Source organism: Pseudomonadota bacterium, assembly GCA_039193195.1.
Classification (GTDB): domain Bacteria; phylum Pseudomonadota; class Gammaproteobacteria; order Steroidobacterales; family JBCBZW01; genus JBCBZW01.
Genome location: JBCCWS010000002.1, coordinates 229152 through 286419, shown reverse-complemented (window position 1 = coordinate 286419; position 57268 = coordinate 229152). Strand labels below are relative to the sequence as shown.

49 protein-coding genes (1 of these 49 running past the window's edge) are annotated in these 57268 nt (G+C 63.9%); 26 read left to right on the top strand and 23 right to left on the bottom strand.

What is annotated here, in order from left to right:
* A protein-coding gene (locus tag AAGA68_03500) for a circularly permuted type 2 ATP-grasp protein (GenBank protein ID MEM9384099.1) crosses the window boundary here: on the bottom strand, positions 1-791 show its 5' portion. 703 nt of this gene lie to the left of the window's left edge; only the first 791 of its 1494 coding nucleotides appear in the window; its start codon is at positions 789-791; its stop codon lies off the left edge, out of view.
* 169 nt (positions 792-960) lie between these two features.
* On the opposite strand from AAGA68_03500, the gene AAGA68_03495 reads away from it, so the two are divergent.
* The 3 genes from AAGA68_03495 to AAGA68_03485 all read left to right on the top strand — a co-directional run bounded on the left by AAGA68_03495 (position 961) and on the right by AAGA68_03485 (position 6810).
* Complete coding sequence (locus tag AAGA68_03495; GenBank protein ID MEM9384098.1) at positions 961-4353, top strand: transglutaminase family protein; 3393 nt, start codon at positions 961-963, stop codon at positions 4351-4353.
* 76 nt (positions 4354-4429) lie between these two features.
* Positions 4430-5878: a circularly permuted type 2 ATP-grasp protein gene (locus tag AAGA68_03490; protein ID MEM9384097.1), complete on the top strand. Its 1449-nt coding sequence runs from the start codon at positions 4430-4432 to the stop codon at positions 5876-5878.
* Between the two features lie 2 nt (positions 5879-5880).
* Positions 5881-6810 (top strand): alpha-E domain-containing protein, encoded by a 930-nt coding sequence (locus tag AAGA68_03485; GenBank protein MEM9384096.1) that lies wholly within the window; start codon positions 5881-5883, stop codon positions 6808-6810.
* Here AAGA68_03485 and AAGA68_03480 read toward each other — a convergent pair whose 3' ends face one another.
* The 3 genes from AAGA68_03480 to AAGA68_03470 all read right to left on the bottom strand — a co-directional run bounded on the left by AAGA68_03480 (position 6811) and on the right by AAGA68_03470 (position 9427).
* Positions 6811-7812: an acryloyl-CoA reductase gene (locus AAGA68_03480; GenBank protein ID MEM9384095.1), complete on the bottom strand. Its 1002-nt coding sequence runs from the start codon at positions 7810-7812 to the stop codon at positions 6811-6813.
* A 64-nt stretch (positions 7813-7876) separates the two neighbouring features.
* Positions 7877-8821 carry an MBL fold metallo-hydrolase gene (locus AAGA68_03475; GenBank protein ID MEM9384094.1) on the bottom strand — a complete coding sequence of 315 codons (945 nt, stop codon included), beginning with the start codon at positions 8819-8821 and terminating at the stop codon, positions 7877-7879.
* A 9-nt stretch (positions 8822-8830) separates the two neighbouring features.
* Positions 8831-9427 (bottom strand): cytochrome c, encoded by a 597-nt coding sequence (locus AAGA68_03470; protein MEM9384093.1) that lies wholly within the window; start codon positions 9425-9427, stop codon positions 8831-8833.
* A 188-nt stretch (positions 9428-9615) separates the two neighbouring features.
* Here AAGA68_03470 and AAGA68_03465 point away from each other — a divergent pair, with 188 nt between their 5' ends.
* Positions 9616-10392: an SIMPL domain-containing protein gene (locus AAGA68_03465; GenBank protein MEM9384092.1), complete on the top strand. Its 777-nt coding sequence runs from the start codon at positions 9616-9618 to the stop codon at positions 10390-10392.
* 19 nt (positions 10393-10411) lie between these two features.
* Here AAGA68_03465 and AAGA68_03460 read toward each other — a convergent pair whose 3' ends face one another.
* Together AAGA68_03460 and mnmG are read right to left on the bottom strand one after the other, a co-directional pair.
* Positions 10412-10891, bottom strand: coding sequence for a glutathione peroxidase (locus AAGA68_03460; GenBank protein MEM9384091.1), 480 nt, complete (start codon positions 10889-10891; stop codon positions 10412-10414).
* A 20-nt stretch (positions 10892-10911) separates the two neighbouring features.
* Positions 10912-12786 (bottom strand): tRNA uridine-5-carboxymethylaminomethyl(34) synthesis enzyme MnmG, encoded by a 1875-nt coding sequence (mnmG, locus tag AAGA68_03455; GenBank protein MEM9384090.1) that lies wholly within the window; start codon positions 12784-12786, stop codon positions 10912-10914.
* A gap of 164 nt (positions 12787-12950) precedes the next feature.
* Here mnmG and AAGA68_03450 point away from each other — a divergent pair, with 164 nt between their 5' ends.
* Genes AAGA68_03450 through AAGA68_03440 form a run of 3 tightly spaced genes read left to right on the top strand, consistent with a single transcriptional unit; the run spans position 12951 to position 16401 of the window.
* Positions 12951-14486, top strand: a complete 1536-nt coding sequence (locus AAGA68_03450; GenBank protein ID MEM9384089.1) for an alpha/beta fold hydrolase — start codon at positions 12951-12953, stop codon at positions 14484-14486.
* A gap of 8 nt (positions 14487-14494) precedes the next feature.
* Positions 14495-15226 carry an ATP-binding cassette domain-containing protein gene (locus AAGA68_03445; protein ID MEM9384088.1) on the top strand — a complete coding sequence of 244 codons (732 nt, stop codon included), beginning with the start codon at positions 14495-14497 and terminating at the stop codon, positions 15224-15226.
* Positions 15226-16401, top strand: coding sequence for an ABC transporter permease (locus tag AAGA68_03440; protein MEM9384087.1), 1176 nt, complete (start codon positions 15226-15228; stop codon positions 16399-16401). Before AAGA68_03445 ends, AAGA68_03440 begins: the two co-directional genes overlap by 1 nt.
* A gap of 4 nt (positions 16402-16405) precedes the next feature.
* On the opposite strand, the gene mnmE is transcribed toward AAGA68_03440, so the two are convergent.
* Genes mnmE through rpmH form a run of 5 tightly spaced genes read right to left on the bottom strand, consistent with a single transcriptional unit; the run spans position 16406 to position 20330 of the window.
* Positions 16406-17812, bottom strand: a complete 1407-nt coding sequence (gene mnmE, locus AAGA68_03435) for a tRNA uridine-5-carboxymethylaminomethyl(34) synthesis GTPase MnmE (protein ID MEM9384086.1) — start codon at positions 17810-17812, stop codon at positions 16406-16408.
* 15 nt (positions 17813-17827) lie between these two features.
* Positions 17828-19510, bottom strand: coding sequence for a membrane protein insertase YidC (gene yidC, locus AAGA68_03430; protein MEM9384085.1), 1683 nt, complete (start codon positions 19508-19510; stop codon positions 17828-17830).
* Positions 19511-19556: 46 nt separating this feature from the next.
* Entirely contained in the window at positions 19557-19844 is a 288-nt protein-coding gene (gene yidD / locus AAGA68_03425) for a membrane protein insertion efficiency factor YidD (protein MEM9384084.1), read from the bottom strand.
* Complete coding sequence (rnpA, locus tag AAGA68_03420) at positions 19832-20191, bottom strand: ribonuclease P protein component (protein MEM9384083.1); 360 nt, start codon at positions 20189-20191, stop codon at positions 19832-19834. The genes yidD and rnpA overlap by 13 nt, the downstream gene beginning before the upstream one ends.
* A gap of 4 nt (positions 20192-20195) precedes the next feature.
* Positions 20196-20330, bottom strand: a complete 135-nt coding sequence (rpmH, locus tag AAGA68_03415; protein MEM9384082.1) for a 50S ribosomal protein L34 — start codon at positions 20328-20330, stop codon at positions 20196-20198.
* Positions 20331-20520: 190 nt separating this feature from the next.
* On the opposite strand from rpmH, the gene dnaA reads away from it, so the two are divergent.
* From dnaA to gyrB, 4 genes are all read left to right on the top strand, one after another.
* On the top strand, positions 20521-21888 hold the full coding sequence (gene dnaA / locus AAGA68_03410; GenBank protein MEM9384081.1) for a chromosomal replication initiator protein DnaA: 1368 nt from the start codon (positions 20521-20523) through the stop codon (positions 21886-21888).
* Positions 21889-22105: 217 nt separating this feature from the next.
* Complete coding sequence (gene dnaN, locus AAGA68_03405; GenBank protein ID MEM9384080.1) at positions 22106-23206, top strand: DNA polymerase III subunit beta; 1101 nt, start codon at positions 22106-22108, stop codon at positions 23204-23206.
* A gap of 22 nt (positions 23207-23228) precedes the next feature.
* The gene (gene recF, locus AAGA68_03400; GenBank protein MEM9384079.1) at positions 23229-24293 is read left to right on the top strand and encodes a DNA replication/repair protein RecF; all 1065 of its coding nucleotides are present in this window, start codon (positions 23229-23231) and stop codon (positions 24291-24293) included.
* A 27-nt stretch (positions 24294-24320) separates the two neighbouring features.
* The gene (gene gyrB, locus AAGA68_03395) at positions 24321-26714 is read left to right on the top strand and encodes a DNA topoisomerase (ATP-hydrolyzing) subunit B (protein ID MEM9384078.1); all 2394 of its coding nucleotides are present in this window, start codon (positions 24321-24323) and stop codon (positions 26712-26714) included.
* 25 nt (positions 26715-26739) lie between these two features.
* Here the strand turns inward: gyrB and AAGA68_03390 are convergent, their stop codons facing one another.
* The 3 genes from AAGA68_03390 to glyQ are packed head-to-tail and all read right to left on the bottom strand — an operon-like array spanning position 26740 to position 30604.
* Positions 26740-27582, bottom strand: a complete 843-nt coding sequence (locus tag AAGA68_03390; GenBank protein ID MEM9384077.1) for a lysophospholipid acyltransferase family protein — start codon at positions 27580-27582, stop codon at positions 26740-26742.
* A gap of 8 nt (positions 27583-27590) precedes the next feature.
* Positions 27591-29702: a glycine--tRNA ligase subunit beta gene (glyS, locus tag AAGA68_03385; GenBank protein ID MEM9384076.1), complete on the bottom strand. Its 2112-nt coding sequence runs from the start codon at positions 29700-29702 to the stop codon at positions 27591-27593.
* Positions 29699-30604, bottom strand: coding sequence for a glycine--tRNA ligase subunit alpha (gene glyQ, locus AAGA68_03380; protein ID MEM9384075.1), 906 nt, complete (start codon positions 30602-30604; stop codon positions 29699-29701). Before glyQ ends, glyS begins: the two co-directional genes overlap by 4 nt.
* A gap of 363 nt (positions 30605-30967) precedes the next feature.
* Here glyQ and glnA point away from each other — a divergent pair, with 363 nt between their 5' ends.
* The 5 genes from glnA (at position 30968) to AAGA68_03355 (ending at position 36768) form a co-directional block, all read left to right on the top strand.
* Positions 30968-32380, top strand: coding sequence for a glutamate--ammonia ligase (gene glnA / locus AAGA68_03375; protein MEM9384074.1), 1413 nt, complete (start codon positions 30968-30970; stop codon positions 32378-32380).
* 193 nt (positions 32381-32573) lie between these two features.
* A complete protein-coding gene (locus AAGA68_03370; GenBank protein MEM9384073.1) occupies positions 32574-33143 on the top strand; it encodes a DUF4124 domain-containing protein in 570 nt (189 codons plus the stop codon).
* A 39-nt stretch (positions 33144-33182) separates the two neighbouring features.
* Positions 33183-34280, top strand: coding sequence for a nitrogen regulation protein NR(II) (gene glnL, locus AAGA68_03365; GenBank protein ID MEM9384072.1), 1098 nt, complete (start codon positions 33183-33185; stop codon positions 34278-34280).
* Positions 34273-35676 carry a nitrogen regulation protein NR(I) gene (gene ntrC / locus AAGA68_03360; GenBank protein ID MEM9384071.1) on the top strand — a complete coding sequence of 468 codons (1404 nt, stop codon included), beginning with the start codon at positions 34273-34275 and terminating at the stop codon, positions 35674-35676. The genes glnL and ntrC overlap by 8 nt, the downstream gene beginning before the upstream one ends.
* A 30-nt stretch (positions 35677-35706) precedes the next feature.
* Complete coding sequence (locus AAGA68_03355; protein MEM9384070.1) at positions 35707-36768, top strand: hypothetical protein; 1062 nt, start codon at positions 35707-35709, stop codon at positions 36766-36768.
* Here AAGA68_03355 and AAGA68_03350 read toward each other — a convergent pair.
* Positions 36765-37877, bottom strand: a complete 1113-nt coding sequence (locus AAGA68_03350) for an aspartyl/asparaginyl beta-hydroxylase domain-containing protein (GenBank protein ID MEM9384069.1) — start codon at positions 37875-37877, stop codon at positions 36765-36767. The two genes, AAGA68_03355 and AAGA68_03350, sit on opposite strands and share 4 nt — an antisense overlap.
* 57 nt (positions 37878-37934) lie before the next feature.
* Between AAGA68_03350 and AAGA68_03345 the strand changes: the two genes are divergently transcribed.
* Together AAGA68_03345 and AAGA68_03340 are read left to right on the top strand one after the other, a co-directional pair.
* The gene (locus tag AAGA68_03345; protein ID MEM9384068.1) at positions 37935-39806 is read left to right on the top strand and encodes a tetratricopeptide repeat protein; all 1872 of its coding nucleotides are present in this window, start codon (positions 37935-37937) and stop codon (positions 39804-39806) included.
* Positions 39806-40738: a methyltransferase domain-containing protein gene (locus AAGA68_03340; protein ID MEM9384067.1), complete on the top strand. Its 933-nt coding sequence runs from the start codon at positions 39806-39808 to the stop codon at positions 40736-40738. Before AAGA68_03345 ends, AAGA68_03340 begins: the two co-directional genes overlap by 1 nt.
* Before the next feature lie 19 nt (positions 40739-40757).
* Here the strand turns inward: AAGA68_03340 and AAGA68_03335 are convergent, their stop codons facing one another.
* The 3 genes from AAGA68_03335 to AAGA68_03325 form a co-directional block, all read right to left on the bottom strand.
* Complete coding sequence (locus AAGA68_03335; GenBank protein ID MEM9384066.1) at positions 40758-41189, bottom strand: hypothetical protein; 432 nt, start codon at positions 41187-41189, stop codon at positions 40758-40760.
* A gap of 601 nt (positions 41190-41790) precedes the next feature.
* A complete protein-coding gene (locus AAGA68_03330; GenBank protein ID MEM9384065.1) occupies positions 41791-42195 on the bottom strand; it encodes a hypothetical protein in 405 nt (134 codons plus the stop codon).
* Between the two features lie 120 nt (positions 42196-42315).
* Entirely contained in the window at positions 42316-42723 is a 408-nt protein-coding gene (locus AAGA68_03325; GenBank protein ID MEM9384064.1) for a hypothetical protein, read from the bottom strand.
* Between the two features lie 56 nt (positions 42724-42779).
* Between AAGA68_03325 and AAGA68_03320 the strand changes: the two genes are divergently transcribed.
* Both AAGA68_03320 and AAGA68_03315 read left to right on the top strand, forming a co-directional pair.
* The gene (locus AAGA68_03320; protein MEM9384063.1) at positions 42780-43940 is read left to right on the top strand and encodes a 2OG-Fe(II) oxygenase; all 1161 of its coding nucleotides are present in this window, start codon (positions 42780-42782) and stop codon (positions 43938-43940) included.
* Positions 43941-44038: 98 nt separating this feature from the next.
* The gene (locus tag AAGA68_03315; GenBank protein MEM9384062.1) at positions 44039-44821 is read left to right on the top strand and encodes a SapC family protein; all 783 of its coding nucleotides are present in this window, start codon (positions 44039-44041) and stop codon (positions 44819-44821) included.
* On the opposite strand, the gene AAGA68_03310 is transcribed toward AAGA68_03315, so the two are convergent.
* On the bottom strand, positions 44818-45540 hold the full coding sequence (locus AAGA68_03310; GenBank protein ID MEM9384061.1) for a 2OG-Fe(II) oxygenase family protein: 723 nt from the start codon (positions 45538-45540) through the stop codon (positions 44818-44820). The two genes, AAGA68_03315 and AAGA68_03310, sit on opposite strands and share 4 nt — an antisense overlap.
* A 669-nt stretch (positions 45541-46209) precedes the next feature.
* Here AAGA68_03310 and AAGA68_03305 point away from each other — a divergent pair.
* Both AAGA68_03305 and AAGA68_03300 read left to right on the top strand, forming a co-directional pair.
* A complete protein-coding gene (locus AAGA68_03305; protein MEM9384060.1) occupies positions 46210-49095 on the top strand; it encodes a TonB-dependent receptor in 2886 nt (961 codons plus the stop codon).
* Positions 49096-49200: 105 nt separating this feature from the next.
* Complete coding sequence (locus AAGA68_03300; protein ID MEM9384059.1) at positions 49201-49692, top strand: tRNA (cytidine(34)-2'-O)-methyltransferase; 492 nt, start codon at positions 49201-49203, stop codon at positions 49690-49692.
* Here AAGA68_03300 and AAGA68_03295 read toward each other — a convergent pair.
* The 3 genes from AAGA68_03295 to AAGA68_03285 are packed head-to-tail and all read right to left on the bottom strand — an operon-like array spanning position 49689 to position 51691.
* The gene (locus tag AAGA68_03295) at positions 49689-50714 is read right to left on the bottom strand and encodes an NAD(P)H-dependent glycerol-3-phosphate dehydrogenase (GenBank protein ID MEM9384058.1); all 1026 of its coding nucleotides are present in this window, start codon (positions 50712-50714) and stop codon (positions 49689-49691) included. The two genes, AAGA68_03300 and AAGA68_03295, sit on opposite strands and share 4 nt — an antisense overlap.
* A 10-nt stretch (positions 50715-50724) precedes the next feature.
* Complete coding sequence (secB, locus tag AAGA68_03290) at positions 50725-51234, bottom strand: protein-export chaperone SecB (protein ID MEM9384057.1); 510 nt, start codon at positions 51232-51234, stop codon at positions 50725-50727.
* A 37-nt stretch (positions 51235-51271) separates the two neighbouring features.
* On the bottom strand, positions 51272-51691 hold the full coding sequence (locus AAGA68_03285) for a rhodanese-like domain-containing protein (GenBank protein ID MEM9384056.1): 420 nt from the start codon (positions 51689-51691) through the stop codon (positions 51272-51274).
* An 87-nt stretch (positions 51692-51778) separates the two neighbouring features.
* On the opposite strand from AAGA68_03285, the gene AAGA68_03280 reads away from it, so the two are divergent.
* From AAGA68_03280 to AAGA68_03265, 4 genes are all read left to right on the top strand, one after another.
* The gene (locus AAGA68_03280; protein ID MEM9384055.1) at positions 51779-52906 is read left to right on the top strand and encodes a peptidoglycan DD-metalloendopeptidase family protein; all 1128 of its coding nucleotides are present in this window, start codon (positions 51779-51781) and stop codon (positions 52904-52906) included.
* Between the two features lie 118 nt (positions 52907-53024).
* Positions 53025-54290, top strand: coding sequence for a S41 family peptidase (locus tag AAGA68_03275; protein ID MEM9384054.1), 1266 nt, complete (start codon positions 53025-53027; stop codon positions 54288-54290).
* Positions 54291-54304: 14 nt separating this feature from the next.
* Positions 54305-55183: a divergent polysaccharide deacetylase family protein gene (locus AAGA68_03270; protein ID MEM9384053.1), complete on the top strand. Its 879-nt coding sequence runs from the start codon at positions 54305-54307 to the stop codon at positions 55181-55183.
* A 129-nt stretch (positions 55184-55312) separates the two neighbouring features.
* Positions 55313-56287, top strand: coding sequence for a pyridoxal-phosphate dependent enzyme (locus AAGA68_03265; GenBank protein MEM9384052.1), 975 nt, complete (start codon positions 55313-55315; stop codon positions 56285-56287).
* A gap of 135 nt (positions 56288-56422) precedes the next feature.
* Here the strand turns inward: AAGA68_03265 and AAGA68_03260 are convergent, their stop codons facing one another.
* Positions 56423-57109 carry a hypothetical protein gene (locus tag AAGA68_03260; GenBank protein MEM9384051.1) on the bottom strand — a complete coding sequence of 229 codons (687 nt, stop codon included), beginning with the start codon at positions 57107-57109 and terminating at the stop codon, positions 56423-56425.
* Positions 57110-57268: the final 159 nt, after the last annotated feature.

Sequence of the window (57268 nt, the reverse complement as noted above, 5' to 3'; positions counted from 1 at the left end):
CCTGCCGTCGTGCGAACCCACACCTGCCCGCCTTCGACGTGCAGGTCCGCCCCTTCCACGAGTTCCACACCCATCTGGTCGGCCAGGTAAAAATGCTCGTAGTAAGCACTATTGCCAGCGCCTGGGGTGAGCACAACGGTAACGGACTCGCGATCCGACGCGTGCGCCGGTCGACAGTCAGCTAGGAGATCATGTAGGCGTCGGGGATAGTCGTCGATCCGACGTGCCCCGGAGCGATGGATCAGATCAGGGAACAGCTGAGTCATCGTCTCACGGTCTTCGAGCATGTACGACACACCGGAGGGAATTCGGCAGTTGTCCTCCACCACGACGAAGCGTGATTCATCCAGGCGAGCGACATCGATCGCTACCACGTGGGCGTGAGCGCCGCCTGGCGCCCACACCCCGCGCAGCTGCGGGCGCCACGCCCGACAGCCGGTGATCACCTCGCTAGGGAGCACACCCGCGGCCACAATCTCCTGTTCGCCGTAGGCGTCGGCGAGAAACGCATTGATCGCCCTGGCACGTTGCTTCAGGCCGTCTTCAAGCGGCCGCCATTCCTGTGCGGAGAACACGCGTGGCAACACATCGAAGGGTACCGGCTGCTCGTGATCTTCCGCCGCCCCGGGACCGTGCACCGCGAAGCTTATTCCAAGGCGACGGAAAACAGATTCCGCCTCGCGCTGACGGGCGCAAAGAGCGGCGCCGTCCACCGCATCCAACCAACGCTTCACAGCTGCGTAGGGCGGCCGCACGTGATCGGGCGCTTGGTTGAACATCTCGTCGAACACGGCGGGAATCTCACTCGGTACTCGGGAAGGGCGGCGCACCCGCCTAGTGCACAGGGCAAAGCCTGCCGCGCAGGGTCGACGGGGCGCGATAAACGCGGCACTTTAAGCGCAATTCTCTCGCCGCCCAAGATCGCATCGTTGGCGCGCTTTCATCGTACACGAGACTCCCATGACCATCCGCGTCGCCCTCAGCCATCGCACTCGTTATCACTACGACCGCCGCATCACAGTGCATCCCCAGGTGGTGCGCCTGCGGCCGGCGCCCCATGCACGCACCACCATCCAGAGCTACTCGATGAAGGTCTCGCCGGGGGATCACTTCCTAAACTGGCAGCAAGACCCCTTCGGCAACTACCTCGCCCGTCTGGTCTTTCCCGAGCCAGTGGACCACCTAGAGGTGGCGGTCGAGGTGATCGCCGACCTGCAGGCGCTCAACCCCTTCGACTTCTTCGTCGAGAAGTACGCCTACCATGTCCCCTTCGATTACCCGCCAGCCCTCAGTAAGGAGCTCGCGCCCTACCTGGAACGCGTGAAGGAGCCTGGCAAACGGTTCGCTGCCCTGGTGCAAGACGCGCGGGCTGCCTACGAGGCCTCGCGGGGCGGGGTGCAAGAGGATCGACGCAGCACCGTGGATTTCCTCGTCGACCTCAACCGCGAGCTGCGCGAGCGCATCGCCTACACGATCCGTGAAGAACCGGGCGTGCAGAGGCCGGAGCAGACCCTCTCACTCGCCACGGGCTCCTGCCGGGACTCGGGCTGGCTGCTGGTCGCACTGCTGCGCGAGCTCGGCCTCGCTGCGCGCTTCGTGTCCGGCTATCTAATCCAGCTCACCTGGGACGAGCCAGACCTCGACGGTGCGCCCGGACCGGCCGAGGACTTCACGGACCTCCACGCCTGGGCTGAGTGCTACGTGCCCGGCGCTGGCTGGGTGGGCCTCGATCCGACCTCCGGCCTCGCCGCCGGCGAAGGGCATATTCCCCTCGCAGCGACGCCGACGCCCCAGTCCGCGGCACCGATCGCCGGCAACCTTGAGCCCTGCGAGGTCGACTTCGAGGTCGAGATGACGATCACCCGCCTCGCCGAGCGACCGCGCGTCACCGCACCGATCGACGACCGCGCGTGGGCCCGACTGAACGATGTCGGCCTACGGGTGGACGACATCCTGCGCCGGGACGACGTGCGGCTGACCATGGGCGGCGAGCCCACTTTCGTCGCCGATAGCGATCGCGAAGCGGATGAATGGAACACGGCGGCCGTGGGCCCTACCAAACGACAGTACGCGGACGCGCTGATCCGCAGGCTGGGCAAGCGCTTCGCGCCCGACGGGCTGCTGCAGCACGGCCAGGGCAAGTGGTACCCCGGCGAACCCCTGCCGCGCTGGGGTTACGCGCTCTACTGGCGCACGGACGGCGAACCCCTGTGGACCACGCCAGAGCTGATCGCGGGCGAGCAGGGCCAAGCGGGCCCCGCGGACGCCGGTAGCTTCATACGCTCCCTTTGCGAAGCACTGGACGTCGATGCTGACTGCGGCCAGCCGATCTACGAGGATCCCGGCGAGTTCTTGCTGGCAGAGCAGCGCTTGCCTGAGAACGTGGCGCCGGAGAACAACCGCCTCGAAGACCCCATGGAGCGCGCCCGCCTGGCGCGCGTGTTCGAGCGGGGCCTGGGCCAGCCCGCGGGTTTCGTCCTGCCGCTGCAGGAAGCCCAGGCCCAGGCCGCCCCGCGCGATCGACGCCGGCGCCGATCGAGCCAGCGCTGGCGCAGCGAACGGTGGCAAACGCGACGAGGACACTTGTTTCTGCTGCCGGGCGACAGCCGGGCGGGCTTCCGCCTGCCCCTGCGTTCGCTGTCCTGGATCGCCGAGGATCAGTACCCGCACGTTCATCCCCTCGATCCCTTCGCGCCGCGAGGCGCGTTGCCACCGCCGCGCTTCCAGCGCCGGCCGGCCGCAGCAACGAGGCCGGACGAACAGGAGGCCACCTTCGCGAACGTCAATGCGCAGGGTGGGGGAGCCTTCGTTCCCGACACGCCTGGGGCAGCTGTGCGCACAGCGCTAACGGTCGAGCCTCGCGACGGCGTATTGCACGTCTTCCTGCCACCGGTCAGTAGCGCCGACGCCTATGTCGACTTGATCGCCGCGGTCGAAGATATCGCCGCCGAGTTGGAGCTGCCCGTGCGCCTCGAAGGCTATCCCCCGCCACCCGACCCGCGCCTGCAGGTGCTGAAGGTGACGCCGGATCCCGGGGTGGTGGAGCTCAACGTGCAGCCCGCAGCGTCCTGGCCGGCCCTTTGCGAGGTGACCGAGAACGCCTACGCCTGCGCACGCGAGTGTGGCCTCGACCCCGTGCGCTACAGCCTCGACGGCCGGGCCATCGGCTCAGGTGGCGGCGCGCACCTAGTGATGGGCGCGGCAACTCCCGCGGACAGCCCCTTCCTGCGCCGCCCAGACCTGCTCGCCTCCATGGTGCGCTTCTTCCAGCACCACCCGAGCCTCGCGTACTTCTTCACCGGCCTGTTCGTGGGACCCTCGAGTCAGGCGCCGCGGGTGGACGAGGCAGGTCAGGACAGCCTCTACGAACTTGAGCTAGCCCTCGACGCCGTGCCCGAACCGCACCTGGCATCCGGTCAGGATTGTCCGCCCTGGCGCGTCGATCGCCTGTTCCGCAACCTCCTGACGGACGTGACAGGCAATACGCACCGGGCCGAGATCTGCATCGACAAGCTGTTCTCCCCGGACGGCCCCACCGGCCGCCTCGGGCTGCTGGAGCTGCGCGCCTTCGAGATGGCGCCCCACCCGCGCCTGGCCCTCGCGCAACAGCTGCTCGTGCGGTCCGTGATCGCTGCCCTTTGGCGATCGCCGTTCCGCGAGCCTCTGAAGCGCTTCGGGACGGAGCTGCACGACCGCTACCTGCTGCCGTATTACCTCTGGCAAGACCTGGGCGAGGTGATCGACTTTGTCAACCATCGCCTGCAGCTGCCCCTGGAGCGCGACTGGTTCGCTGCCCTGCTCGAGTCGCGCTTCCCCTGCTTTGGGAGCGCCAGCTACGGCGGGATCACCCTCGAGCTGCGCGCAGCCTTGGAGCCCTGGCACGTGCTCGGAGAAGAGGGCGTGCCCGGCGGCACGACGCGCTTCGTCGACAGCTCCGTGGAACGCCTGCAGGTCAGAGTGCTCGGGGCAACGGACGATCGCCTAGCCGTGACCTGTAATGGCTATCGTCTGCCGCTCACCCCCACGGACGCGCCTCACGAGTCGATCGCGGGAGTGCGCTTCCGCGCCTGGTGGCCCGCTACCTGCCTACATCCCCACGTCCCACCGCATGCGCCACTCGTGTTCGACGTGGTGGACTTGGCCGAGGGTCGATCGATCGGCGGCTGCACCTATCACGCGAGCCATCCCGGTGGTCGCAACTACGACTCGCAGCCCGTGAACGCACGCGAAGCCGAAGGACGACGCCTAGCTCGCTTCGAGCCCTTCGGCCATGCGCCCGCCACCGTGCAGGTGCGCGAACCCAAACGAGCCGATGAGTTCCCTTCCACCCTAGACCTGCGCTTGCAGTCCTAGGGAGTGCTGGTCCGCGGCGCTGACCCTATGCAACCATAGCGCTCGATACGCGCATCGCCCGGCGTAAGGAGTTCTCTTGGCGATCGACTGGAAGCAGTACCAAGCCGACGGCTTCTTTGACGAGCTAGTCGGCCCCCGCGGTGGACCGCGGCGCGTCGCCGGCCCCCTGTGCCGCATGCTCGGCGCCCTAGACGACGACGAACTGCAAGCCCGCAAGGACGCGGCCATGGTGGCCATCCGCAACATGGGCATCACCTTCACCGTGTACTCGGCGGAGAGCCCGGGCGGCATCGATCGCGAATGGCCCTTCGACATCATCCCGCGCACGATCAACAAGAGTGAGTGGGAGCGGGTGGAGACCGGCCTCAAGCAGCGGGTCGAGGCGCTCAACCACTTCATCAATGATCTCTACAACGACCAGCACATCCTCAACGACGGCACCGTCGACCGCGAAGTCATCGCCAACTCCAAGGACTTCCGTGAGCAATGCATGGGGATGCGCCCGCCCGAGGGCGTGTGGGCCCACGTGTGCGGCACAGACCTCGTGCGCCATGATGACGGCAAGCTCTACGTGCTCGAAGACAACCTGCGCGTGCCCTCCGGCGTGGCCTACATGATCGAGAACCGCGAGATCATGAAGCGCATCTTCCCGGAGCTCTTCGAGGACTACATCATCCGGCCCGTGGACGACTACCCCACGCGCCTGTTCGACACCCTGGCCTCCCTTGTGCCGGACGTGGAAGACCCCACCGTCGCCGTGCTCACACCCGGCATCTACAACTCCGCCTACTTCGAGCATTCGTTCCTGGCCCAGGAGATGGGCGCCTACCTGGTGGAGGGGAAGGACCTGTTAGTCGACGACAACGACGAGGTGTACGTGCGCACGATCGGCGGCCTCGACCGCGTGCACGTAGTCTACCGCCGTATCGACGATCTCTTCATGGACCCGGAGGTCTTTCGCGAGGACTCGGCGCTCGGTGCCACGGGCCTGATGCGCGCCTGGCGTGCTGGCAAGGTGGCCATCGCCAACGCCCCCGGCTGCGGCGTCGCCGACGACAAGCTGGTCTACACCTACAGCGATGCCATCATCCGCTACTACCTCGAGCAGGACCCGATCCTGCCCGTCGTGCCCACCTTTCGCTGCCACCTGAAGACAGAGCGCGATCACGTGCTGGAGCACCTGGACGCGTTGGTGGTGAAACCCGTGAGCGAGTCGGGCGGCTACGGCATGCTGATCGGCCCCCAGTCGACCAAGGCCGAGCGCGAGCAGTTCGCGCGCAAGATTCGCAGCAACCCGCGCAACTTCGTCGCCCAGCCGATGCTCAAGCTGTCCACGGCACCTACCGTAATCGACCTCAACGCGGCCCCGAGACACCTCGACCTGCGCCCCTTCATCCTAAGTGGCGCCGAGCAGTGGGTCACCGCCGGCGGCCTCACGCGCGTAGCGCTCGTGGAGGGATCGACGGTGGTGAACTCCTCACAAGGTGGCGGCAGCAAGGACACCTGGATCGTGGACGACGCCTGACGATGCTCTTGTCGAAGGTTGCCGAGCGGGTGTACTGGATGGCGCGCTACGTGGAGCGCGCCGAGAACACTGCCCGCCTGATCCAGGCCAACACCCGCATGATGCTCGATCTGCCCATGCGCCATCAGGACAGCTGGCGCACGCTGGTGGTGATCACCGGCAGCAACGCCCTGTACGGTGAGCAATACGCGCAGGCGGAGGAGCGCACGGTAAGCCGCTTTCTGATCAGCGACCGTCAAAACCCCGGCTCGATTCGCAGCAGCCTGAACGCCGCGCGCGAGAATGCCCGCACCTTGCGAGACATCCTGCCGCGCCAGGCCTGGGAGTGTTTGAACGAGCTGTGCCTCTACGCCTCGAACGGACTCGCCGGTAACCTCTCGCGCACGCGTCAGGCGGAGCGCCTGCGCGGTGTCATCGAACGCGCCGGCACCTTCGCGGGCGCCCTATCCAACACGATGCTTCACGATGAGGCGTACGAATTCCTTCGCATCGGGCGCAATCTCGAGCGAGCCGACATGACCACGCGCTTGATCGATGTGCGCTCGGTCAACCTGATGATGCTCGACTCGGACGATAAGTTTCTGATGGAACAAGCCCAGTGGCGCTCCGTGCTGGCAGCACTTTCAGCTAGCACGGGCATTAGGAGAAGGAAGCAGCGGCGGCTGACCCAGACCGCCGTCCTGCAGTTCGTGGTGAAGGATGACGCCTTTCCGCGCTCCTTCGCCTACTGTGCGAGCGTGATGCGCTCTGCGCTGCAACGCTTGCCACGCAGCCGCGCGTTGGTGCGCATTTGTAACGAGATTCTCGAACGCGTCGAGCAGGCCGATCTGGCGCGGATGGCGCCGGAAGACCTGCACAGCTTCCTCGATCAGCGTCAGATCGAAATGGCCGATCTTCACGCGCGTATCGAATCGACCTATCTGCAGCTTTAGCTATTCACCTATGGCGACTACTGTGCGTCCCGTGACCCTGCCTTCCATGTAGGCACCAAAAGCACTAGGTAGCTCATCGAACGCCACGGTGCGCTCGGCGATTTTGTTGAGGTGGCGCGCACGAAGATCCCCGAAGAGCCTGGACCACACGGCCAGTCGCAGCTCGCGCGGTGTTTCCACGGAATTCACTCCGAGCAGGGAGACCCCACGCAGAATGAAGGGCATGACCGTGGTGTTCAGCTCATGGCTCGCCGCGAGTCCGATGCTGGCGATGCTTCCGCCGTACGCCGTGCCCGCAATCATCCAGGCCAACAGATCACCGCCCACACTGTCGATGCCCCCGCCAAGGCGCGCGGCCCGCAGTGGCTTGCCGGGCAGCTCTAGGCCTGCAGGCGACAACACCTGCTGCGCGCCGAGCTCAGTCAACCAAGCGACTGCATCCGTCTTGGACGACAACGCGAGAACCTCGTAGCCGGCGCCGGACAACATATCCACGGCGAGCGATCCCACGCCCCCAGAGGCGCCAGACACCGCAACGGGCCCTAACGCAGGTATTTGGCCGACCAACTCGAGGCGATGCACCGCGAGGCCCGCGGTAAATCCTGCCGTACCAAGTTGCATGGCCTCGAACGATGTGACGCCGTCGGGCAGCGGAATGACCTCGTCGCCATCGATGCGCAGGTGCGTGGCGTAGCCACCGTCCCGCGTCTCACCAAGGCCGCTTCCGGTAACCACCACCTTTTGTCCGGGAGCGTAGCGCTCGTCGGCACTGCTCAGCACCTCGCCGGCAGCGTCGATACCGCCGTTTAGCGGATAGGTCCGCAAGATGGGCGAGGCACCCGTCGCCGCCAGGGCATCCTTGTAGTTGATGCTTGAGTACTCGACGCGGATGAGCACGTCGCCAGGCGTAAGGTCGGTGATCGGCAGCTCCACGAAGTCGGCATCACCGCGCGCAGCGATGCGAAAGGCGCGGCAGCGACCGGTCTTGGCGTGATCCCCCATGGGCTGGACTCCTGTATCGATGGTGGTGTGTGGCGGCCGCGCTAAGGACTAGTCTCCAAAGGCGCTATTGTGCGCAGCGCTCCAACCAGACCTCCAGACCCTGCACGTTGAGGCCGATGTCCGGCCCAAGCAGCTCGCGACGACGATCGCTATCGCTGTCGACGCCGTGTTCGTCGAGACGACGGTAAAGGTAGGCCGTCATCTCGCCTTGCAGACGCCTGGTGCGATCGGTGGCGTCGGCGTGAGCCTTGGCGAGGGCGACGAAGCCATCGAGGCAAACGTGCAGATCCCGCGCCAGGCGCTCGACCTCCGCCACGCGCGAGTAGTGCGTGAGGAACATGGCGTGGGGGCGGTAGGCGAGCAGTCGATCGATCGACGCGTGCGCCGCCGGGGGGTCGAAGTGGACGGGTGTGGTGGTGGGGAAGATGAAAGGCCCGTTCGTCGTATCCAGTTCTCGATAAGACACGCCGAAGGTGTCACCCGTGAAGATAGCCTGCGCTGCATGGTCCACGAGACAGTAGTGGTGGCGGGCGTGACCTTCCGTGTGGATGGCTTCCAGATCTCGCTGGCCAAGACGGAATCGCTCCCCATCGCCCGCGACGTGCACGCGAGCCTCGGGGATCGGTGCGATGTCGCCGTACATCCGTCGGAAAGGCTCCTCGCCGTAGACGGCGACACTTCCCGCGATGAGCTTCACCGGGTCGATCAGGTGGCGGGCGCCACGCGGATGCAGCACTACCTTGGCGTTTGGCAGGGACGGCAACAGGGCGCCCGCTCCGCCCGCATGATCGAGGTGAACGTGGGTGACGAACACGTACTCGACCTTGTCGGGATCTATCGCGAGCTCGCTGAGCGCCTCCAGGATATGAGCCACCGAGTGGCCGGTCCCCGTATCCACGATCGCCGCGCGCTCACCGTCGGCGACCACGTGCACCGCGTCGAAGCCCACCCTGATCAGGGCGGAGTCGACTGCGGTGATGCCGTGCGCGTAGCGCGTAAGCGAGGCCATGGCCCTAGCTCAGCGCTTGACGGTCGCCAGTCCGTCTTGCTGCTTCGAGAAGTATGCCGCCAGCGCTTTGATCGTGTCGTCGTCCAGGTTCCCCGCGAACCCCGCCATGATGGCGTTGCTGCGCTCCCCGGAGCGATAGCGCTTGAGGGAAAACTCGAGGTAGTCCGCATGCTGCCCAGCCAGGGAGGGGAAGTTCGGCGCGATCGCCTTGCCGTTCGGGCCGTGGCACGCGGAGCAAGCGGCAGCGGCAGCCGGGGCCTCGCCCTTCGCCTCGCTACTCACTTCAGTGGTGGTGCTCAGGTAGCTGGCGATGGCACGCATGTCGTCTGTGGAGAGCGACGAGGCCTGGGCGTGCATGGTCTCGTGCTTGCGCGCGCCGTTCTTGTACGCCGTCAGGGCGTCGACGATGTACTGCTCGCTCTGGCCCCCGAGCATCGGCACCTTGTAGGTGGGGTAGTTATTCTTGTACCCCGGGATGCCGTGGCAACCCAGGCAAGTCTCAAACAGCAGCTCGCCTTTGGACGAATCAGCAGCCGCGCCTTGAAACACCCCCATAGATAGCGCAGCCGCGGTCGCCAAAGCGACCGGCCTCATCACTGCCAGCATGGATCCTCCCGCATAAAAAGTCTCAGAAATCTAATCGATTAGCCGCTTTGCGTGGCATCTAGATTGAAGCCAGCGGTGCACTCGGCGTCCCTGCGGCGTCTAACGAGACGTATGGTATATCATCCCAAAATTTGGCGTCCATGCGGCTAGCCGAAACGCCGACTGGTACCGCCTCCAGGAGCCGATCGATGCGACAACCACCTCACCGTCGGCGAGCCTTGCCGGCACTCATCGCGACGCTGATCGGGGCCCTCCTAGCGCCCCTTGTATCGGCCGCCCAGCACGACCGTATGGAGGGCACGCCCATGGTCCAACGACAGGTATCTGTGACCGGCAGCGCCACGCTGGAGGCCGATCCGGATCACGCTCTAGTCCGCCTCGGCGTGGCCGAGTCGCGCCCGAGTGCCGAGCAGGCGCGCGACGCGGTAGCTAAAGTAGTTGGCGCGTTTCGAGAGCTGTGTCGGGGCTTAGGCGTAGAGGCTCAGGATGTCTCCACAACTGGCGTGCGCATCTACCCAGAGTACGCGCGACAAACCCGCGGGGCCTCTGACGAAGGGCCACGGATTGTCGGGTACCGCGTCTCGCGGGAACTGGTGGTAGTCCTACGCGACTTGGAGCAGCTCGGGCCACTGATCGAGCGCAGCATCGCCTTAGGCGCCAACCAGGCGTCGCCGCCGCGCTTCGCCGTCACCGACGAGGCTCGTTTTCAGCGCGAGGCGTTGAAGCTTGCTGCGTTGGATGCGCGCGCCCGTGCCGAGGTACTGGCGAGCACCCTCGATGCCAAGTTAGGGGCGGTGCGCGACATCGCGACCGACGATGCCGCCGTGCGGCCCCCGGTCGAACGCTACTCCCGCTCGCGCCTCGCTGCGGCGGCAGGGCCGAGCTCCGGTGAGGAGACCTATGAGCCGGGCCAGATCAGCATTGACGTGCGCGTGCGCGCCACCTTCGATCTGATCACCGAATAGGAAGCCTTGCCGCGTAGGGTCACTCGAGCGCGTCTGCCAACTCCTGCAGAAGGGTGGCGTCTTCTGGCGCTACCCTCGAGCCGTAGCGCGAGATGACCTGGCCGTCGCGGCCAATCAGGAACTTCTCAAAGTTCCAGCGGATATCACCCGTTTGGCCCTGGGCGTCGTCCGTGAGCCAGGCGTAGAGCGGGTGGCGATCGGTGCCATTGACCTCGATCTTCTCGCTCAATGGAAAGGTGACGTTGTAGTTGACCCGACAGAAGTCTGCGATCTCCTCCGGCGAGCCAGGCTCCTGAGCCCCGAACTGATTGCAGGGGAAACCGATGATCAGAAACTCCTGATCGTTGAGCTCCTCGAACAATGCTTGCAAGCCATCGTACTGAGAGGTGAAGCCGCACTGGCTGGCCACATTGACGGCCAGCACTACCTTGCCCTCGGCCTTGGCGAGCAGATTCATACTGCCATCCAGGGCTGAGATCTCGAAATCGTGAAAACGCATGGAAGCTCCTAGTCCTCGAGTTAGCTTGCGTGACGCTTGAGGTGCACCAGCAATAGGGAAATTGCCGCGGGCGTGACCCCCGCCAGGCGCGCGGCTTGGCCGACCGTGTGGGGTCGAGCTTGGGTGAGCTTCTGGCACACCTCAACGCTTAGGCCGCGCACAGCTGAGTAGTCCAGGGTAACGGGTAGGGTCGTATTCTCGGCAGCACGCTGGCGCTCGATATCAAGCTGTTGACGAGCGATGTAGCCCTCGTAGCGCGCGTTCACTTCGAGCGCGAAGGCGACGTCTTCCTCATCCACACCCGGGCCCACTTCGGCCAAACGCATCAAGCCGGCGTAGGTCACGCCAGGACGCTTGAGCGCTTCCATGGCGTGCAACTCTCGAGATGGCACGTCACCAAACACATCTGCTAGCGTAGTCGGGTCCTGCGCATCCGGGCGAATGAGCAATCCCTCGAGACGTCGTCCCTCGAGCTCAATCCGCTCACGCCGGCTTTCAAAGTGCGCCCACCGCTCGTCGTTCACAACACCGAGCTCACGCCCGATCGGTGTCAAGCGAAGATCAGCATTGTCCTCGCGCAGGAGCAAGCGGTGCTCTGCGCGGCTGGTGAACATACGGTACGGTTCGCTCGTACCGCGGGTGGTTAGGTCATCGATGAGCACGCCAATATAGCCTTGGTCGCGCCGCGGGAACCAGGAGGCTTCGCCGCGGGCCTCGCGCGCTGCGTTAAGGCCGGCCACCAGACCCTGGGCGGCAGCCTCTTCGTAGCCTGTCGTGCCATTGATCTGACCGGCGAAGTACAGACCTGAAACAGCTTGTGTGGCGAGCGAGGGCGCCAGGTCTCGTGGATCGAAGTAGTCGTACTCAATCGCGTAGCCCGGGCGCGTGATGTGGGCATTTCTAAAGCCAGGGATGGACTGCACTAGCGCTAGCTGTACATCGAAGGGCAAGGACGTGGAGATCCCGTTCGGGTAGACCTCGCTGGTGGTCAGACCCTCGGGCTCGACGAAGATCTGATGCGAGTCCCGATCAGCGAAACGCACCACTTTGTCTTCGACCGAGGGGCAATAGCGCGGGCCGACCCCATCGATGGCTCCGCTGAAGATAGGGGAGCGATCAAGGGCGCCGCGGATGATGTCGTGAGTGTGCTCCGTCGTGCGTGTGATGTGACAGGCAACTTGCGTGGGGTGATCGGCGCGGCTACCAAGGTAAGAGAACACGGGGCGCGGCTCGTCACCGGGCTGGGGCGTAAGCTGGCCGTAGTCGATCGTGTCGCCGTCCAGACGCGGCGGCGTGCCGGTCTTGAGGCGGCCGGTGCGAAACGCCAGCTCGCGCAGGCGCGCGGCAAGGCGGTTGGCCGGCGCATCCCCCGCCCGACCGCCGCCCTGTTGGGCCTCGCCAACGTGGATTTTGCCTGCGAGAAAGGTGCCTGCGGTCAGGACGACGCAGCGAGCTCGGATCCGGATGCCGAGCGCTGTTACCACACCGACCACACGCTCGCCTTCCATCAGCACGTCGTCGACGCCCTGCTGGAGGATCGACAGGTCGGCCTGAGCCTGCAGAGCTTGGCGTATCGCCTCCCGATACAGCACGCGATCCGCCTGGGCGCGAGTCGCCCGCACTGCAGGGCCCTTGCGCGCATTTAGCGTGCGGAAGTGAATTCCCGCCCGATCGGCCGCCTGCGCCATTGCCCCCCCGAGGGCATCGACCTCGCGCGCCAGGTGCCCCTTGCCGATCCCGCCGATGGACGGGTTGCAGCTCATCTGACCCAAGGTGTCAACGTTGTGGGTCACCAGAAGTGTTGACGCACCACTTCGGGCGGCCGCAAGGGCCGCCTCCGTACCCGCGTGCCCACCGCCGATCACTAAAACGCCGTATTCAGTTGGGTATCGCATGGCGCGCAGTGTAGCGGTTCGCAGGCGTTTTTTTGACCACCTAGCGCCCTCACGACCCAGGTAGCGGTCACCACCGCTCGCCCCGTGTAAGGTTTCGCCGCAACCTTTGACTATCGACCCAAACGGCCGCCTACTCCGCTACCGCTATCTCGAATGGGAGTGCCATGAGACCTCGTGCAATCCACGGGCGACGTCGAGTTCGTATCGAGCGTCGTTCCCTCGCTGCTCTGCTACTGGCCACCGTCGCCAGCGTGGCATCGGCCGAGGACACCGCGTCGACCTCCGCCACCGATGTCGCCTTTGAGGATTGCCTCATCAGCGACACGGCCAAGCTGCGCCGACAGGCCGCTCGCTGCACACGCATTGAGCAGCCGGAAGATCCGCAACTGCCCGGAGGCAAGCAGGTCAGTCTAAAAGTAGCCGTTATTCCGGCCCTAACGCCAACCCCTGCCGATGATGCTTTGACGGTCATCGCCGGCGGGCCTGGAGCCGCCTCCACCGAGTTCTACGTCAGCTTCGCCAGTGCCTTCGAGCAAGTCCGCCGACGCCGCGACATCGTCCTCGTCGACCAACGCGGCACGGGAGATTCGAACCGCCTCGATTGCGACTTCAGTGAGATCGATGAGACCGATGTGGACGACGAACAGATGCTCGTGCTCACCCGCGAGTGCTTAAGGACACTGCCCCACGACCCGCGCTTCTACACCACCAGTATCGCCGTCGACGATCTCGATGCGGTGCGAGATGCCCTTGGCTACACGGCCCTCAACGTCTACGGCGCCTCCTACGGCACCCGCGTGGCGCTGCACTACCTGCGCCAATACCCGCAGCACACGCGGACCGTGATCCTCGATGGCGTGGTGCCGATGCAGATTCCTATCGCGCCGGAGATCGCCCTCGACGCCCAAACGGCGTTGAACCGGCTCATCAGTCGGTGCGAAGACGAGCCGTCCTGCGCCGAGCGCTTCACCAACCTGCAAGAGAAGTTCACCCAGGTTCAGGCCAAGCTGGCGCTGCAGTCGATCGCGGTGGACCTAGATGATCCATTCACCGGTGAGCCGATCACGATCGACATAGGGGTTGCGCACCTACGCGCTGCCATTCGCCTCCTGAGCTACTCACCTACCGGCACATCGCTGATTCCACTGATCATCGAACAGGCCGCTGAAGGCAACTACCAGCCTCTCGCGGCACAGGCGCAGATGGTGATGTCCTCCCTCGATGAGTCGCTGAGCTACGGCATGCACAACGCGGTGGCCTGCACGGAAGACGCGCCCTACTTCGACGAGTTCATCGCCCGCGAGCTATCCCTGGAGCAGATCGAAGGGACCTACCTCGGCAGTGACCAGCACGAGGGCCTCGCCACGATGTGCAGCGTGTGGCCTCGCGGGGTTATCGACGATGGGTTCAAAGAGGCGGTGATGAGCGATCACCCCGTCCTCATCCTATCCGGTGAAGCAGATCCGATCACGCCGCCACGCAACGCAGAGCGAACGATTGGACCGGACGGGGCCTTCCTATCGAACGCCCTGCATATCGTTGCCAAAGGTCAGGGTCACGGCATCGCCGCCAGTGGCTGCCTACCGCGCTTGATCGGTCGGTTCGTCACGGACCAGAGCCACGAGGAATTGGACACGAGCTGCGTCGAGCGCCTGGCGCCGACCGCGTTTTTCCTCGACTTCTCCGCCACGGCTCCCTAGAGGTTCCCATGTTAGAGGCTACCCAGCTGCACAAGACCTTCCCCGGAGTCGTGGCCGTGGATGACGTCAGTTTCACCGCACGCGACGGCGCCGTCACGGGCCTCTTGGGCCCTAACGGCGCGGGCAAATCGACTACCCTGCGGATGCTCTACGCTCAGCTCAATCCCGATCGCGGCCAAGCGCTAGTGGACCAAATCGACGTGCACCGTGAACCCCTGCGCGCCCGCGCACGGTTAGGGGTGCTTCCACACCAGTCCGGCCTGTACAAGCAGCTTACGGCACGCGAGAACATTCGATACTTCGGCCAGCTTCACGGCATGAACGGCAAGGGCCTTGCGCATCGGGTCGATGAGCTGATCGAGATGCTCGACTTGGGGCAAGTCGCCGACCGTCGCACGGACGGCTTTAGCCAGGGTGAAAGGACTAAGGTGGGGCTCGCCCGTGCCATGGTGCACAACCCCGCCAACTTGCTCCTGGATGAACCTACCAATGGCCTCGACGTGATGGCCACGCGTGCCATGCGTGAGCTAATCCGCCGGTTTCGCGACGAAGGCCGCTGCGTCGTGTTCTCCAGCCACATCATGCAGGAAGTCAGTGCCCTGTGTGATGAGGTGGTCATCGTCAGCGGCGGTAAGGTGGCGGCATCGGGTACGCCAGGCGCGCTTCTGGAGACCTTGGGGGGCAACACCTTCGAGGAAGCGTTCGTGAACGCCCTCGGCAGCGGCGAGGGGCTGATGTAATGTTGATGCGTACCGCTTGGATCGTCTTTCTCAAAGAGTGCCTGGACAACCTTAGGGACCGTCGCACGCTCGCCTCCGCGCTTCTCATGGGGCCGCTGCTCGGTCCGCTCATGTTCGGGGGCATGATCAGCATTTCCCTCGATCGGGCCGTCGAACAAACGCAGAGCACGCTAGAGATCGCTACCCAGGGTGGCCACCAGGCGCCCAACCTCGTCGCTTGGTTGGCCCAGCACAACATCACCACTGTTCCTGTAGAGGGAGATCCACGAGAGCTTGTACGGTCTGGCGAGAGAGAACTGGTGTTGGTGGTCAGTGAAGACTACGCCCGGCGCCTGCGCGAGGGGATGCCCGCCACCCTGACCTTAGTTGCCGACTCGGCGGACTCCGCGGCCTCACGCCACGTCGCACGGGTTCAGTCAGCGGTGGGCACCTATCGAAAAAGTTTGGTGCAGCGGCGACTGATGGTGCGCGGCGTTAGTCCCCTGGTGCTGGTGCCGGTGAACTTACAGAGCGATGATGTCGCTACGCCAACCGGTCGATCTGTCGCCATGCTCGGGATGGTCACCTACTTCCTTATCTTTGCTACCCTGTTCGGCGGCATGTACCTGGCGATCGACACCACCGCGGGCGAGCGAGAGCGTAAGTCCCTCGAACCGCTGCTGAGCTTGCCTGTGCCGCGCAGCGGGCTGGTGATCGGGAAGTTGGCCGCCACGTCTGTCTTCGCCGTGGTGTCGCTCACCGTCTCGTTGATCGCCTTTTCCCTCGCGGTGCCCCTCATTCCCCTCGATCAGGTCGGCATGGTGGCCGACTTCGGGCCCCGGGTGGTGGCGGGGCTGCTGCTGGTCATGTTGCCCTTTGCTCTGTTCGGCGCCAGCTTGCTCACGCTGGTGGCGAGCTTCACCCGTACCTACCGCGAGGCGCAGACCTACGTATCCTTGATGATGCTGGTGCCCACTTTCCCGATCGTCTTCGCCTTTATCTACGGGGTACGACCCACCGCCCTGCTGACGGCAGTGCCAAGTCTCGGGCAACACCTGCTGATGACGGAGCTGATCAAGGGCGAGGCGCTGAACTTCGCGCTCTTGGGCATCTCATGGGCATCGACGCTCGCTCTGGCGGGCGTGCTCGCCTGGGTCGCCTATCGCTTCTATCAACGTGAGAGTATCGTCGGCTAGGGCACTACTTGCCGATGCAAAAGCGCGAGAAGATCTCCCCGAGGAGGTCTTCTCGCGTGATCTCACCAGTGATCTCCATCAGCGCCCCGTGGGCGACACGCAGCTCCTCCGCCACGAGCTCGGCATCGCCCGCCCGCCACTGACCCTCGATGCGCGCCAAGGCTTCAGCGGTACGATCGAGCGCCTCGACATGGCGCGTACGGGCGGACAAGGCATCACCTGCGGTTGTCGCATCGAGATCCGCACCCGCCACTGCACGCAAATAGGCGCGGAGGTGATCGAGACCTTCGCCAGTCTGCGCAGAAAGCTGCAAGGTGGCCTCGATAGGACCGCCTTCGAAGCGCTCCAAGCGGGGCGGCGCGCCGGTCAAGTCGATTTTGTTGTGCACGATCGCGACGGGAAGATTCGTCGGCCAAGGCGGAGGCGTGGGAAGCGGGGCGGTAGGGGCCGCCGCGGAGAGCTGTGAGATGTCCACGATGTAAAGTACGCGATCGGCCCTAGCCATGGCGGCGTGCGCCCGTGCGATGCCGACCTTCTCTACGGCCTCATCCGTCTCGCGCAATCCCGCCGTGTCCATCACGTGTACCGGCAGACCATCGAGGTCGAGAGTCTCGCGTAGGAGGTCGCGGGTGGTTCCGGGCGTGTCGGTCACGATCGCTACCTCATCGTCTGCGAGCGCATTCATGAGGCTAGACTTGCCCGCATTGGGCGGCCCGGCCAGCACCACGGTCAGGCCCTCCCGAAGGGCGCGTCCTGCCACGCAGCGCGCACGCAGCGCGCGCAGGCCATCGTGAAGGCGGACCAGGCCTTCGGCGAGGGGTGCTTGGTTGTCGCGGGAGACATCATCTTCGTCGTCGAAGTCGATGGTCGCCTCGCACCACGCGCGCAAGCGCAGGAGCTCCTCGCCAAGGGCGGTAACGTCGCGTGAGAGCTGTCCTTGCAGGGATCGGGTCGCCGCGCGGGCAGCACCCACCGTGCTAGCGGCGATCAGGTCCGCTACCGCTTCAGCCTGGGATAGGTCGAGTTTGCTGTTGAGGAAGGCACGCTGGCTGAACTCGCCGGCACGGGCGTGGCGGGCGCCAGCGGCAAGCAGGGCACGCAACAGCTGGTCGAGCGCGCGGGGAGATCCGTGCCCATGACACTCAACCACATCCTCCCCCGTGAATGACGCCGGCGCCTGGAAGTACACGACGAGCCCCGAGTCTAGGGGATGACCAGCCGCATCGACGAAGGTAACCCACTGCATTTCACGCGGGGGAAAGGAGGGAGCACCTCCACGCTGGCGCGAGACTCGACTAGCAATCACCCGCGCCTGCGGACCAGACAAACGCAGGACGCCGACGCCGCCACGTCCTGGCGGTGTGGCCAACGCAACGATCGTATCGCCCGATATCAGCGCGTCCCTGCTCACGGACTGAGACGGTAGTTAGCCGCTGCTGGCACCCTCCACCACCTTGTTGATTCGCCACTGCTGAGCCGCGGTAAGTACGTTGTTCACCAACCAATACAGGACGAGACCGGAAGGGAAGAAGGCGAAGAAAAACGTAAACACGATGGGCAGGAGCTGGAAGATGCGGGCCTGCACCGGATCGGTCGGCGGCGGGTTCATCTTCTGCTGCACGAACATGCTAATACCCATCAGCACCGGTAGCACGAAGAACGGATCTCGCGCCGAAAGGTCCTGCAGCCACAGCATGAACGGGGCCTGACGCAGCTCCACACTCTCCAGCAATACCCAGTACAGGGCGATGAATACGGGCATCTGCACGAGCAGGGGCAAGCACCCAGCCGCCGGATTTACCTTCTCTTTCTTGTACAGCTCCATCATCTTCTGATTCAGCTGCATTCGGTCGTCCTTGTAGCGCTCCTGTAGCTGCTTCATGCGCGGTGCAACCTTGCGCATTTTGGCCATGGAGAAACCGGCCTGCTCAGACAGCTTATAGAAGAGCGCTTTTATCAAGATGGTGAGGAAGATGATCGACCAGCCCCAGTTGCCGATCAGGCTGTGGATCTTATCCAGCACCCAGTAGAGGGGCTGGGCGAAGATCTTGAAGAAGCCGTAGTCGACTGCCAGGGGCAGGCGAGGGGACACATCGCGCAGTTGCTCTTGCAGCTTCGGACCCACGTAGAGTCGTTGCTTGAAAGTGACCGTTTCGCCGGGTGCCACATCGTAGAGCTGGGCCGCGATAGCATTTTGCGTCACGATGCCGGCATCGTTGATGTTCGCAACGAAACGAGTCGGCGTCTGCGCTGGCGGCACCACCGCGCCAATAAAGTGGTGCTGAATCGAGGCGAACCATCCGTCCGACGCGGTAGTGTCCAAGCTCTCCTTGCGTAACGCCTTTGGCTTGAGCTTCTCGTACTTCCCGCCGTCGTAGACCACAGCGCCGCGGTAGGAAAAGGACTCCACATCGGTCATCGACCGCTTATTGGGCGGCTGGCGGCGGCGTATCTGCAGGTAGGGCGAACCGCGCCAGGCCTCGCTGCCTTCGTTGGTGACCGTCTGCTCGATGTCGATCTCATAGCTGCCGCGGCGGAAGACGTAGGTCTTGGTGGAACGCAGATCACCTGCGCTCCAGGTGAAGGGCACGCGCAGCTCGTCCTGGTCGTCAGCAAGTACGAAGGTCTCTGCCGTGCTTGCAAAGGGCTCGCGATGGGTGGGCTGCGCTTCGTCGCCCACACCGCGAACGCCAGAGTTGATCACATAAAGCTGCGAGGCGGTGGCATCGTCTAGGAGGGTAACCGGCGCTGGGTTATTGGCACTGACGCGGTAAGCGGACAGGACCGCCCGGCGCAGGCTAGCGCCGAGGGAGCCCAGGTCTATTTCGAAGACGTCGGTCTCTACGCGAACGCGGGCGCCCGTGTCGGCGGCCGGGGACACCGTCGGCACCATGCTTGTGCCGCTGTCCGGTGCGGTTGGCAGGTCGCCATCGTGGTCGAGGACAACGGCGGGCGGTAGCTCACCGCTGCTCTCGCTAGGCCCCTGCACTACCGAGGGTTGGGCGGCACTCGGGGCCGGACGGGGCGCGTAATCCTGCATCCAGGCTTGCCAGATCAGCATCATGACGAAGGCCAGGGCCAGCCACAGGAATAGACGTTGTTGCTCCATGAATCTCGCTTACAAATATGGGTTGCGACGGGCCGACGCTAACGGATTAGAGTCGGGTCGCGGGGGGCTCGTGGCATGCGCAGGAATCACCGCAGCGAGCCACATCATTGTCAGTAGGTTGGGCTTCCGGGAGCGGATCATACCCGCCCGCGTGCCAGGGGTGGCACTTTGCCAGCCGTTTGACGGTGAGTTCCCCGGCCTTTGCCAGAGGGTAGCGCTCGAGGGCTTCCAATGCGTAGGCGGAGCAGGTTGGGTAGAAGCGGCAGCTGCGAGGCAGAAAGGGGCTGATCAGCAGCTGGTAGCAACGGATGAAAAAGCGAATCAGGCTTCGCATTTTCGCACTAGGCGACGCCAATGCCGTGAGAGGCTCTCGCGCATCGCCGTCCCTTCGAGGTTGGCACTGGGGCCCTTAGCGATGACTACGAAGTCGGCGGGCGGCAGATTCCGATACACCTGTCGAAAGGACTCCCGCACCTGGCGCTTAATGCGGTTGCGCACCGTGGCTCGGCGAGCCGTCTTGCGAGATACGGCCAGCCCGAGGCGGGCTCCGGGTGCGTCGTTTGGGCACGCGAGCACGGTGAAGTGGGCGTCGCGGGAGCGCACACCTTGCTTGAAGACTCTATCGAAGGCTCGCTTGGCGGTGAGCCGGTGCTCACGCGGAAACGCGTAGGCGGCGGCCACTTACTTAGGGGCAGAGCCGTTTGCGGCCCTTGGCGCGACGGCGCTTCAGCACGTCCCGACCGGACTTCGTGGCCATCCTGGCGCGGAAACCGTGGGTACGAGCCCGACGCAGATTGCTCGGCTGGTAAGTGCGTTTCATGAGGTTTTTCCGTCGTCGACGCGCAGGCCCGGACCGAGCCGCAGAGAGCCGCGAATCGTAATGAGCGCGCTGCGGCGTGTCAAGCGATCGCACCGGGGGGAAGTGCTGGCGGCACCTCCGTCACTCCGGTTAGTATCGTCGGTCCCCCCGCCCGGGACGGCAGACGTTCACGCACGGAGTCGAGGAACACGTGGCCCACATCTGGGATCGCGCCGTCGAGGCGTTGGAAGGCTTGGTCTCTCAGCAGGATCTGAACCTGATCCGCCCCCTCCATGCGCGCGAGGCAGCCGACGGCCTGCTGCTCCTACTCGCGCCCAACAGTTACGTCATGCAGGAGATCCGCGACTCCTCGTTAATGAGCGAGATAGAGCGAGTCGTGGGCAAGGTGTCCGAAGGCGGCGTGTCGCAGGTGCGCCTACAAGTGGGCAGTGTAGAGCGTCCGGACCAGGCGTCTGCGGCAGAAGACACCGAGAGTCGGCGCAGACTCGCTCCTATCGAACCGCCCAAAGACATCAATGGGGCGGGCGGGGTGCAGATCGCGGGCAGCCGCCTCAATCCAGACTACACCTTCGACAAATTCGTCGAGGGCAAGAGCAACCAGCTCGCGCGCGCCGCCGCCATGCAAATCTCGCAGAACCCTGGGCGCGCCTACAATCCTCTTTTCATCTACGGCGGCGTCGGCCTCGGCAAGACGCACCTGATGCACAGCGTGGGCAACGCCATGGCGGCTCGTTCGGGCGCGCGCGTGGCATACGTTCACTCGGCAGACTTCGTGTCGGACATGGTGCATGCCCTTCAGCACAACCGCATCAATGAGTTTAAGCAGGCCTATCGGTCGCTTGACGCCTTGTTGATTGACGATATCCAGTTTTTCGCAGGCAAGGAGCGCTCTCAGGAGGAGTTCTTCCACACCTTCAACGCCCTGCTCGAGGGCCAACGACAGGTGATCCTGACCAGCGACCGCTACCCGAAGGACGTCGATGGTCTAGAAGAGCGCCTATCGTCTCGCTTCGGTTCCGGACTTACGGTAGCGATCGAACCACCGGAACTGGAGACCAGCGTGGCCATCCTCAAATCCAAGGCCGTGTCGGCGGGCGTGCAGCTGCCCCAAGACGTGGCTTTCATGATCGCCCAGGCCATGCGCTCGAACGTGCGCGAGCTCGAAGGTGCGCTTCGACGGCTGCTCGCCACCGCTCAGCTCACCGGCCAGCCGATCACCCTGGAGTTCGCTGAGCACTCGCTAAAGGACATCATCCGCCACCACGATCGCAACGTGACGATCGAGCAGATCCAGAAGACCGTGGCGGACTACTACTCCGTTCGCGTCGCCGACCTGCTATCGAAGAGCCGCTCGCGTTCCGTCACTCGCCCACGTCAGATCGCGATGGCCCTCACCAAGGAGCTTACCGGGCACAGCCTGCCGGAGATAGGCGACGCTTTCGGCGGCCGCGACCACACCACGGTGATTCACGCGGTACGGAAGGTGGACGAGCTACGCCGCTCGGATCAGCGGATCCAGCAGGACTTTGACAAGCTGTGTAGAACCCTAACGCGATGATGTGGATAAGTCAGGAGGGGGATTTTCATCCCCACACCTCCACAGAGAACCCACAGCCCATCAGCTGCTTCTCAACGCACCGAGTGGAACAGTAAGTGGCTGAAAATAATAGAGAAATATCACTTATCCACGAGTTGGTTCCCGCTTAATAATCAACACAGTAATCTATATATAGATCTCTTATTTCTATTACACCGGTGGAAGGACGAACCAGCGCATGAAACTGACGACAGAACGCGAGGTACTGCTCGCTCCGCTTCAGAAGGTGATCGGAGCAGTCGAGCGACGTCAGACCATGCCGATCCTGGCCAACGTACTGCTGGTCGTGGAGTCAGATCGTTTGTCGGTGACCGCCACTGATCTCGAGGTGGAGTTGTCGGCGAGCGTCGAGGTCGCGGCGGACGAGACAGGGGAGGTCACCGTACCGGGCCGCAAGTTTCTGGATATCTGCAAGGCACTTCCCGATGGGGCGAAAGTTACCCTGTCCAGATCTGGCGATAAGGTCACCGTGAAATCCGGACGCTCCCGATTCACGCTGTCATGCCTGGAGGCCTCGGAGTTTCCAGTGGTCGACGAAGTGGACGGACAGCTGAGTCTCGCCCTGTCATGCGCGGAACTGTCTCGCCTTATCGAGAAGACGCAGTTCTCCATGGCTCAACAAGATGTGCGCTACTTCCTGAACGGCCTCCTGCTAGAGATGAAGGAGGGCACCATGCGTGCCGTGGCTACGGACGGCCACCGCTTGTCTATGTCCCAAATGCCATTGCCAGAGGCGGCTGATGCTTCCGTGCAGGTCATCGTGCCACGCAAGGGTGTACTTGAACTTCAGCGACTGCTCCCAAGCGAAGGAGAAGCACGGGTGACCGTAGGGGCCAATCACATCATGGTGTCACTCGACGGCGGCACGCGATTTACATCGAAGCTGATCGACGGTCGCTTCCCGGACTACGAGAAAGTAGTGCCCGCCACTGTGAGCAACCAGCTCGACACGGACAAGGCGGAACTCATGCAGGCCTTGCGCCGGGCATCGATCCTCTCGAATGAAAAGTACCGGGGAATTCGCCTAGAACTCGCCGAGAATCGCCTGATTATCCAAGCCCATAACCCCGAACAGGAAGAGGCTGAGGAAGAGATGGAGGTCGAGTACGGCGGTGCAGGCATGGCGATCGGCTTCAACGTGACCTATCTGATTGACGCCTTGGGGGCTGTGGACGGCGAAACCGTAACCCTGCGTCTCAATGATCCAAGTTCCAGCTGCCTGGTCACTGGTAGCGACGCCGATCAGAGCAAGTACGTTGTGATGCCCATGCGGCTGTAGGCCGCACCACCGGTCTCCCACTATGCTCGAACGCCTGGGCGGCGTGCATTTCCGCTGCCTGCGCGACCTCAAGCTCGACTTCTCTCCGGGCACCAACGTCCTCTATGGCGATAATGGCGCTGGCAAGACCAGCGTCCTCGAGGCTATCTACCTTCTCGGTCGCGCTCGTTCCTTTCGTTCGTCCAGCTTGAACCACCTGGTGACTAAAGAGCACACGGGGCTAGCGGTGCGTGGAACGCTGATTGCTGGCGATGGAGCTCAGCGCCAGCTCGGCGTGAAATGGCTGGATGGGCGCACGTTGGGCCAGGTTGATGGGCGCGATGCGGACGGTTTGACCGAGCTGGCCCGGCTGTTTCCCGTAGAAATCATTGATACACAGGTTCAGGAGCTGGTTCGAGGTGGACCTGGCGTGCGACGCCGCTTCCTCGATTGGGGTGTGTTTCACGTGAAACACCCGTTCCTTGATGCCTGGCGCCGCTACCAGCGGGCCCTGCGTCAACGCAACGCAGGGCTGAAGGAAGGGGTTGCGGGTACTGTGCTCTCCGCATGGGAGGCCGAAATGGCCTTACACGGTACGTTACTGAGCGAGGCTCGCCGACAATACGTGGCTGAACTGTCAGAAGGTCTGGACGACGTGGTGGCAGACTTGCTTGGGCTGCCGATCAACTTGCAGTACATGCAGGGCTGGTCGAGTGCCATGAGCCTTGAGGAGGCCCTTCTGCGCTCGCAGGAACGGGATCGGGCTCGGGGAATGACGGGTGTGGGCCCTCATCGGGCAGATCTGGAGATCCAAGTCGACGATCAATTGGCTCGTGACCACGCCTCAGGGGGGCAGCAGAAGCTTGTGGCCTGCGCGCTAGTGCTAGGGCAAGTTCGTTTAGTGGGGGAGACGCTCGGTTCCCCGCCAGTGCTCCTAATCGATGACCCTGGCGCCGAGGTTACTGATTCTCGACTAAACCGTCTCCTCGACTGGACCCTGTTGTTGTGCGAGCAGCGCTTTGTGACGGGATTATCCCGGGGCGTTATCGATACCGCGGCGGAAGCGGTGTTTCACGTGGAACATGGGCGTGTGACACGCGTAAAATAGAGCTTTGGTTTTCCTCCGAAGGACTCTATGACCTACGACGCTAATAGCATCAAGGTGCTCAAAGGGCTCGACGCAGTTCGTAAGCGCCCCGGCATGTACATCGGCGATACGGACGACGGCACTGGACTGCACCATATGGTGTTCGAGGTCGTAGATAACTCCGTCGACGAAGCGCTTGCGGGCTATTGCTCCCGCATCGAAGTGCGCATCCACGAAGACCAGTCTGTGACCGTCTCTGACGACGGCCGCGGAATACCCGTTGACGCTCACGAGGAGGGGAAGTCTGCCGCTGAAGTCATCATGACCGTGCTGCACGCCGGCGGTAAGTTCGACGATAACTCCTACAAGGTCTCGGGCGGCCTGCATGGCGTGGGCGTTTCCGTAGTGAACGCGCTTTCCGAGGAGCTGACGCTCACGATTCATCGCGGCGGCAAGATCCACCACCAGGTGTACAAGCTAGGCGAGCCTCAGACTGCCTTAGAGGTACTCGGCGATACGCAGCAGACAGGAACGACCGTTCGTTTCAAACCCAGCCCTGAGATGTTCTCGAACATAGACTTTCACTACGAAGTGCTAGCGAAGCGCCTGCGGGAGCTCTCATTCCTCAACTCCGGCGTGCGCATCGAACTGATCGACGAACGCAGCGATCGCCGGGACGTGTACGAGTACGTGGGCGGCATTCGAGCCTTTGTAGAACACTTGAACGCGAAGAAATCGCCGATCCACGGCACAGTTCTGCACCTTGCCGAGGAGCGAGACGGCATTGGTGTAGAAGCCGCTTTGCAATGGAACGACTCCTATCAAGAAGCCACTTTTTGCTACACCAACAATATCCCCCAGCGTGACGGCGGCACGCATATGGCGGGTTTCCGCAGCGCCCTCACCCGGACACTAAACGCGTACATCGAAGCTGAGGGTTTAGCCAAGCGAGAGAAGGTGGCGACCAGCGGCGACGACGCCCGCGAAGGCCTCACCGCAGTTCTGTCGGTGAAAGTACCAGACCCGAAGTTCTCCTCACAGACCAAGGAGAAGCTGGTGTCCTCCGAGGTCAAGCCGGCGGTGGAGTCGGTCCTAGCTAATCGTTTGTCGATCTTCTTGCAGGAGAACCCAACCGAGGCCAAGGCCATCGTTCGCAAGATGATCGATGCTGCCCGCGCCCGCGAGGCGGCGCGGAAGGCGCGCGAGATGACGCGCCGCAAAAATGTCCTCGACGTAGCTGGTCTGCCCGGCAAGCTGGCCGATTGTCAGGAGCGAGACCCTGCCCTGTCTGAGCTATTCCTGGTGGAGGGCGATTCGGCCGGCGGCTCCGCCAAGCAGGGACGCGATCGACGAACGCAGGCGATCCTGCCCCTCAAGGGCAAGATTCTGAATGTCGAAAAAGCTAGGTTTGACAAGATGTTATCCTCGGCGGAGGTGGGTACCTTGATCACCGCCCTTGGCACTGGCATAGGTCGTGAGGACTACGATCCGGACAAGCTCCGCTACCACCGCATCATCATCATGACGGACGCCGATGTGGACGGCTCCCACATCCGCACGCTACTGCTCACCTTCTTCTATCGCCAGATGCCCGAGCTCATCGAGCGTGGTCATATCTACATCGCCCAGCCGCCCCTGTACAAGATCAAGCGCGGCAAGCAGGAGGTGTACGTGAAGGACGATGCGGAGCTGAACCAACACTTGCTCGCTATCGCCATTGACAATGCGCGCCTGCGCGTCACCGCGGATGCGCCGGCGATCGCTGGGCCCGCTCTCGAGTCGCTAGCGCGTAAGTACATGGAGGTCGATGCGATCATCAACCGCTGGTCCTCCCGCTACGATGAGAATGTGCTGCGCGCCATGCTCGAGCTGCCGGAGCTGGCAACCGGGGCTGACCTAACTGTTGCGATGACTGAGTGGGCGCAGCGCCTCGAGCGAAAGCTGGCAGACGGTCCGGTGAACGGCCCGGAGTACAGCTTTCGCGTCGAGACTGCAGAGGACGGCAACCCTACGATCACCTTCGAGCGTCGCTACCACGGCGTTGTGATGGAGAAGAATCTTCGCAGCGGCTTTTTCAACACGCCTGAATACAAGCGAATATCATTATTAGGTAACGAGCTCAACGAACTTATCGGCGACGGTGCCTACGTGGAGCGCGGCGAGCAACGTCAGAGCATTGGCCAGTTCGCCGATGCGATGGTGTGGCTGATGGATCAGGCCAAGCGCGGCCAGTCCATCCAACGCTACAAGGGCCTCGGTGAGATGAACCCGGACCAGCTCTGGGACACCACCATGAACACGGAGACCCGGCGCTTGATGCAGGTGCGCATCGAAGACGCGGTAGGGGCTGATGAGATCTTTACCACCCTGATGGGCGATGAGGTGGAGCCACGGCGCGACTTCATCGAGCGTAACGCGCTCTCCGCCACCGTCGACATCTAGCCAGTCAGTGCGCCGCCGCGTCTCTCTACGCGGCGGCAGAGTCGTCCGCGTTCTTGTTGCTGCGCGCGCGTTGTGGTTGTTGGGCTACGGGGTCAAGGAGCTTTTGCTCCTGCTCTATCCAAGTTCGCGCGGCCTCCAGAACCTCTGCAGGCGTCTTCCCTCGCGGGTCGATCGACGGCCCGATCGACATGGTGATGGTGCCGGGTACCTTGAGCACCGTACCGGACATCCAGTGCGAGCCGGCGTTGTGCGCGACCGGCACCACAGGTACGCCAGCGCTCACCGCCAGGTGCGCACCGCCAGCGCGGTAGCGCTTGGGTTCTCCTGGCTTGACCCGAGTGCCCTCGGGGAACACTACTACCCACAGGCCCTCGCGCAAGCGAGTCGTTCCATTTTCGACCACCCCGTGAAGGCCAGACCTTCCGGCTCCATCCTTGCCGCGAGCAACGGGGATGGGCTTTAGGGTGCGCAGGGCCCATCCGAAGAAAGGCACGGCCAGGAGCTCGCGCTTGAGAACCCAACACTGGGGCGGGAGGATGCTCAGCTGCGCCAGGGTCTCCCAAGCTGACTGATGCTTGGTCATGACCACCGCCGGTGAGGTTGGTAACCAGGCGCGCCCATGCACCTCATGCTGGATGCCGCATAGCCATCGCAGGGAAAACAGCGCGGTTTGAGTCCATGCGCGGGCGATGGTGTAGGAGTATCTCCAGCGTGCCTGCCTAGACATGGGGATTAGGGCGCCTAGCAAGATCGGTGGCGCGAACAGCAGCACGGTGACCACCAGCGAGCACTGAAAACATGCCGAGCGCAGCCAGTACCACCAATAGCGCCAGGGCCCGAGATTCGCCTTCAGCTGCTGCGCCCGCATCGGGGCCCTCAGCTTGCTGATTGAAGCAAGGAGATATCGCCGATTTGGCTGAACAGCGCGCGCAGTTCGCTCAACAAGGCCAGTCGGTTCATGCGCACCGCATCGTCCTCAGACATCACCATCACTTGGTCGAAAAATCCATCCACGGGTTCGCGAAGGCTCGCGAGGCGAGTCATGGCTCGAGCGTAGCGAGCGCTGTCTAGGTCGGCCTGCACCTGGTCGCGGCACTCCACAAGAGCCTCGTGGAGTGCGCGTTCCGCAGGCTCGCTAAGGCGCGTCGGATCTACTGGGGCATCGATCGTCGCGTCAGCCTTGCGCAGGATGTTTGAGATGCGCTTGTTGGCCGCCGCCAGGGCAGAGGACGCTTCCAGCTTCGCGAAGCTCTGAATTGCCGCCATCCGCCGGTCGAAGTCGTAGGGGCGGGGCGGCCGCACGGCGAGCACCGCTTCGAATACGCTGCGCGCTCCCACGGCCGTGTCCGAACCACCTGCGCCTCGCTCATCGCCGCCCAGGTAGTAACTGCGTAAGCGGTCGTAAAGGAAGTCCTCCACTTCCGTGACTACCTTTGCATCACCGTCCTCGCCTCGCACGGGCTGCAATGACGCGGCGCGCGCGAGCAAGGCGCGTAGATCCAGGTTGAGCTCACCCTCGATAAGAATGCGAAGGACACCGAGGGCGGCGCGGCGCAGACCGAAGGGATCCTTATTACCCGTAGGACGCGCTCCGATTGCAAAGCTGCCAACGAGAGTGTCAAGGCGGTCCGCGATCGCCAGTGCCCGGCCCGCGCCACTCGCGGGCAGCGTGTCGCCTGCAAAGCGTGGCAAGTACTGCTGGGCAATCGCGTCGGCCACCGCGTCCGATTCCCCGTCGCGCCGGGCGTAGTGTCCGCCCATGACGCCTTGCAGCTCCGGGAACTCACCGACCATATCCGTTAACAAATCGGTCTTCGCGAGTTGGGCACCGCGCTCCGCGGCGTCGGTGGGCTCCCCGAGTGCGGCGGCACAGGCGGTGGCGAGTTCGGTGATTCTCTGCGTCTTCTCGGCCAGCGTCCCAAGCTTTCGCTGGTACACCACCGAGGCGAGATCCTCACGCCGCGACGCCAGCGTGCGTGCTCCATCGGCCTGCCAGAAGAACGCGGCATCGGCGAGGCGGGGCGACACCACTCGCTCGTTGCCTCGCCTTACCTCCTGAGGAGCTTTGCTCTTAAGGTTGGCGATGGTGATGAAGGCGCTCCGAAGGGTGCCATCCGAGTCAGTCAGTGGGAAGTACCTCTGGTGCTCCTGCAAGGTGGCGATGATCACCTCACGGGGCAGTGCCAGGTACTGCTCATCGAAGGTCGCGAGGACGGGCACCGGCAGCTCGACTAGCGCCGTCACCTCGTCCAAGAGGTCCGGATCTACCAGGGCCTCAGCGCCTGCTTCGTGCGCCGTCACCCCAATCGCCTGACGGATTTGTTCACGTCTTTCATTGATGTCTGCAACGACATAAGCCTCGGCGAGGGCATCCTCGTAGCCGTTGGCAGTTGCTAGCTCAACACCCTCGGCAGGACCATGGAAGCGATGACCCCAGGTGCGACGACCCGCTGCACAGCCCAGTACCTCGCACGGCACGACCTGATCGTCGAGCATCACCACCAACCACCTCACGGGCCGAGAGAAGGCGTGCTCTGTGGATCCCCAACGCATGCGTCGCGGCACGGTGATGCCATCCACCACGGCTGGCAACACTTCGCTGATGACCTCCCCGGCGGTGCGCCCCGGTTCGCTGGCGCGATGGACAAGCCACTCGCCTTTCGGTGTCTCGATGCGCTGCAGCTCATCGACGCGAACACCGCAGCCGCCAGCGAACTTCATCGCGGCCTTGCTCGGCGCCCCATCCGCGTCGAAGGCGACTTTGACCGGTGGTCCACGCTTCTCGATCTCCCGATCCGGCTGACGCTCGGCGAGGCCGTCTACGAGCACCGCGAGCCGTCTGGGAGTAGCGAAGCGCTGGATACGCTCGTAGGTGAGGCGCGCCTCCTGCAGGCTTTCGCCAAGGCGGCTTTGCAGACCTTGCGCCATGGACTCGAGTGCACCCGGCGGCAGCTCTTCGGCGCCGATCTCGACCAGGAGGCTGCTCATCGGCCAGCCCTCTGCTGACACATAGGAAACCCGATCGTCTCCCGACTACGGAAATAGCACTCGGCCACCGCCTTGGCCATGTTGCGCACGCGGAGGATGAAGCGTTGGCGCTCGGTTACCGAAATGGCGTGGCGGGCATCCAGGAGATTGAAACTGTGGGAGGCGGCCAGCACTTGCTCGTAGGCAGGATAGGTGAGGTCGCGAGCGATGAGCCCCTCGCACTCCCGCTCGCAGGCATCGAAGTCCGCAAACAAGCGTTCCGTATCCGCCTCCTCGAAGTTGAACACCGACTGCTCGCGTTCGCTTTGGCGGTAAACGTCGGCGTAGGTGATTGGCCCCGAGGGGCTCTCTACCCAGACCAGGTCAAACAAGTCTTCGACGCCCTGCAGGTACATGGCGATGCGCTCTAGCCCGTAGGTGATCTCGGCCGACACGGGGCGGCAGTCCAACCCGCCTACCTGCTGGAAGTAGGTGAACTGGGTGACTTCCATACCGTTTAGCCAAACCTCCCAACCGAGGCCCCATGCTCCGAGGGTCGGCGATTCCCAGTTGTCCTCGACGAAGCGAATGTCGTGCACCAAGGGGTCCAGGCCGAGGGCACGCAGGGAGCCGAGGTACCGCTCCAGGATGTCCTTGGGCGAGGGTTTGATGAGCACCTGAAACTGATAGTAGTGCTGGAGGCGGAAGGGATTCTCCGCGTAGCGCCCATCCGTAGGGCGTCGGCTCGGTTGCACGTAGGCTGCCGCCCAGGGCTCTGGACCTATCGCGCGCAGGAACGTAGCTGGGTGGAACGTGCCGGCGCCCATCTGCTGGTCGTAGGGCTGCAGGACTGCGCAGCCCTGGGATCCCCAGTACTCCTGCAGTGCAAAGATCAGCTCCTGAAAGGTCTGCGGTGTGCTCATCGGTAGTGTCTGAGGTGTGGAAAAGGCGGTCCGAGGAACGCCCATTGCTGCCATGCGGCAAGGTTTCGCTGGCCGCGCAGTATAGCGGACCTATACGCGCTCGCGCCGCCTGCGATTCGGCGGTGTATCCTGAGGCTGCACCAATATAGAGCAGCCGTGCACCATTGTAGCCGCCCGCGGTTGGGGTGGGCGCATCGGCGAAGTGCGTTCTTGCCTCTTTTGGAGCTCCCTATTGGTGGCATGACCATTGCAGCGCCGTGTGACCCGGATCACATGACCGCCGTCAACGGCCCGACCTTTGTTGGGTAGGCAGGCCGGACGAATTCATCAACTAACAAACAACGCCAAGCTTGGAGAGCGATGATGACAAGCCCTGCTGAGGTGCTCGGACTAATCAAGGAACGTGAAGTGGCATTTGTGGACCTGCGCTTCACCGACACACGCGGTAAGGAGCAGCATGTCACGGTGCCTGCGAGCACGATCGACGAGGACTTCTTCGACGAAGGCAAGATGTTCGACGGCTCCTCGATAAACGGTTGGAAGGGCATCAATGAGTCCGACATGGTCCTCATGCCCGATCCGGGCACGGCGGTGGTGGACGTGTTCACGGAAGAGACCACGGTCAACATCACGTGCGATGTGTGGGAGCCCTCCACTATGCAGGGGTACAACCGCGATCCTCGCTCGCTCGCTCGCCGAACGGAGGAGTACCTAAAGTCCACGGGCATCGCCGACACCGCCTACTTCGGCCCGGAGAACGAATTTTTCGTATTCGACAGTGCACGCTGGGACGTGCAGATGCGCGGCGCCAGCTACTCGATCGACAGCCAGGAGGCCGTTTGGACCTCCGGCGACGACTACGATGGCAACAACATAGGCCACCGCCCCGGCGTGAAGGGAGGCTACTTTCCCGTGCCGCCGGTCGACTCGCTCCACGACGTTCGCTCGGCCATGTGTCGCGCCCTCGAAGAGATGGGCTTGCCCACGGAAGTTCACCACCACGAGGTGGCCACGGCCGGTCAGTGTGAGATCGGCGTGCGCTTCAACACCCTGATCAAAAAGGCCGACGAGGTTCAGATCCTCAAGTACACGGTGATGAACGTCGCCCATGTCTACGGCAAGACAGCGACCTTCATGCCAAAACCCCTGGTCGGCGACAACGGCAACGGTATGCACGTACACCAGAGCCTTTCCAAGGACGGCAACAACCTGTTCTCTGGTGATCGCTACGGTGGTCTGTCGGAGACAGCACTCTTCTACATCGGCGGACTGATCAAGCACGCGCGCGCCATCAACGCCTTCGCTAACCCGGCGACAAACAGCTACAAGCGACTGGTACCGGGCTTTGAAGCCCCCGTGATGCTAGCGTACTCGGCTCGTAACCGTTCTGCATCGATCCGCATTCCCTTCGTCTCCAGCCCGAAGGCGCGGCGAATCGAGGTGCGCTTTCCAGACTCCATGGCAAACCCCTACTTCGCCTTCTCAGCGATGGTCATGGCAGGTCTGGATGGCATTCAAAACAAGATCCACCCGGGCGATGCGCTGGATAAGGACCTCTACGACCTGCCTCCGGAAGAGGCCGCGGGCATCCCCACGGTGGCCTCGTCCCTGGAGCAGGCCTTGGAGGCACTGGATAGCGATCGGGACTTCTTACGTGCCGGGGGCGTTTTCGACGATGACATGATCGATGCCTACATCGGGCTCAAGTCTGAGGATGTGGAACGTCTGAACATGACCACGCATCCGGTGGAATTCGCGATGTACTACAGTCTCTAAGGCGCCTGCGGCACGGGCGGCTCGTGCTGCCCGTGCCCGGCAGTTGTCGTATCGGTGCGCTCCTCCTTCCCAACCGTCCGCCACTCCCACGCGGCACCATTTGCTGGCCGTTCGTCGCCCCTGGCCCCGGAAATGCGTGCGGAGCGTGCGTTGCGTTCTGTTCCATGGCCGGGGCCCGCGCTAAGCTGCGATCATGAAAAGCCCACGCATCACCTCGTGGCCGGCGGCCGTGGGGATCCTCCTCGCGGTGGCGGTCGCGGGCGCCCAGGAGCGCGAGACCTATACCTGGGTGGATTCGGCCGGCACGCGGCATTATTCGGATCGCCCCCCGCCGAGCGACGCCCGCCAAGTTCGAACCTTGCAAGTGCCGCTGCCACGCGGCGCTCAGGGGCCGGCGGCGCCTGCCGCGGCGACCGCGCGTGTTTCGAGTGGAGACGATGCTGCGGAGGATGCTCCCGTCACGCCGACGATCACTATGGTGCGTCCCACCGCCGACGAGACCTTCGTCAACACGGCGGGCGTCGTCCAGGTGGCGGTGAACGTAGAGCCGCAGATGCCCGATCGGGGCCGCGTCAACATCTACCTAGACGGTGCGGTGGTGGCAACGGGAAGTCCAGGGCAGCAATCCTTCCAGCTCTCGCCGGTCTACCGAGGTACTCACTCGGTGAGCGCGGTCCTGGTGGATGGTGCTGGCAGCCAAGTCTCGCGCAGCACGAACGTGACTTTCTACGTCCGCCAGCAGTCCCAACTGCGAGCGCCCTAGGGCGCCTATGTGATACGTTCGTTGCCGCGGGAGCCCACCGTGGTTGAGCTCAGTCCGTGCGCACCGGAGGATGCGAACCCCCTTCGCTTTCTGCTTAACCACTTGCGCACCGCCCTGCTACGCCTCGATGCGCAGGGCACCGTCCGTTACGCCAACCCGGCCGCCGAGGCCCTCCTCGGCCTTAGCGCCAGCAAGCTCCTGGGTCACCCTGTGGCCATGTCCCTCCAGGCTGATGCACCGCTTGCGCGCCTGGTCCAACAGGCACTCGCCACGCACCGTTCGCTCATTTGCCGCGCCCTACCCCTGCGTCCACGCGCTTCCAGCGCCTTCGACAGCATGATCGATGTGCAGCTAAGCCCGCTCGAGGAGGACCGCCAGTTCGCCGGCGTGCTTCTGGAATGCCACGACGCCCAGGCGCGCCTGAGATTCGACCGTGATGCGGCCAACTTGGTGCAGCTGGACGCCAATCGCACGATGGTGCGCCAGCTAGCCCACGAGATAAAGAACCCCTTAGGCGGTCTTCGCGGCGCGGCCCAGCTACTCGAGCGCCGCCTGGGCGAAGACGGCCGCGAGTATACGGGCATCATCATGCGGGAAGCAGATCGGCTGACGCAGCTTGTGGACTCGCTGCTGGGGCCGCCACGCAGATCGCGTCCGGCCTGGGTTAACGTGCACGAGCCACTCGATGATTTGGTGCGCCTAGTGCGGGCCGACGAGCTCACCAGAGTGCAAATCGTCACAGACTATGACCCGAGCCTACCGAATGTGTTGATCGATCGCGACGAGGTGATCCAGGCGATCCATAACCTGGTACGCAACGCGCTCCAGGCGATGAACGAGGCGGGTCGTCTCCGTGTGCGTACGCGCGCAGTTTCGCAGGCCGTGGTCTACGGTGAGTACCGGTCGAATATGGTGCGCGTCGACATCGAAGACGACGGTCCTGGCGTACCAGAGAGTTTGCGCGAGTCCCTTTTCTTTCCCCTAGTGACTGGGCGCCGCGATGGAACCGGCATCGGGCTACCGACCGCGCTTGAGCTGATCAGCCGCCAACGAGGATCGATCGAGTATGAGAGCAAGCCTGGGCGGACGGTCTTCTCTGTCCTGCTCCCTGCCGAGGATCCCACCCCGCATGAGTGATCGCACCACCGTATACGTACTCGACGACGATCAGTCGATCCGCTGGGTACTGGAACAGGCCCTGCGCGAAGCGGATTTCAGTGTGCGCACCTTTGCCGACGCGGATGGTTTTCGTCACGCGTTTGCCCGCGACGTCGCGCCCGATGTCGTGATCACCGACGTTGTGATGCCCGATGCAGACGGCATCGACCTCATGCGCGAATTCGCCGATCGCTACCCCACCCTGCCGTTCATCGTGATGACCGCGCATAGCGATCTCGACAGCGCGGTGCTGGCCTACGGCGGCGGCGCCTTCGAGTATCTACCGAAGCCCTTCGACGTGGACGAGGCGGTCGACCTCGTCAATCGTGCTGCGTTACACCGTAAGCAGCAGCCAGCGGAGGCGAATCCGCAGGCGAGCTTTGGCACCCTGATCGGCCGCGCTCCGGGGATGCAGGAGGTGTACCGCGCGATCGGTCGTCTCACGCGATCGCACATGACGGCCATGATTACCGGTGAATCTGGCACGGGAAAGGAGTTGGTGGCGAACGCCCTGCATCAGCACAGTCCGCGCCGGGACGGGCCCTTCATCGCCCTGAATACCTCCGCCGTGCCAACAGAGCTGCTCGAATCTGAGCTATTTGGCCACGAGCGAGGTGCGTTTACCGGTGCTGACGCCCAGCGCCCTGGCCGCTTCGAGCAAGCGCGCAGTGGCACGATTTTCCTCGACGAGATCGGGGATATGCCGACGCCCCTGCAAACGCGCCTCCTGCGCGTGCTGGCCGAAGGTGAGTTCTACCGGGTTGGCGGCCGGGCACCCCTCCAGGCAGACGTCCGGGTCATCGCCGCCACCCACCAAAATCTCGAAGCTCGTGTCGCCGACGGTACCTTCCGCGAGGATCTCTACCATCGTCTGAACGTCATCCGCATTCGCGTCCCGCCCCTGCGCGAGCGGCGCGAGGATGTTCCCGCGCTCCTCGCTCACTATCTGCGCCAGTCTGCGGCGGAGGCAGGAATCGCCCCAAAGGTGCTGACGGGCGAGGCCGAGTCAGCGCTCCAGCGCTATCATTGGCCGGGTAACGTACGTGAGTTAGTCAACGTCTGTCGCCGCCTCACGCTGCTGGCGCCAGGCGAGCGCATCGAGGCGCAGGATGTTGCGAGTGAATTGGACGGTCTCAAGGCGCCCGCCGGCGAGCAAGCAGCGAGCTGGGCGGTCTCTCTCGCTCGTTGGGCCGAAGCCGCTCTCGCCGAGGCTGACGCTCCGCCGTTGCTCGATGAGGCGCTGCCGGAGTTCGAACGCGCTCTCATCCGTGCAGCGATGGCACGGGCCGGCGGCCACCGACAGCAGGCGGCCCGACTACTGGGCTGGGGCCGAAACACGCTCACGCGAAAAATGCGAACGCTTGGATTGGGCTAACTTACCAGCCAACTCCTGCGAGACCTGTCTGTGAGTTCCTTGCCATCGGCGGAGCAGTACCCGCTGTTACTGGATCCAGCCCGCGGGGAGATCGGGTTCATGCCCACCACGCGCACGGCCCTGAGCTCGGCGCCTTTCCTCGACAGGCGCTTCGCGGAACCCTCCGCCGCCACCTCACGCGAGACCATCGCAACCCTGAGCGCTGCAGCAGCAGGCCTTTCCCAGCCCCCGATGATTTTTCACACTGCGTTCTGCTGCTCGACCCTGCTCGCATCCGCCCTGGATCACCCGGGACGGGTGCTTGCTCTGAAGGAGCCCGATGTGTTGATGCAGCTCGCCAATCTTCCCCGTGTGCACAAAGCGGTCCGCGAAGATCAGCAGGCGCTCGCCCGCCTGACCCAGTTGGTTCTGCGCTTGCTCGGTCGTCGCTTCAGCGCGCAAGAGCAGGTCATCCTCAAGCCGACCAACGCGAGCGCCAACCTGCTATCAACGCTCATCACTTTCGAGGCACCGCTACTGCTGCTCTACGCTGACCTGCGCGCGTTCCTCGTCTCCGTGATCAAAAAGGGTGAAGCAGGCCGCTGGTTCGTGCGCCATCTGCTGAACATCTTTCGCCTCGATGGGATGGCGCTGGAGCAATGGCAGGAGCGCGAGCGAATGCTGCTGACGGACCTACAGGTGGCTACCCTGGTTTGGTGGCATCAGATCGACAACTACGTGAGTGCGCTCAGCGCAAGGGGATCTGCGCCCGTCGGCACACTTAGCGCGGGGGCTTTTCTCGCAAATCCACTTGCCTCCCTGACAGCAGTCAATGAGTTTGCTCGTTTGCGATTGCCGCGAGAGATGGTGATCGCGGCTGCCGAAGGCCAAGCATTCCAGCGCCATTCGAAGTTTGCCGATTTGGAATACGACAGCGCCCAGCGAGCAGAGGAGCGCGCTGAAATCGAAGCTCAACACGGTGATGCCATCTCCCTCACGCTGGCGTGGTCGAGCAAGCTGCGCGGTTCTTCGCGAGCCGTAGATGATGCCCTACTAGTCCTTCGCCAACACAGCGTCTTGGCGACAGAGCGAGCGGACGAGCGATTTCCTTAGGAAAGTGCGAGCTGGGGGCGGCGTAGATTCCAGGCTGCGCGCGCCTCGAAACACGCCTGCACCGCCCGTTGCTCCTGCTCAGTAAGATCTGGATGCCATGCCTCGAAGAGCAGCGTGACACGCTCGCTGTCCGCGTTGTTCCAGCTGTCGTGGATGAAGGAATCATCGAAGGCCAGCGCCTTGCCGCGCTCCCAAGGGTAGATGACGTCTGCTACGCGAAGCGCTGAGTCGCCGGGCACGATGAGCGGCAGATGCACCGTAGCATCGGTATTGGCTAGCCCGTAGTGAGGCGTGATGTGTTGGCCTGGAGCGAGCACGGAGAACAGCACCTCCCGTGGCTGCCCATCAACTTCCAACAGCGGCAGCTCGCGCAGGGCGGCGAGCGTTCGCGGAAAGTGAGCGATAACCCGCTGGTTGGGCTCGCTTTGCTTAAACAGATGCAAGGCAGCCCAGGCCCGGCTCTGAGCGAGATGGGCGAGGGGATTGCTGCGCGCTACCTTCCAATCCAGGTACGGGCGCACCTGGCCGGTGACGAGCTCACAGGCGGCGACGTACTCCTCGCAGATAGCGTCGAAAGCACCCTCTAGCCGGCTCAACCAAGGTGCCTGTTCGCGACTGAAGACGGCGGTTGACGCGAGTGCTGGCACGTAGAACACATGGGGTTTTTGCGCGGGCGCGCGAAAGCTCACTTCGCCATCGTGGGTCTGCACCCACACCGCCTCCTCAATACGCGCCACTGCAGCCTCGGGATGCGCTGCCGCGAAAGCCTGTAGGGCCCGTTCATGTAGGCGGGTGAACCACTGACGTACGCCTTTGTGAGCGGCCTTCGAACGAACTGCAATGTCCTCGCGCACTTGGCCGCGCCAAGCGTTGACGACGCGGGGGTCGCGGTCTGCGGCGAGCGACCAGGCGGCGGCCGCACGCTCCTCGAGTCCCTGGGCAGCCAAGGCATAGCCCAAGAAGAGCAGTGGCACGGGGTTAGCCTGGTCTATTTTCACGGCTTGCACGTAGTCGACCACGGCGCCCTCGAGCTGACCGGCGAGTTCCGCGTCCAAGGCCTGTCCACACAGCGCGTTCTGCCGCGCTTGTCCCGTACTTGTATCGTTCATGACAGCAATTATCGCCAGCTGTCGGCGCACGGACAACGGCTGCGCTATGCTGCCGCCATGGCCAAGATGACCCTCAACGCGGTGCTGAGCCAGGCACTGGCACTGATTCAGCGCGGCGAGCCGGCGCGCGCGCTGCAAGGCTTGGAGTCTCTTCCCCCTCGGGCTCGAGAGGATGCGAATGTTCTCCACGTGCGTGGCCTTGCTTACAAGGCGAGCGGCGATCTCACCCGTGCACGAGAGCTGTTGGGCAAGGCGGTGCGCAAGCTCCCGCGCCACCCCGCGCTGCTGAATAATTTCGCTAACGTGCTGAATGATCTTGGCGAGCGCGAAGAGGCGGCTGAGACCTACGCTAAAGCGACCGCGGCCCAACCGGACTTCCTCGATGGCCACCGTAACCTCGGTATTGTCTTAGGTGCCCTCGGCGAGCACGAGCGCGCACTTACCTCTCTAGGCGAGGCCAAGCGGCTCGCCCCGAACGATGCGCGCACCTTGTCCGCGCTTGGTGCCACGCTGAATGCGCTGGAGCGCCCTGAAGAAGCTGAGCGCGTGTTGCGCGAACTACTGCAACGGGTGCCTGATCATGCGATAGCGTTGCATCACTTGGGCGTCAGCCTGCGCCTGCAGGAGCGCTTAGACGAGGCCGTGCAAGTGCTGCAAGACGCGCAAACGGCAGCACCCCAGCGGCCGGAGATCGTGCACGCGGCCGCCACGCTGGCGTTCGATCGCGGTGAGCATGAAGACGCAGAGCGCGCGTACCAGCGTGCGATCGCCCTGCGCCCTGACTACGTGGATGCTCACGAAACGCTCAACGAGCTGTATTGGCAGCGAGGTCAGCTCGAACGCTATGGCGAGAGCTACGCCGAGGTGCACCGTGAGCACGGCTGGCTCAGCCCTGCCTTAAGCGCTGCCTGGATGCGGTGCCTGGTGCTTGCCAACCGCATCGAGGATGCGCTGAGAGTTGGCCGGGAGGCACGCGAGACTTTCGGGCCTCAGGTCGCAACCTTGCGCTGGGAAGCGCAGGCCCACCGAGCCGTAGGTCGCTCTAGCGATATGCTGAAGGCACTCGAAGAGGCCGTACGCGTGATGCCGCGCGGTGGTGCTGATCGTCGCCAGGCGATCACCTTGCGTCAGGATCTGGTGGAGGGGTTGCTGCGCGAGGGCGAACCCCAGCGCGCGGACGCCATCGTCGATGAGCTACTCGCCCTGGCGCCGGACGATCAGCTCAGTTGGGCGTGGCGCGGTACCGTTTGGCGTCAGCTCGATGATCAGCGGTACCACGACCTGCAGCAGGATCTTCGCTTCGTGCGTGCCTGGCAACTGCCGACGCCCGAGGGCTACGACAGCTTAAGCAGCTTTCTCTCTGCCGTGACGCAGACGCTGCAATCAATGCACCAAATGGTTGTACGGCCTTTGGCGCAAACCCTAGAGAACGGCACGCAGACGCCTGGTCGCCTCTTGCACAAGCCTGATCCCGTCATCCAAGCGCTGCGCGGGGCAATCGCGAGCGTGCTGGATGAGTACGTCGCGGAATTGCCACGTGACGACCGGCATCCTCTGCTGCGGCGTTGCACGGGGCGCTGGCGCTTGTCCGGATCCTGGTCGGTGCGACTGCAGCCGAATGGCTTCCATGTCGACCATGTTCACCCCGCGGGCTGGGTAAGCTCGGCTTGTTACATTTCACTGCCACCGAACCTGGGCGCGGATCGAGCACAGACCGAACAAATCGAAGCCCCGGACCGCGCAGGGTGGATCCGCTTCGGTCGCAGCAGTCTGGCCCTTCCGGAGCGCGACGGCGCGGAGCGGTACGTGCAACCCGAGCCTGGGCTGCTCGTGCTGTTTCCATCTTTCACTTGGCACGGTACGGTGCCCTTCCATGGTTCTCCTAAGGATTTCCGAATGACAGCTCCCTTCGACGCGGTGCCGGCCTGATGACCGCGAATCCACAGGATGCATGGTCGCTCTACTGGGCTGGCGGCAGCCTCGACAGTTGCTTGCCTGCTGGCACCAACGACGGTGATGCCAATCCGGTTCGACAGCTTTGGAGCGATCTGGCCAGCTCCCTTGCGCCGGGTTCCCGCGTACTTGATCTGGCCACTGGCAACGGCACGGTTCCCGTGACCTTACTGCGGGCGAATCCGGCCTTGGAGGTCACCGGGGTAGATCAGGCGGAAATTGACCCCTTGGGGGCGGTTAGTGATGTGCCGGAGCTCAAGCAGGTGAGCTTCCAGGGTCGCGTCGATGTGGCGGATCTCCCCTTCCCAGCGGCCAGCTTCGACGTCGTGACTAGCCAGTACGGCGTGGAGTACGGAGCGCTGGAGGAGGCCGTGGGTGAGGCGCTAAGCGTGTTGCGTGCGGGGGGGCAACTGATGTTCCTCATGCACCACGTCGATAGCGAGGTGGTGGCGCCGGCGACGCCTCTGCGAGAGGAGATTGCGTCTCTGTTGGATCCCAAAGGCCCCCTGCCCTTGCTGATCAAATACGTTGCGGGCCAAATCCCTGTGGACAAGCTTGAAGCGGCGGGGGAGCGCCATCTTAAGGCGAACGTGCGGCGAACAGCCCGCATTACCGGCCAAGTCTACAAGATGGTCAACGCCATCGTTGAGCGCCTTGCAGAGTCGGCAGAGCAGGCACGCGTCATGAGCGGCGTGCTCGCTGCTCGCCTAGAGGCGGAGCATGAGCGCCTGGGACAACTGCAGGAAGCGGCCCTTGACGCCCGGCGGGTGCAAACCCTACGTGGCGTGTTGCAGGCCCAGGGTGGCGTGGTCGATCGGCTGGAACCGCTCGAAGTGACTGTCGGCGACGAGCAAGGCAAGCCCGCCCTGGTCGGCTGGCACCTGATCGCTCATACGGCGGCTAACTGACGCCGCCGGCAAGCTAGCACTAGGGGTAGGAGGTGCGGTCGGTCGCGGTCGCTCCACCACCCTCACCGAGAAAGCCCCGCGTCATCGCCCCGGAGGTGATCTCGGCGTAGTACTTGCGCGCTTGCACGTATTGCTCAACGTATTCGTCAAGCGTGAAGCAGACCCGCCGCTTGATCATGGACTGGGTACGCTCGCGCCTGCACAGCTTGGTGGTGCCAGCCACTTCGCCGGTGTCTGCGACCTGGCGTCGGCGCTTTCGATCGGTCACCACGTGCATGTCCTTGATATCCGGGATCAGCTCGACGAGTTCGTCCCAGGTGTAGTTGTAGGTGGTGCCCCTACTCGCCTGCGCGTCTGCCTCTACAGCCCCTGCAGGCTCATCCTCAGCGGCGGCGCCGGTGGCGGCAATCAACAGTGTTGCGCAGAGCACAACGCGGGTGGTCGTCCTCATCGGGAGTCCCCTATCCGGTAGCTACTCGGTAATGTCAGTGAAACACAACAGGTGGAGACGGGGAAGGTACTTTCGCCGAACGGGGGGCTACTGCTGGCGTACGCCGCCTACCACCATGGTGGACGTGATTTGGGACTGACGCTGAAGGCGTGAGAGCTCGAAGGCCGAGTAGCAACGCCGGCGCATGACGCTTGTCTGGGTGTCTCGCTCGTACCGACAGAAACGCTGAGGGCTCGGCAGCTCAGAAGCTCGAGGAACTCGTGTCGGGGGTGTGCGTCTCGCGCGCAGCCCATCGTCCGTTAGATCAGGCACACGTGCCGCGAGGGCGCGCCACGTAAGCTCGGCAGCAGACAGAGCCTGCCCGCTTGGGTCGCGAGCGACGGTGGCGCTGGCTAGCGGTTCCGTGGCGCCTGCTAAGCGTGTGCACAGCAACAACAACAGCACGATGCCCACTACAAAGCTGACTGCTGATCGGCTGCACGTCGGTCCCATGGCTACGCTCCCAAGCACGGCTACCGCCTCGAGTGAAGCACAACCCTTGGGGGCTGGAAACCCCTAAAGCCCACGGATGGCGCTCACCCGCAGGCCCCAAGAAATGCAGTTACCTCACGCCGACGACCGAACTCATGCTGATGACCGTGCGACCGCGCAGGATGGCGAGACGCCGCTCCCGCTCGAACTCGGCGACGGTCATGCAGCGACGGCGCTTGAATAGGTTGGCGTAGGCACTGGTGGCGGAGCGGAGGCAGATCATGGGCGGCCCGGGCACCTCTGCCGCGAGGGGAATGCGCCGCCGGTCGCCACCTCGGCGCGGGGCGAGGGGCTTGGCATCCGGCACGAGGGATACCAACGATTGGCGTGCTTCGCTCAGGGAGTGTGGGATGGTGGCTTTGATCAGTTCGTGCGGCGCAGCTGCGCGAGCGGTGGCGGTGCTCAGGGATAGGCAGATGGCGGTGACGACGGCGAGCGAGTGCTGCCGGCGTCTGGCCTTCGCGTCGTGGGGCATGGCGGTGACCTCGACTTATCAGCGGCCGCGAGCGGCCGATGCATCGAAGCCTTACGACTTCGATGACCTACTGATAACGTCGTTTACTCGCCCTTCCCTGCGCGGCGGTGGTAGGAGTGCCTACTCGCCTCCGTCGCCGATCATCCCAAACGTCATTTGCCCGCCGATGATCTGCTTGTACAACGCCCTCGATTCAGTAATTTCTGCTACCAGCTGGTCCAGTGTGTAGCAGCGGCGTTTTGGAATCCGTGAACCGATGGTAGTTTCCTTACGGCAGAGTCGAGTCTCTCGCGCCACCGCTTGATCAGCAGGGACACCGGGCTTACGCCGCGGGCGCTCGACAGTCATGCCGTCTAACTCGGGAATAAGCTCGATTAGCTCGTCCCAGGTATAGGATTTCGTACCCTTCGCGGTGGCTGCAGCCTGCTCTTCGTTCTGGTGCGAGAGATCGCCCGCGAGGGCGGTCGGGCACACCAGTGGGGCCGTGAGTAGGGCGGCGGCCGCTAGGGGGATCAGTCTGCCGGTCATCGTCTTACTCCCCTTTTGAGACCATGCCCAGTCGAGTAAACCACAGGGGTCTGCTCGTGCAAAGGGCCCCTGCGGCGCAACGGATTGCGCTAGCGCCCGGGATCTTGCAGATTGGCCAAGTGCACGAGTCAGCCCCCGGATCCCAGGCCGAAGCGCTATACAGACGAGCGATTGACCGCGCTCGCACGACGGGGCTGCATGCTGCCGAGCCTGATCTGCGCCAGGCAGCACTTGCCGGGCACCACCAAGCGGCGCGTGCCTTCTTCTCCCTGGCACTACGCAAGGCAAATGACGGTGATTATGTTCGCTCGTTCCTCGAGCAGCTGTTGGCGTCGGCCGCAAGCAAGCCCTACGCCTGGCTTCTGGGGGCGGAATGGCATCGCTTCCACTCCACCCCGGATGATTCTATCCGCTGGGCCGAATACCTTTCGAATGCCTATTTCGCCGCCCTCCCCGACGCGCGGGCGCTAGTCTCGCTCTACGCACAGTGGCAATCCCGCAGGGCGCCCCCCGCGGAAGCATCCGCCTCACCGGAGGCGTTGGCACTGTGGCTGGGTCGCTGCGAGAAGCAATGGTCGCCGCCTGCCGCGAGCGTCATCGCCGAGGGTGAGGGAGTCCGGGTGACCTTGGCCCGTAGCTTCGCCCCGCCGGCGGCCCTGGACTTCCCCTTGCGCCAGCTGACGCCGCACCTAGCGCCAACCCTTGTGGTCGATCCGCGCAGTGGACGTCGCGTGGCCCATCCCGTTCGGGACGCAAGCTTCGCGCAGTGGTTGCCCGAGTTGCTCGGCTGGCACGGCAAGCTGTTGGAGCAACGGCTGGCGTTGGCGGGGGGCTATCCGCGGGAGTGCGGCGAGGTGACCAACTTGCTCCGCTATGTGGGCGGCCAGGCGTACCGGCCGCATCTCGACTGCCTGCCACGGAAGGCGCTCGATACGGCCGAAGGCCAAGTTCAGGGTGGCCAACGCCTGCTGACTCAGTTGGTTGGTGTGCTGGCACCGTACGCGGGAGGCGAAACCTACTTCGAGCATCTTGGGGTGCAGGTGACCTTGGCGCCTGGCGACTTGCTGACGTTCAATAATGCGAATGGCGAAGGGCACCCCTTGGCAGCCTCGCGCCATGGCGGCGCCCCCGTGGCTGGGGGTGAGAAAGTAATAATGAGCAAGTGGGTGCGGCAGACGGCGACGCCCTACGGTCGGGAGTTGGCTCATACGCTGTAGCCCCCGATGCTGCGCCGCTGCCCAGCAAGTCGTTATCATGCGCACCCTTTTGAACATCGCTCCGTTCACTGGAGCCCCTGCGTGGAGTCGCGAAGCACATGAGTGAAGAAGAGAAAGACCAGGGCATCCCCGTCGCACCTGTCGAGGGCAAGATGTTCCTGTACGAGCAGCCGGAGCTACTGACCGTAGACGACCACGGCGCCTTAGGTGTGACGCCGCCGCCCCGGCCCTTCGATTTCGCTGCCAAGGTGCGCGCGATCCCGCTAGTTGTGTCGGAGATTGCCTCCGCTCAGCGCAACTATCCGATTATCTTCTCCGACATGGAGAATCCTGTGCCCCTAGCCGTAGTGGGCTTGAGCGAGAACAGCAACCTATTCGTCGACGCGCAGGGGCGCTGGGATCAGGATGCCTACGTCCCCGCCTACCTGCGCTGTCATCCCTTCGCCCTCGCGGTCACCGGCGATGAGAAGTTCGCCGTGGTGGTGGACCGGGCGGCGCCTTCGGTGGGGGAGAACGCCGAGTACCCGTTCTTCGATGGCCAGGAGATGGCGTCGAACACGAAGGCGATGGTCGACTTTTGCGGTAAGTACGAGGGTGAGCGACGCAAAACCATCGAGTACGTGGAGCGCCTGAAAGCCTTAGAGCTGCTCGGTCCTCGTCGTGCCACGCACAAGGTGCCCGGCAGCGACGAGGAGCAGACCATCGCAAGCTACATCGCCGTGGTGCCAGAGAAGCTCGGCGACCTCCCAGCCGAGACGGTGAAGGAGCTGAACGATCGCGGCATGCTCGCGGTGACCTACGCGCACCTATTCTCCCTGGAGAACTGGCTGCGTCTCCTAGAGCGCCACCAACGCGTCACCACGGCGGTGACCAGCCACTAGCCCTGGCGCGCCCGCCGGAACCATCCGGTGACGCTGTAGCGCTGGCCGGCGGCGTAGTTGGCGACGTAGCTCACCGAGTGGTGCTGCGGTACCGAGAACATGTTGAGGGCGTTGAAGCGCGGGAGAAACGCCTCCTCGATGTCCATTCGCTCGTCGTAGAACTGCAGGTACCCGCCCCAGTCCGGGTGCCAGCGGCGGGTGAAATTCATCACGAAGGCGGCGATGCGATCATCTTCTTGAGCATCGTCGTGGAATTTCAGGAAGTGCCCAGGGCCGAAGCACGTGGCCTGGGCGTCGCCTCGCGCGATGTCGGCGTGACCCGTCACCTGGCCAACGAATTCCAGCATGGTGGGCGAGTTGATGAAGTCGAGTAGCCGATCCAACAGCGGCACCTGTCCCCACCCTTGAAGGTAGGCGTCGAGCATCGGGTAGGTGCGGTAGGCGTACTGAAACCCGCTGCCGGCCACCTGGAAGATCTCCTTGTGAAGTGATTGCTGGGCCTCACGGGTCAGTGCTCGGAGGGCTTCGGCACGGTGGTAGCGTGGCTCCGTCCCATCAAACCAAGCGAACCCCCATGGAACCTCCGCCTCCAAGCACCGCGCAAGTTGCTCAGCGTGGGCATCGACCAGCAATTCCGGGATGTGAATGCGCCGCCGAGTGGCGTAGTGGTCGGCCAGTGCCCGGGCATCGAGGGACGGGTTGAGAGCGAATTCGGTCATGGGGCGGGCACTTCAGGCTAGTGTTGCAAGAGACCCGATTTTGGGCACGGTGCGAAGCATACCCGTACGCCCGATTACGCGTCGTCGCGCTCGCCAGGGAAACCTCGCGCCTCGTTTGTGAGTGCCTTACGCAGGCTGCCTATACAACATATTCAGCAAATTGTTGTGCGCAAACAACGTAAGATGTTTCATCACAACGGTTGGTTGCGGTCGAACGACTCAGCGTAACTTGGGGTGCCGATTTCGACGCCTCGGCGGCCTTGCATTTGGGGTGGTGAGACGTCGTTGCGAATCTGCCACGGCAGTTCTTTGCGACGCTTCAAAGCCCTTCGATCCACTACCCTAGAAACAAATAAATTTATTAAAGTCAGATGCCTATGGGCGTTCTTGGAACCCCCCAGGCGACGATTTGTAGCGCCGCGCCCGACGCCCAGTTCTGTGACTTGGTTCTCGGGTTGAGCCCCTCGGGGCGCTGGCGCTGGGCCCCGACCACACCGTCTTGTCGTTTTCTTCGCCGACCTGTGCCCGCGCTGTCGGGGCGAAGCCACAGCAGTTCGTTGACTGAGTCGAGGGCCTTTGCTATCACCCCCCGCACATCCGCGACTGCGGCTGAATTGGGGGACCTGGGTTTCGGGTCCGCTACGCGTTACTGCTCTCTAGGGAGGAGCAATGAACAACATCAATCTAGAGCGGGCCGTGAAGCTCGCGCTCCTGTCCGCCAGCGCCGTGGCCGTGTCCATGCCCGCTGTCGCTCAGGAAGTCGATGAGGAAGTGGTCACCATCGGCTCACGCATCGAACGCGTCGATCTCGACGCAGTGAGCCCGGTTACCGTCGTCAACGCCGAGGAGTTCACCCTCTCCGGAAACATCAACATCGAGCAAAAGCTCGCCGAGCTGCCGCTGACGCTGCCGTCCTTCGGCCCGAGCTCGAACAACCCGGGTGACGGTACCGCCCGCGTGAACCTGCGTGGTCTGGGCACCGCCCGTACCCTGGTTCTCGTGAACGGCCGCCGCTACATCCCCTCTACCCAGACGGGTGTGGTTGACCTCAACACTGTTCCCGGCACGCTAATCGAGCGTGTGGACGTGCTGACCGGCGGTGCCTCCGCTGTGTACGGTTCCGACGCCCTCGCTGGTGTGGTCAACTTCCAGCTGCGTGACGACTTCGAAGGTGCCACGATCACCTCGTTGTACGACGTCAGCACGGAAGGTGACGCCGAGCGCTTCAACGTCGACTTGACCGTGGGCGGCAACTTCGCCGACGGCAAGGGTAACGCCGTTCTGTACGCTGGCTTCATCAACCGGAAGCCGCTGTTCCAGGGTGACCGTGACTTCTCCAGCTTCGCGCTGACCGACTCCGCGCCCGCTGGCACGGAAGGTCAGGATAGCGACACCGGTATCGGTGGCCCGCTGGCCGCTGGTGGTTCCTCCGGTATTCCCGGCACCCGCGACTTCTCCGGCCTGACGATCTTCCCGGGCACCGACGAAGAGTTCGTTCTCGGCCGCTTCAACCCCGATGGCACCGGCGCGCCCTTCGTCGATCCGGACGATCGCTTCAACTACGCGCCGGACAACTACCTCCAGTTGCCCCAAGAGCGCTTCTTGTTGGCATCGTTCGCTCACTACGATGTGAATGATCGTCTGCGCGTGTTCTCCGAGTTGGCCTTCGCCAACAACCGCGTTGACCAGGAGCTGGCGCCGACGCCTGCGTTCCTGGGTACGCTGGAAGTCAACCCGGACAGCGAGTTCTTCGGTGACGGGGTGCAGGCCGCCCTCGATGGAATTCGTAGCGACACCAACGGTGACGGCGTCGTCGACGACACCGATAACGCCTTCCTCGGCTTCATCGGTCGTCGTATGGTTGAGAACGGGTCCCGAGAGTCCCTGAACAACCGCGACGCGCTTCGCGTGCTGATCGGTGCAGAAGGCGACATCAACAGCAACTGGGGCTACAACGCGTACTACAGCTACTCGCGTCTGCAGGCTACCGAGCTGCTGAACAACGACGTCTCCGACAGCCGCTTCCGTCAGGCCGTGCTGGTCACCGACGATGGTAGCGCGTGTCAGGACACCTCCGGTGGCTGTGCTCCGCTGAACATCTTCGGCGCTGGCAACATCTCGCAGGCCGCTATCGACTTCGTGAACGTTGGCGCAACCAACATCACGAGCATCGAGCAGCAAGTCTTGCAGGCCACCATCACCGGCACCCTGGGCTCCATCACCTCGAGCGCCGAGCCTGTCGGTATCGCTATTGGTGTCGAGCACCGCGAAGACGAGTCTCAGTTCCGTCCGGACACCTTCCTGTCCGCCGGTGATGTGCTCGGCTTCAACGCTGGTGACGCTACCGTGGGTGGATTCGACGTGAACGAAGTGTTCGCGGAAATCCAGATTCCGCTGCTGTCTGGCCTGTCCGGCATCGAGAACCTGAGCCTCTACGGCGCAGGTCGTGTGTCTGACTACTCCAACATCGGCACGGTCACCTCTTACGCTGGTGCAATCAACTACTCGCCGGTCGATGCCGTCGGGCTCCGTGTCGGTTACCAGCGCGCAGTGCGTGCACCGAACGTCGCCGAGCTGTTCGGCGGCCAGTCGAATGGCTTCCCGGGTGCAACCGACCCGTGTTCCGCCGACTTCGACGGTGACCTGGACGCGACTGCCGTGGCTCTGTGTGAGAGCGTTGGTGGCGGTGTTCCGGCTGGTCAGGTGGGAGCCTTCAACCAGGCCAACACGCAGATCGAAGGTCTCTTCGGCGGTAACCCCAACCTGTTTGAGGAAACCTCTGACACCTTCACCGTGGGCTTGGTGCTGCAGCCGACTGACGGTCTGGACATCCAGATCGACTACTTCGACATTAGCATCGACGACGCCATTTCGGTCCTTGGCGGCTCTGTGGATAACGTCCTGAGCCTCTGCTACCTAGAGATCCAGGACGCGTCCTCACCCTTCTGTCAGGCCATTCAACGCCGCGGGGACGGCAACGTTGGTCTTGTCAGCGTGCAGAACGCCAACATCGGTGGCTTCGAGACCTCTGGTGTCGACTTCGTCGTGAACTGGGCAACCGACCTTGGCTTCGGCCTGTTCGGCAACGCCTCCACCTTCGCCCTCAACACTCGTGCTACCTGGCTGGATGCCTTTGACATCCAGGCGGTGCAAGAGCTGCCTGATGTCGATGAGTGTGCCGGCAACTTCGGCAACACCTGTGGCACGCCGCGTAACGACCTGCAGGTCTTCACGCGTGCTACGTGGAGCACGGGCCCGCTGGCTCTGTCCGTGCTGTGGCGCTACCTGAACGAAGCGGATGACGACTCGATTGACAACGCCGGCGTCGATCCCGCGACGTTGTCCGTGCCGTCGATCGATTCGATCAACTACGTCGACTTCACGGCTTCCTACGACTTCACGGAAGCGTTCCGCGTAAACCTCGGTTTCCGGAACATCTTCGACGAACTGCCGACCTTCGTGGGCGACGCTCAGCAGCAGGCTAACACCTTCCCTGAGCTCTACGACGTCATCGGCCGTCGAGTGTTCGTGAGTGCCTCCTACGCGTTCCGTTAATCGACGGGACTAGCTAGGACTGCCTACCCGCCTGCGGGGTAGGAAAGGGCGGTGGGCTTTGGCTCACCGCCCTTTTTCTTTAATACTTCAATGGGGATGCTTCGCATGCTCCACGTTGTGCTGTACGAACCGGAGATACCGCCCAACACGGGCAACGTCATGCGCCTATGCGCGAATACGGGAGCAGCCCTTCACCTTGTAGAACCCTTAGGTTTCTCTCTAAATCAACGCGCTTTGCGGCGTGCCGGTTTGGACTACCGGGAGTGGGCGCGCGTGCATACCCACACCGGCTTGAAGGCGTGCTTGGAAGCGATTCGGCCCGGGCGTTCGCCGCGCGTCTTCGCCTTCTCCACGCGCGGGCTTGAGCCTTACGATTCGCCGCGGTATGCGCTAGGGGACGTACTGCTGTTTGGCCCAGAGACGCGCGGTCTGCCCGATGAGGTTCTCGACGGGCTGGTGCCGGAGCGTCGCATGCGGATTCCTATGCAAGCTAATAGCCGATCTCTCAACCTCTCCAACGCGGTAGCGGTGGCGGTTTACGAGGCGTGGCGCCAGCTGGGATTCCCGGGCAGCGAACTGCCGGAAGGGGCTGTCTAGTGCTCTCGCTTTAGGGATCGCGACATGAGCATGCGCACTGCATCGCGCGGCGAAAGGCCCTCGTATAGAACGCGGTACAGGCTCTCGCAGATCGGCATATCTACCTTTGCTGCCTGAGCTACGGCGTGCACGGCCCGTGCTGCGCGCACGCCTTCCACCACTTGGCGTATCTCTGACTCTGCTCGCTCGACGCTAGCGCCGCGGGCCAGCGCGAGGCCCATGCGTCGGTTACGGGATTGATCGTCGGTGCAGGTGAGTATCAGGTCTCCCATACCAGCTAAGCCCATGAACGTCTCCTGCCGGGCACCGAGCGCCACGCCCAGGCGAGTCATCTCGACCAAGCCGCGCGTGATCACGGCAACCCGCGTGTTCGCGCCGTAGCCGAGCCCGTCGGACAGGCCAGCGCCGATGGCAAGTACATTCTTCACGGCACCTCCGACCTCGACGCCGGTCATGTCGTCCGAGGTGTAGGCGCGGAAAACACTGTTGGAGATAGCGTTGGCGAGCGCCTCCGCGGCCCTTGCATCGGTTGCCGCGATGGTCATCGCCGTGGGCAGACCTGCGCCCACCTCGCGGGCGAAGGTTGGGCCGGACAGGACGGCCCGTGGGTGTTGCTCGCCGAGCGCCTCGCGCGCGACCTCATCGAGCAACTTCCCACTCGGGTGTTCGAAGCCCTTGGTGGCCCAGCCGACGATCGTGTCGGTGCCTAACTGCGCGCGTAACTCGTCGAGCAACGGTCGAAAGGCCTGGCTGGGTACCGCCACCACAACGGCCCAGGCGCCGCGCACCGCCTCGCGCAAATCGGCGCTGACCGAAAGCGCTTCGGGAAACTTCGCGCCGGGAAGGTACTCGTCGTTCTTCCGCTGCGCTTGCATCGACTGCGCTTGCTCCGAGCGCCGGGACCAAAGCACGGTAGGCGTGCCGGCGCGTGCGAATTGGATCGCGAGCGCCGTGCCCCAGGAGCCGGCGCCGAGGACGGCGACGGTGCTCTTCAGGGCGTCGGCGGCGGTCTCCCGCGTCATCGTCACGAGGTCAGGACGGCTGTCCCGACGCGCCTGTTTGCTGTTGCTGCATTTCAGCGGTGTGGCGCTGATAGAGGGAGTCGAAGTTCACCGGTTGCAGCAGCAGTTGGGGGAACCCGCCGCGCGTGACCAGGTCGCAGACGGCTTCGCGGGCGTACGGGAAGATCACGTTCGGGCAGCTCGCATTGAGCACGCGCCTCGAATCCTCTTCGCTGAACCCGCGGATGAGAAACACGCCCGCCTGGTGCACCTCGCACAGGAAAGCGACCTTGTCTTCCTTCTTTGCTTCGACGGTCACCGAGAGGGTGACTTCGTAATGATCATCGCCGAGGCTGCGGCTGCTCGCCCCAATATTCAGATCCATGCGCGGATCCCACTCGCCGGAGAAAACCTCTGGCGCTGACGGCGACTCGAAGGAAGAGTCCTTCATGTAGATGCGTTGAACGACCAGCTGTGGGCCAGTGGCCTGGGCGGCGGCCCCTCCCGGTTGGCCGTTGCTCGGGACTTGCTCTTCTGCCATTGGGTATTGCTCTCGTTAATCGGTGAACGCGTCTGGCTTACGACGCGAGGGGGTAATTCTCGGCGCGCCACGCTTGCAAGCCCCCACGCAGGGAGGCCACCTGCGCAAACTCGGCCTTCCGCAGGGCGGTGGCGGCCCGCTGACTGGTGACTCCCGTGTCGCAGTAGGTGATCACCTGCTGATCGCGATGTTTGGCGAGCTGCTTCGTGCCGCCTTCGAGTTCGTCTAGGGGCACGTTGCGGGCGTCGATGATGTGACCCTTTCGATACGCATCGGCAGCGCGCACGTCCAGCACGAGCGCACCGGCGTTGATCATCTGCACAGCCTGCGCGGGGGTGACCTCAGCGAAGCCCCGATTGCGCAGCCTGACCTCACTGACTACGATCGTAGCGATGAGGCCGAAGGCGGCGGCGATCAACAACGGATGATTTCCGGCGAATTCAAACAACTGCTGCACGAAGCCGACTCCGAGGCGCAAAGGGCGAGCCGCCAAGTATATCAGTCTGCGTTGGACAGACCGGTGCGCAGGCGGGGAGTTCGCGCCATGCTACTCGCCGTTCTCATCACCGCCGCACCGGCGATCGGCGACGCGCCGGCACCGGAGGAAGAGCTGCAGAGCGTGCGAGCCCGCCTCGAGGCCCTGCGCGAAGCCAAGCGCCAGGATCTCGAGCAGCGAGACTTCGCTCTCGGCGAACTGCGCGAGACCGAGCGGGCGCTCACGGGGCTTAATGGCGAGCTCGCCCAGCTCGAGCAACAGGTGGCCGAGGCGAGGGCCCGACGGGCGGATGCTAACCGCGCCCTGGGCGAGCGAGCCGCCGCCCTCGCAGCAGAACGAGCCCGCCTCGCCCAGGCCCTCGCCGCCCGCTATCGGGTGGGCCCCGCGCAACCTGTACGAGTCTTGTTCAGCCAGGAAGACCCGGCTGCCCTACGTCGCATGCTCACCTATCAAGAGTACCTGGCCCAGCACCAGGGGGAGCTCGTGGGGGCGCTTGCAGCCGCCCTGCGCGAACTGCGCGTTTTGCGCTCAGCTCGCGACCGAGAGGACGCGCGCTTAGCCGCCCTCGCGCGTGAGCGCCGGGAGCGCCAAAGCGCGCTGGAGCAAGTCCGCGCCGAACGCACCGCGCTCGTCCAATCCCTCGAAGAGACCCTTCGCGAGACGGAGGCTCAGATCGGCACGATCGCCCAGCGCGAGCAGGAGCTGCTGAAACTCATCGAGGATTTGGCTCGCCTGTTCTCGGACTCGCCCGCGGCGGAGTTGGAGGAGCCCTTCGCGTCGCGCAAGGGCCGTCTCGACTGGCCCGTCGAGGGCCGCCTGGCAGCTGACTACGGCGACTCGCGGGCGGGCCGAAGCCTGCGTTGGAATGGCCTGATGATCGCTGCCGATCGCGGTGCTCCTGTGCGCGCGGTGGCCCACGGGCGGGTGGCCTATGCCGATTGGCTGCCCGGTCTCGGTCTGCTCCTGATCTTGGAACATGGTGAGGGCTACCTAAGCCTCTACGGGCATAACGAGACCCTGCTCCGGGAGGTCGGCGACTGGGTGACCCCGGGCGAGGAGGTGGCCACGGTCGGTGACTCCGGGGCTCTCCAGGAGCCTGGCCTGTATTTCGAGATTCGCAAAGGGCGTAAGCAGCAGAATCCCCAGCGCTGGTTCACTCGCCGCATAGGGCGCTAGGCCGCCCTGCCGTCTCGCCCGCTCAGAGCGCCGCTTAGGTGCAGGCGCCCTGCGGGCGTTGAAACAGCTGTGGTATGTTCGACTACCGGCCCAGTGCCCTCGGGAGCCCCTCCCAAACATGAAGACCCGCGCCACTCTGCTGCTGCTCGTCGGTGCTCTGCTCGGCGGCAGCGTCGCCCTCGCACCCGCCGGCTTCGCCGAGCGCGGCGACGGCACCCAGGCTCAGCGCGCCCTGCCCTGGGAGCAGGCCCGCCTGCTGGCGGAGGTGTTGGAGCGCGTGCAGCGGGATTTCGTCGACGATGTCGATGAGGCCCAACTCATCGAAGGGGCGATCCGCGGGCTCGTGTCCGAGCTCGATCCCCATTCGGCCTTTCTCGACGCGGAGCAGTATCGCGAGATACGCATCAGCACTACGGGCAGCTATTCTGGCGTCGGCCTCGAGGTCAACGAAGTTGATGGGCACATCGTCGTCGTGACCCCCATGGAAGGCACGCCGGCGGAAGCCGCCGGTATCCAACCCGGTGATGAGCTAACCGCGATCGATGGCGAGTCGGTCGTCGGTGTCGGACTCAGCGATACCGTCATGCTCATGCGGGGCAACCCTGGCAGCGAAGTCGTGCTCGACTTCGAGCGCGGCGAGGGCGAGGGAGAGCGCGAGCACCTGACGCGAGCCCTGCGCCGGACCAATATCGCTGTCGCCAGCGTGCGCTCCCAGCTTCTAGAGCCCGGCTTTGGCTATCTGCGTATCTCCCAGTTCAGCGCCACCACGGCGCGCGACACGAATCGCGCACTCGCCAAGCTGTCCCAAACCAACGAGGGCCCGCTGAACGGCCTAGTGCTGGATCTTCGAAACAATCCCGGCGGTGTCCTGGAGGCCGCTGCGGACGTTGCCGATGCGTTTCTGGAGTCTGGCCTCATCGTCTCTGCCGATGGGCGCGTGCCGGAAGCGCGGTTCAGCATGAACGCGCACCCAGGTGATCAGCTCGACGGCGCCCCCATCGTTGTGCTCGTCAATGGCGGCACGGCATCTGCATCTGAGATTGTGGCCGGCGCTCTCAAGGACCACGAGCGCGGCGTGGTCATCGGCAAGCAAACCTACGGTAAGGGGTCGGTGCAGACGGTCATGCCGCTCTCCGCAGGGCGGGCGATCAAGCTGACCACATCCCTCTACTACACGCCGTCAGGCGCGTCGATTCACGAACGCGGTATCGAGCCTGACATCGTCGTCTCTGCGCAGGGCTCGCGCCCCCTAACGCCTACCAGCGATGTGCTCGACGACACCGTCCGTGACGGTGACCAAGTCCTGCAAAAGGGGCTAATTCACCTGAAAGGGCTGAGTCGGCAACGGGCGTCGGTGGTTGCCACGCGAACTGAAACCTCCTGAAGTCTTCGCGTTCTGTGGGCCACCCCGCCCCTCACCTCAAATTCGCACCGCTGCTGGCGTATGCCCTCGGCGTGCTCTCGCTCCTCGTGCTGCTAGCAGCCGGCGCCGACGCACGCGCTCAGGCGCAGCCCGCCGTCGCCTTCGTCATCGACGACATGGGTTACTCCCTGGAGGAAGTAGAGCAAGTGCTGGCCCTCGAAGGCCCGGTCGCAGTTGCCGTCTTGCCCGATACGCCCTACGCGGCGCCCGTAGCCACGCGAGTAGGAGCTGCGGGCCGGGAGGTGCTTCTACACCAACCGATGGCGCCGCGTAACGGAGAGCGAAATCCTGGGCCGCGGGTGCTCACGCTTGAGATGTCGGCGTATGAGTTGGACGCCATGCTCACGGAGAATCTGGCGCGGGTGCCAGGAGCGGTGGGTATGAACGGACACATGGGCAGCCTGCTTACTACCCATGCGGATGTGATGCGTGAGGTGATGCGCCTGCTCCGGCGTCGCGGCGACCTGTTCTTCGTCGACAGCTTTACGCACCCGCAGAGCGTCGGCCTGCGACAGGCTCGTCGCCACGGTTTACTCGCGACGCGACGCGATGTGTTTCTGGATCACGACCCCCGAGAGGCGGCAGTCAGGGAACAGCTCGATCGCCTGCGACGTTTGGCTCGCGAGCGCGGTAGCGCTCTTGCCATCGGCCACCCGGGAACGCCGACTTTGCGTTTGCTGCGCACCGCTATCCCGGCCCTGCGCGAGGAAGGCTATCGGGTGCTTTCGGTTCGTGAGCTCATCGCGCTGCAGAGCCCGCAGCAGCTGGAGCGTGGGTCCGACGAAGTGGCGCTGGCGCGGGGCGTGCGCGAGGGGCTCGTGCTGCCCACGGAGGCAACTGATGAGCGTCCTTAACGTCGCTCGACCCTGCCGTACTCTCCCTCCCCGCAGATGCGCTCGCCAGCTGGTGCACGGAGGTTGAGCCGTCCGCCGCCCGCGCTACCGGAGGTCTCGTCGGTCTTTTCCAGCGCCCAGCGAGAGGAGATGTTTGAGCGCGTGCGGCGAGCAGAACAGCGCTTGGCGGGCCATGCTCTTTTGACGCCGGTGTTGCCGCTCGAGTGCCTCGCAGAGAACACCGGCGGCAGCGTCGTGCTGAAGTGCGAAAATCTACAGCACACCGGTGCCTTCAAGTTTCGCGGTGCCTACAACGCGCTCGCCGCCCTTCAGGAGGCGGGCGATGCCGCACGCGGTGTGCTCACCTACTCTTCCGGCAACCATGGCCAAGCCCTGGCCATGGCCGGGAGGATGCTCGGCGTCGAGGTCACCGTGGTGATGCCGACCACCGTGCCGGCGGTGAAGCGCGAGGCGACGCAGGCACGCGGGGCGAAGATCGTGCTGTACGATCCGACCACCACGCGTCGCGAAGCGCTCGGCACCCAGCTTGCCGCTGAGCTAGGTCTGCCGATCATTCCTCCCTACGACCACCCCGATGTGATTGCCGGTCAGGCGACCGTGGGTCTCGAGATCTTGCGGCAGCCCTTGGATGTGGCGCGAATACTCGTCTGCACTGGGGGCGGTGGCTTGCTTTCGGGTATAGCCATCGCCGTGGCGATGACCGAATCAGAGTGTCAGGTAATCGGCGTGGAACCCGCCCTAGCGGACGACGCTACCCGCTCCTTTCGCAGCAAGCGTCTGTGCTGGGTCGACAACCCGCCGACTATCGCCGATGGCACTCGCACGCCTTGCCTTGGCCGCTACACCTTTCCGATCGTTATGAACCTCGTACACGACATGGTCACCGTGTCGGAGCAGGCGATATTGCAGGCCATGCGTCTTCTGTTCCGCGACGGCAAGTTGGTGGTGGAGCCCTCTGGCGCGCTCGCCACGGCAGCTCTGATAGAAGGGGCCGTGCCGCCCCTGGCCACCGACAACGGCGTTACCGTCTCGGTGATCAGCGGCGGTAACGTGGACCCGGCGCTCTACGCCGCTACGCTCGAGGGGCGTGAGCCTTCGGCCTAGTGGGCCGCTTGGTAAATGAGGTAGCGCTCAGTCTGCGTAGGGGCAGCGTCAGCAAGGCGATGCAACGCCGCGATGGCGCCCGTGCTACTCGCTGAGCGTCACCTTGTTTACCAAGCGGCCCCCTAGGGTGGCGAATCACCGTGTGCGCGGTGCGCCTGCTGCCGCTGATAGCTGCAAACCGAGGGAAACCGCTGCGAAGCGGCGTTGGTGCGTACCGCTAGCGACGGCGCTTACCAGATCGTGCCAAAAGCGCTTCTGGTCGGCTAGGCGGGCTCGGAGCAGGCCCGGACACTCATCGGCGATCTGTCCGAGGGTGCTGAAGGGCAGGGCGCGTAGCAGAGCGAGTGACTCCGGGCAGGCGCCCAGCATCCAGCGCGCGCTCGTGGGAGACGTTTGGGCCAGGTGCCAAGCGTAGGCAAGCGTGAGAAACAGGGCATCGCGCAGTGCCGAGGCGTGAGCTGGGGAGAAGCTGCTACCCCCGAGGGCGCGCCGATAGCTCGTTGGGCGGGCGTTCGGGCTCGACACTTGGCGCCAGAATTCGAGATCCCCCAAGCTCACGCCTACCAGCGCGTACGGGCATGCCGCCAACTCATCACGGCGAGCCACCGGGAGATGCGCGACGCGTTCCGCGACTGTGGCCTCGAGCCCCAACACGTGGGCGTTGTGCTCGACGCTATCGGCTGCGTGTGCGGGCGCCAGTGCCAACAGCCGAATGACTTCCAAAAACCGGCCGTTCAGGGCCGCGAGTTCACGCCGCGCTCGGGCGTCCGGTGGGCTGTATCGCCAAGGGCCTGGCGGCGCTGAGCTGTTGAGGACTTCCATCTCCAGTTCTCCCTTCGCAGCGTTCCCACCCGATCGCGCAGACGCCTGGGGTTTGCCGCGTCTTGCCTGCTCTGACTCGATTCTAGGCATTGTCCGCAGGCGGCCTGCACCGCCATAATTGCGCCAAATGGATCAATTATGAAAGCGGAGGCGCCATTT

What these genes read in the sequence shown, in the direction of transcription:
- AAGA68_03495 (MEM9384098.1), top strand. Translation starts at nt 961, where the DNA reads ATGACCATCCGCGTCGCCCTCAGCCATCGCACTCGTTATCACTACGAC.
- AAGA68_03485 (MEM9384096.1), top strand. Translation starts at nt 5,881, where the DNA reads ATGCTCTTGTCGAAGGTTGCCGAGCGGGTGTACTGGATGGCGCGCTAC.
- AAGA68_03480 (MEM9384095.1), bottom strand. Translation starts at nt 7,812, where the DNA reads ATGGGGGATCACGCCAAGACCGGTCGCTGCCGCGCCTTTCGCATCGCT.
- AAGA68_03475 (MEM9384094.1), bottom strand. Translation starts at nt 8,821, where the DNA reads ATGGCCTCGCTTACGCGCTACGCGCACGGCATCACCGCAGTCGACTCC.
- AAGA68_03470 (MEM9384093.1), bottom strand. Translation starts at nt 9,427, where the DNA reads ATGCTGGCAGTGATGAGGCCGGTCGCTTTGGCGACCGCGGCTGCGCTA.
- AAGA68_03465 (MEM9384092.1), top strand. Translation starts at nt 9,616, where the DNA reads ATGCGACAACCACCTCACCGTCGGCGAGCCTTGCCGGCACTCATCGCG.
- AAGA68_03460 (MEM9384091.1), bottom strand. Translation starts at nt 10,891, where the DNA reads ATGCGTTTTCACGATTTCGAGATCTCAGCCCTGGATGGCAGTATGAAT.
- mnmG (MEM9384090.1), bottom strand. Translation starts at nt 12,786, where the DNA reads ATGCGATACCCAACTGAATACGGCGTTTTAGTGATCGGCGGTGGGCAC.
- AAGA68_03450 (MEM9384089.1), top strand. Translation starts at nt 12,951, where the DNA reads ATGAGACCTCGTGCAATCCACGGGCGACGTCGAGTTCGTATCGAGCGT.
- AAGA68_03445 (MEM9384088.1), top strand. Translation starts at nt 14,495, where the DNA reads ATGTTAGAGGCTACCCAGCTGCACAAGACCTTCCCCGGAGTCGTGGCC.
- AAGA68_03440 (MEM9384087.1), top strand. Translation starts at nt 15,226, where the DNA reads ATGTTGATGCGTACCGCTTGGATCGTCTTTCTCAAAGAGTGCCTGGAC.
- yidC (MEM9384085.1), bottom strand. Translation starts at nt 19,510, where the DNA reads ATGGAGCAACAACGTCTATTCCTGTGGCTGGCCCTGGCCTTCGTCATG.
- yidD (MEM9384084.1), bottom strand. Translation starts at nt 19,844, where the DNA reads ATGCGAAGCCTGATTCGCTTTTTCATCCGTTGCTACCAGCTGCTGATC.
- rpmH (MEM9384082.1), bottom strand. Translation starts at nt 20,330, where the DNA reads ATGAAACGCACTTACCAGCCGAGCAATCTGCGTCGGGCTCGTACCCAC.
- dnaN (MEM9384080.1), top strand. Translation starts at nt 22,106, where the DNA reads ATGAAACTGACGACAGAACGCGAGGTACTGCTCGCTCCGCTTCAGAAG.
- recF (MEM9384079.1), top strand. Translation starts at nt 23,229, where the DNA reads ATGCTCGAACGCCTGGGCGGCGTGCATTTCCGCTGCCTGCGCGACCTC.
- gyrB (MEM9384078.1), top strand. Translation starts at nt 24,321, where the DNA reads ATGACCTACGACGCTAATAGCATCAAGGTGCTCAAAGGGCTCGACGCA.
- AAGA68_03390 (MEM9384077.1), bottom strand. Translation starts at nt 27,582, where the DNA reads ATGCGGGCGCAGCAGCTGAAGGCGAATCTCGGGCCCTGGCGCTATTGG.
- glyS (MEM9384076.1), bottom strand. Translation starts at nt 29,702, where the DNA reads ATGAGCAGCCTCCTGGTCGAGATCGGCGCCGAAGAGCTGCCGCCGGGT.
- glyQ (MEM9384075.1), bottom strand. Translation starts at nt 30,604, where the DNA reads ATGAGCACACCGCAGACCTTTCAGGAGCTGATCTTTGCACTGCAGGAG.
- glnA (MEM9384074.1), top strand. Translation starts at nt 30,968, where the DNA reads ATGACAAGCCCTGCTGAGGTGCTCGGACTAATCAAGGAACGTGAAGTG.
- AAGA68_03370 (MEM9384073.1), top strand. Translation starts at nt 32,574, where the DNA reads ATGAAAAGCCCACGCATCACCTCGTGGCCGGCGGCCGTGGGGATCCTC.
- ntrC (MEM9384071.1), top strand. Translation starts at nt 34,273, where the DNA reads ATGAGTGATCGCACCACCGTATACGTACTCGACGACGATCAGTCGATC.
- AAGA68_03350 (MEM9384069.1), bottom strand. Translation starts at nt 37,877, where the DNA reads ATGAACGATACAAGTACGGGACAAGCGCGGCAGAACGCGCTGTGTGGA.
- AAGA68_03345 (MEM9384068.1), top strand. Translation starts at nt 37,935, where the DNA reads ATGGCCAAGATGACCCTCAACGCGGTGCTGAGCCAGGCACTGGCACTG.
- AAGA68_03340 (MEM9384067.1), top strand. Translation starts at nt 39,806, where the DNA reads ATGACCGCGAATCCACAGGATGCATGGTCGCTCTACTGGGCTGGCGGC.
- AAGA68_03335 (MEM9384066.1), bottom strand. Translation starts at nt 41,189, where the DNA reads ATGAGGACGACCACCCGCGTTGTGCTCTGCGCAACACTGTTGATTGCC.
- AAGA68_03330 (MEM9384065.1), bottom strand. Translation starts at nt 42,195, where the DNA reads ATGCCCCACGACGCGAAGGCCAGACGCCGGCAGCACTCGCTCGCCGTC.
- AAGA68_03325 (MEM9384064.1), bottom strand. Translation starts at nt 42,723, where the DNA reads ATGACCGGCAGACTGATCCCCCTAGCGGCCGCCGCCCTACTCACGGCC.
- AAGA68_03315 (MEM9384062.1), top strand. Translation starts at nt 44,039, where the DNA reads ATGAGTGAAGAAGAGAAAGACCAGGGCATCCCCGTCGCACCTGTCGAG.
- AAGA68_03310 (MEM9384061.1), bottom strand. Translation starts at nt 45,540, where the DNA reads ATGACCGAATTCGCTCTCAACCCGTCCCTCGATGCCCGGGCACTGGCC.
- AAGA68_03305 (MEM9384060.1), top strand. Translation starts at nt 46,210, where the DNA reads ATGAACAACATCAATCTAGAGCGGGCCGTGAAGCTCGCGCTCCTGTCC.
- AAGA68_03300 (MEM9384059.1), top strand. Translation starts at nt 49,201, where the DNA reads ATGCTCCACGTTGTGCTGTACGAACCGGAGATACCGCCCAACACGGGC.
- AAGA68_03295 (MEM9384058.1), bottom strand. Translation starts at nt 50,714, where the DNA reads ATGACGCGGGAGACCGCCGCCGACGCCCTGAAGAGCACCGTCGCCGTC.
- secB (MEM9384057.1), bottom strand. Translation starts at nt 51,234, where the DNA reads ATGGCAGAAGAGCAAGTCCCGAGCAACGGCCAACCGGGAGGGGCCGCC.
- AAGA68_03280 (MEM9384055.1), top strand. Translation starts at nt 51,779, where the DNA reads ATGCTACTCGCCGTTCTCATCACCGCCGCACCGGCGATCGGCGACGCG.
- AAGA68_03275 (MEM9384054.1), top strand. Translation starts at nt 53,025, where the DNA reads ATGAAGACCCGCGCCACTCTGCTGCTGCTCGTCGGTGCTCTGCTCGGC.
- AAGA68_03265 (MEM9384052.1), top strand. Translation starts at nt 55,313, where the DNA reads ATGTTTGAGCGCGTGCGGCGAGCAGAACAGCGCTTGGCGGGCCATGCT.
- AAGA68_03260 (MEM9384051.1), bottom strand. Translation starts at nt 57,109, where the DNA reads ATGGAAGTCCTCAACAGCTCAGCGCCGCCAGGCCCTTGGCGATACAGC.